This is a genomic window from Flavobacterium sp. ASV13, from assembly GCF_000745775.1.
Lineage (GTDB): Bacteria > Bacteroidota > Bacteroidia > Flavobacteriales > Flavobacteriaceae > Flavobacterium.
In genome coordinates this window covers 115,343-169,728 of sequence record NZ_KN050752.1, presented here as the reverse complement: position 1 = coordinate 169,728, position 54,386 = coordinate 115,343, and the positions used below count along the sequence as shown (strand labels likewise).

Genomic DNA, 54,386 nt, shown 5'->3' with positions numbered 1-54,386 from the left:
GTACCTGCGCAAACTGTCGCTGCGGATGCTCCTGAACTCTTCGCAATTGCTGGACCTACCGGAACTGCAACAACTGTCCAGCTTAATGTATTTCCTGATGCTGTTGTACAGCCGGCTCCTGTTGAGGTTCTTCTTGATTCTATGGTATTGGTTCCAACAACTGCTGTAAAACTTGGAACCGTTGTACTCCAAGAACCAAAACCTGAACCAGTATCATAACGATACTCATCCTGTGATGTTCCAGTACCTCCTGTTCCTGCTGTAGTTACAGTCATTGTTAATGTCGTACCTGCACACACTGTCGCTGCGGATGCTCCTGAACTCTTCGCAATTACTGGACCTACCGGAACTGCTACAACTGTCCAGCTTAATGTATTTCCAGATGCTGTTGTACAGCCTGTTCCTGTTGAGGTTCTTCTTGATTCTATGGTATTGGTTCCGACTACTGCTGTAAAACTTGGAACTGTTGTACTCCATGCTGTAAGGCCGGATCCGTCGTTATAACGATATTCATCCTGTGAAGTGCCCGTACCTCCAGTTCCTGCTGTAGTGGTAGTCATAGTAAGTGTTGTACCAGCGCATACTGTTACTGTTGCACCTGGACTCTTGGCAATTACCGGACCTACCGGAATGGCTACAACTGTCCAGCTTAATGTATTTCCTGATGCTGTTGTACAGCCTGTTCCTGTCGATGTTCTTCTTGATTCTATGGTATTGGTTCCAACAACTGCTGTGAAACTTGGAACCGTTGTGCTCCAAGAACCAAAACCTGAACCGGTATCATAACGGTACTCATCCTGTGAAGTTCCTGTTCCTCCAGTTCCTGCAGTAGTAACTGTCATTGTTAATGTTGCACCTGCACAAACTGTTGCTGCAGATGCACCTGAGCTCTTGGCAATTACTGGACCTACTGGAGCAGTAACAACTGTCCAGCTTAAAGTATTTCCTGATGCTGTCGTACACCCTGTTCCTGTTGATGTTCTTCTTGATTCTATGGTATTGGTTCCAACAACTGCTGTGAAACTTGGAACTGTGGTGCTCCATGCTGTAAACCCTGAACCGGTATCATAACGATACTGATCCTGTGATGTTCCCGTACCTCCTGTTCCTGCTGTTGTAACTGTCATACTAAGGGTTGTACCAGCACATACTGTTGCTGCTGTCGCACCTGAACTCTTGGCAATTACCGGACCTACTGGAACAGCAACAACAGTAACTCCGTAATTCGTAGAAACTGGCCCATTACCACATCCACTTGTACCTTGAACAGTAATATTTCCAGAAGAAGCTGATGCAGAAAAATCAACAGTAATATTATTTGTATTTGCTCCAGAGACAATAGTTGCGCCCGATGGCAAAGTCCAATTATATCCTGTGGCATTAGCAATTGTGGGAACTGAATAAGAAACTCCAGAAGCGCCTTGACAAACAGCAGAAGTTCCTGTAATTGTTCCTGTAGCCGTTACTGCTCCGACAGTTACCGTAATGTTTAAAATAGTTGATGTACTTCCACAAGAATTTGTAGCTGTAATCGTATAGTTTGCAGCAGGTGTAGCAACACTAGGTGTACCTGTTATATTACCCGTTGTAGGATTTAATGCTAATCCTGTAGGCAATGCTGGAGAAACACCAAATGTAGGAGCCGGTGAACCTACAGTTCCAAATGAAGGTGTATTTGCTGTAATCACCGCATTTCTGCAATAACTTGCTGTTGAAGTCGTGTAACTTAAACTGGCTGGAGCACGATTTACTACAAAATTACTTCCACTAGTTGCTGTCCCTCCAGCTGTTGTTACAGTAATTGTTCCCGTGGTTGCAGTAGCTGGCAATACCGCGGTAATTTGCGTGTTACTGTTTACTGTAAAAGAAGTCGCTGCAAGACCATTAAAATTTACGGCTGTTGCGCCAATGAAGTTCGTTCCTGTAATTACTACTGAAGGAGTTGCTCCACTACAAACTGGAGAACCAGTAAAGCTAGTAATTGTTGGTGGCAAGATTGTAACTGTAACTGGAGTTCCACTTGTACTACATCCGGTAGTAGTATTAGTTGCTGTTACCGTATAATTTGTTGTTTGAGTTGGATTTACAGTTATACTATTATTTGTTGAAAGAGCTGTTCCTGCATTTGCCGGTAAGCCTGCTGTAGCTGCCGGAGATGCTAACCAACTGTAATTACCAGAAATAGCTTTATTACCAGAAACTGTAACATTATCAATAGCCCAAAACCAGTCAAACTTAGCCACATATCTAAATCTTATATAAAGTGTTGGCTGGTTAATATAACTATTCAAAGAAACGGTAGTTACCGCAAAGGCACTTTGTCCACCTTGAGTTGAGGTATTACTTAATACCTGTGTCCAACTTGTTCCATTGGTAGAAACCTCAACATAACTATTATCCGTACCATCCGTAAACTTCAAGAAAAATTGATAAAATTCTAAAGAAAGTGAAGTATATCCTGTAGTATTCATTGCAGGTGACTGCAAATAGGTAAGCGTATTCCCCGAACTTCCTTGGATAGCACTATTAGTTAAATAAAATTGGCTGTTATCATTAGATTTGAATTGGTATCCAGGATAACCAGCTCCATAGTAGTAGTAATATCCTGCTGGTTGTAACATCCAAGCAGCATTTGCATTCTCGGTCGTACTTCCTCCAGTTGAACTATTTAAGGGGTTCCAACTATTAGTTGGTCCATTAAACCCTTCTTGAAGCAGTATAGTTTTTTCGGTTATACTTGCCGTCAATGTTGAAGCGCCTCCACTAATTACTGAAGTGGGCGAAGCAGATGCTGTAATTGTAGGAAGCGGATTTACAACAAATGCATTTGAACTAGCTGCAGTACCTCCTGGCGTTGTCACAGTAATATATCCAGTTGATGCACTTGCTGGTAGTGTCGCTGTTATTTGAGTACTGCTATTTACTGTAAAAGATGTAGCAGGGGTACCATTAAAATTAACTGCCGTCGCTCCTGTTAAATTTGTACCGGTTATTACTACTGTAGGAGTAGCCCCGCTACAAACTGGTGAGCCCGTAAAACTAGTTATAGTTGGTATTGCATAACTTGTTAAAGTTACGTTATCAATTAAAAATGTTCTTGTACTACCTCCACTCGCTTCAGATTTATATATATCAATATAAAGCGTTGTTTTGTTGTTTGCAAATGCAGGAAAAATACTTGTTGTCTGTGTTAAATTGCCGGTCACTGCATCAAAATCATCAACAACTGTCCAATTAGTACCATCAGTACTAACCCTAACATGAAATTCTCCAATACCTCCGGTATTACTCCTACTACAAAAAGTAAGTTTCAAATTAGAATAAGTTGTTGTGTTAACAGTAAATCTATAATAATCCCCCGTATCCCAACCTGCTCCAGTATACATATATGAACCTCCACAAGGAGTTGTTGTGCTAAACCCTAAACTTGCAGCGGTCAAACCATTTGAACTAAAAGTAGGGGTACCCAACGTATTATTAATGTTTGGAGCAGTTGTATTCTCAAAATTAAATTGAAATAAATCTACAGTCTGTGCTTCAGCAAAATTCACAAATAAAAATGTAAAAAAAGCTGCGTAAAGAACCCTAACAGTTTTCACTTTAAAAGAAAAATCTTTCTTAGTATAAACTGCATTGTAGCTTTTTTCATCAGAACAAAATAAAGAACGAACGAATAAAAGTAGTTTTCGAAGCATAGGCGTGGTATTATATTTGTTTTTGGCGTTAAAAGAAAACTAAATGGTATAGCATTTTTTGGGGCAATACTTTAATTTTGGCTTTTAAACTTTGATTTTTTATGTTAAAACACTGTTTTTCAAACGGCTTTAAACTTGCGATATTATCGTACAAAAATATTATAATTCCGCACACACACAACATTTTAGGTAATTTCTTTTTTAGAAATAATGTAAAAATCGGTTAAAATTTAACATCAAAATAACTATTTTTAGCAATTATAGTTAAAAAGCAAGAAAAAACTCATGAATCCAAGTTACACTCCAAAAGAAGCTTTACAGAAATTAGAACACTTTTGCGCCTATCAGGAGCGTTGCCATGATGAGGTAATTGCGAAATTGCAAAGTTTAAAAATGACTTCTGAAGAAATTGATTTTATAGTAGTAAAATTAATCGAAGATAACTTTCTCAATGAAACACGTTTTGCCTGTAGTTTTGCCCGAGGAAAACACAGAATTAAACATTGGGGAAAAATCAGAATTACAAACGAGCTAAAAGCAAGGCATATTTCTTCGACAAATATCACATTGGCACTTAAAGAAATTTCTGCCGAGGAATACGAAAATACTTTTAATGATCTTGCTGAAAGATGTTGGAATGGTATTCATGAAAATAATATTTTAAAGAAAAGAAAAAAGTTCTGCGACTATCTTCTTCGTCGTGGATATGAAAGCAATTTTGTTTATGAAAAAGTAAAAGTGATGGAGCTAGAATAAGCTCCGTTTTTTTTGAGAACTATAGACCTAAATCATCCTCAAACACCTCTAAAACATCAGAAAATACTTTCCTATACAAATGTCATTTTCTTGCGAATATATAGGCATAACTCGCGTTTTTACATCAAAAATTTTAAATAATTGTAAAATAGACATTGTATTTTGCGATTTTTCTTATATTTAAAAATCTGTATTTATAAGAATTTCCATAAAAACACGATTTTCTTCATGCATTTCAACGAGTAATTTTCACACTTCATCGATTATTCGGCCATTCTAAAACCATCCTTTTTCCTAACTCGTATATGTCTATATCTTTGTCGGGTTAAATCCTATGCCAGCATAACATCCTGATTGAAACCACTTAACATGACTACTTGGCTTCTTTTTGATGTTGATTTTTTAAGTTGTTGATGGCATTCGAACGTTAAACAAAACAAAATAAAAAAAACAGTTTTTAAAAATTAAATGCCACGATTTAATTATGATTAGAAAATTACTTTTAAGTTTTTTATTTTTCCTATTGTCACTTTTTACTTTTGGAAAAAATACATCAACACTCAACATCAATACAATTAGAGCCAATTACTTTTCGGATAAAATTTCCATTATTGCAAGTACTATAACTTCTACGAGTACTGGCGGAAATTGGAGTGATGCTAGTTCATGGGTTGGTGGCGTAGTTCCCACAGCAACAGATGATGTTGTAATAGCTAGTGCCGCGACAATAACCAGTGCCGGAACCATTAACGCTAAGACACTGACAATCAACGGGAATCTTATAGTATCTAACACTGTGACGCTTAACTCAGTAACTCAAGTAACAATTAACGGTTTACTTAGTTTTGCAGACAACAATAGTAATATACACCTGCCATCTGGCACGGCCGTAAAAATTAATTCTCCAGGAAAAGTTGATAAAAGTAAATGTTCAAACAATGTCGCCATTTATATCGGAAGTACCAAAATTGCAGCTTGTACAGGAAATGGTGGCGGTACAGTGTATGATTTTGATGCTTTTAATAGTGGTGGTGGAACAATGAATGCAATTGCAAATTCAAATTCTCCAGTTTGTCAAAATGGTACGATTAATCTAATCGGTTCTTACTCAGGCTCAGCAGGAACGAAAACTTCAGGAGGTTCAGCAGGCGTAAACTACTCTTGGAGCATGAAAGCACCTGATGGAACTACAACTACAAGTAATGCACAAAATTATAATTTGACTGCAAGTCAGACAGGTAATTATACGGCAATCTTAACTTGTACAACATACTATGGAGGCGATTTATATACGAGTACAAGCACAATTACTGTGGCAGTAAATCAAGCTTTTAGCCTTACTTCAGTAACTGCTGTAAAATGTACTTCTTCAACGACTCCCGTTGTTACCTTAAATTCAACCGCATCTGGTTTACCGATTGGAACCTATACTGTAACCTATAACACAACTAATCCATCCTCAACAGCCAAAACAGCAACAATGACTGTTAATACAGCTGGAAGTGGAGCTTTTACAACTACAGATTTAACCACAGTTAACTCTAGCACAATAACAATTACAAATCTAGCAAGTGGCTCAAGTGGTAACTCATGTAGCAATACAATTTCAGGTGGCAATACAGCAACTTTACAAACACCTCCTTCACCACAATCTGGATATTTAGCTTATGTTGCCCCAGCTTGCTTTAATTCTCCAATTACAATCAACTTAACAGGAACTATTGTAGGAGCAGTTGTTAGATGGGAAAAAAGATTAAGTCCATCCACTACATGGACAACTATTGCTAACACAACTAATTCATACACAGAAACGCCTGCAACTGCAGGAACTTGGGAATATAGAGTAATGGTTGGAGATGTTAACTGTGGGACAGTTTATACAGGTGTTCTACAAGTCGAAATACGACCAGAATTAACTGTAACACTTAATTCGACCAACTCTCCAGTTTGTAAAGATGGTGTAAGTAGTACTTTAACTTATAGTGCCACAACCGGATCTCCAAATGGATATGCATTAGTTTTTGACAGTGCCGCTAAGTCGGCTGGCTTTGGAGATCAGGGTGGTTCCTTTACCGCTGGTGCAGGCACAATTACCATAAATGTGCCTTATGGCGTCGCTGTTGGCACCTATAATGCAACTGTTAGAGTATTTATTTATTCCACATCTTGTACGAGCGTAACCTATCCTGTAACTGTCACTGTATCTGCTCAAATATCATCTGTATCAATAGCCCCAACAACAACTCAAAATTTTTGTACAACAGGTAATCTTTTAACTGTTACTGAATCAGGAGGCACTATAACTTCGAGACAATGGGGAAAAAGATCGGTTTCAGGAGGAACAATAACTTCGATTTCCGGAGCAACTTCTACAACATACACCCCAACAACAGCTTCACTAGGAGTCGGGACATGGTATGTAGTCTGCACATCAACAAATGGTGGCTGTACTGTAACTTCTAATGAAGTAATCGTCAATGCTGGTAACATCGTTAGCGCCGCTTCTTCAACGCCAACAACATGTATTGGAGTTAATATGACATCTATTACTCACACAACAATAAATGCGAGCGGTATAAATAGCAGCAGTATTACTGGCTTACCTGCCGGAGTTACTGCAAGTTGGAATAATAATACCATAACAATTAGTGGAACACCTACTGCAACTGGAACTTTCACATATAGCATTCCATTAACTGGCTGTTCAAATGCAGTAAATGCAACAGGAACAATCACTGTAAATTCTGCACCAGCAATTACTACTCAACCTGTAGCTCCAGCAGCAGTTTGTTCCGGCAATGGCACCAGAACCCTGACTGTTACTGCTACAGGAACAAACCTAACTTATGTTTGGAAAAAAGACGGTACAGCAGTTACAAACGGAGGCGTTATAAGCGGAGCAACAACAGCATCTCTTACTTTAACTAATCCTACGACAGCAAACCAAGGAAATTATACTGTAGACATCAGTGGTTCTTGTACACCAACTGTAACTTCAACTGCAGTAACGGTTGCAGTAAACACGGCACCATCAATAACAACACAACCAACAGCTCCGGCTGCGACTTGCTCAGGAACTGGAACGCGAACAATTACTGTTGTAGCTTCTGGAACTAATTTGGCTTATGTATGGAAAAAAGATGGAACTGCACTTACAAACGGAGGTGTTATAAGCGGGGCAACATCTGCCACGCTTACTCTAACTAATCCTACGACAGCAAACCAAGGAAGTTATACTGTAGATATCAGTGGTACTTGTACACCAGCTGTAACTTCAAATCCAGTAGCAGTAACGATAAACACAGCCCCATCAATAACAACTCAGCCAACAGCTCCTGCAGCAACTTGTGCAGGAAGCGGCACACAAACAATTACTGTTGTAGCCTCTGGAACTAATTTGGCATATGTATGGAAAAAAGACGGAACTGCACTTACAAACGGAGGTGTTATAAGCGGGGCAACATCAGCAAGCCTTACTTTAACTAATCCTACGACAGCAAATCAAGGAAATTATACTGTAGATATCAGTGGCACTTGCACACCAGCTGTAACTTCAACCCCAGTAGCAGTAACGATAAACACAGCACCATCAATAACAACACATCCAGCAACTCCTGCAGCAACTTGTTCAGGAAGTGGCACGCAGTCAATGACTGTTGTAGCTACAGGAACAGGATTAACTTATCAATGGAGAAAAGACTTAACTCCAATTACAAACGGAGGTACTATAAGCGGGGCAACATCTGCCACGCTTACTCTAACTAATCCGACAACTTCTGACGCAGGAAGCTATGACGTAGTTGTAACTGGAACTTGTGCCTCAGCAGTAACATCAACTGCCAGAACAGTAACCGTATATACTCCCACAATTACTAATGCAGCACAAGCCAAAACCTGTGCAAACAGACATGTGACATATTCTACTCAAGGAGGAAAATCGAATTACATTTGGTCTGTTTCAGGTGTGCTTAATACTGATTATAAAATTATTGACAGAGGTACCGCTACTGACAATTATATTGTGATTGAATGGTTAACTATAGGATCAAAAACAGTAAGTGTTAATTATACTAATCCTTCTGGCTGCAGCACTTCTGCTCCAGGTACATACACAACAGAAATTGTAATTTTAGACAAAGGTCAAGTTAATGGAGGAAAACATATTTGTCCTGGTGATACAATGCCAACATTAACATTTAATACTTATGCTAATTCTAGTATTCGCTATCCAGACACATCCGTAATTGTAAAATGGCAATATAGTGATGGAAACAACACTAACTATCAAGACATCCCAGGTACTGCCGGATTAACTTCTTATACGCCATCAGCAATTTCAGGTACAACCAGACAATACCGAGTTATGGTTGATAATGGAACATGCACCGACACATCTATATACAGTGCAATAGATATCGACGTAACAACTGCAATTACAGGTCAGTCAACAGCTGGTCAGTCAGTATGTAGCGGGACAGCATTTACTCCAATATCTGTTACTGCAGTAGGAACTCCAAGAGGAGGACAGTCTTCTGTTGAATATCAATGGTATATAAACACAACAAATAGTACTACAGGTGGAACATCGCTAGTCGCGGCAAACGGTGCACGAACAAATACTTATACTCCACAAGCCGGAACTGCCGGAATATCCTATTACTACTACTGTATTGTTACAGGAAATTGTAGTACTGCAACAAGCGCTATCTCAGGAGCTTTTATTACAAATGCAAATCCGACAGCCCCAACTGCAAGCGTGACTACGCAACCAACTTGCTCTGGAGTGAAAGGTACTATTACAATCACTGGAGTAAGCGGATTGACTTACAGCATTAACGGAACAGACTATTACAATCAGACTGTATTTGGATCTCTTGATCCTGGAACTTATATTGTAACTGCTAAAAACGCTTCAGGCTGTATTTCACAACCGGGCACTTCTTTGCAAGTCAACATACCTGTATTTAAAACATGGACAGGAGCCACAAGTACTGTATGGAATTTAGCAGGCAACTGGAGTCCTTCGGGAATTCCAACTGCAACTGACTGTGTTATCATACCAACAGGCGTAGCAAATAGCCCAGTTATTTCAGATGTAAACCTACCATCATATGCTTATACACTTACTGTAAATGACAAAGCCTCTTTAACTGTTGAATCTGCAACTACTCTAAGAGTTTACGGTGCTGTGAAAGTTCTTTCATCTGCTACGACATCAGGAACACTTTTATTTAAAAACAGTTCAAGTTTAATTCAAACTGATACCGATCCAAATATTAATAGTGGAAATATCACATATCTAAGAACAACCCTTCCTATTCGTCAAGCCGATTATGTATATTGGTCGACACCAGTAAAAGGCCAAACTCTTGGTGGCATTTCACCAGCGACTTATATTGATAAATATTTAACATACAACAGTTCACAATGGGTAGCTGTGCCAAGAGCAACTGTAATGACCGTTGGTAAAGGTTATATTATTCGCGGTCCTGAATACTTCTCTAATACAGCTAGACAAGCTTACCCTGCAACATTTATTGGAACACCTAATAACGGAACACTATCTGGCGAAACAGTAGCAGCTAGTAAGTATTATTTAGTTGGAAATCCATATCCATCAGCTTTAGATGCTAATAAATTTATACTTGATGTTAACAATAAAGATATATTAAAAGGAACCTTATATTTTTGGACGCATAACACTCCAGTAGTTTTAGGTGGTGCATATCAATATAATACAGATGATTATGCCAGCTACAATGTTAGTGGAGGTGTAAGAACGGCGGCACTAAGCGGAAATGCTTCAAATAACAATGAAAAACCTAGCGGTCAAATTGCAGCAGGTCAATCGTTTTTTGTTGGCACAAAAGCTGCAGGTACTATTACTTTCAACAATACAATGCGATCAGGAGCAGACAACAACGGTCAATTTTTCAAACCTGGAAAAACTTCTAAATCAGAGAGTTTTGAAAGACATCGCGTATGGCTGAATATGACTAATGCTGGTGGAGCCTTCAAGCAATTATTAGTTGGATACATCGACGGTGCAACTAACGATGTAGAACCTGGTTTTGATGGCGCAACTTTTGACGGAAATAAATATTTGGACTTTTACAGTATTAGTCAAAGTAGTAAACTAGTAATTCAAGGAAGAGCTTTACCTTTTTCAGACACAGATACAGTTCCTTTAGGATATAAAACAACAATTGCAGGAGATTTCACGATTGCTATTGATGAGGCCGATGGAGAATTAGCTACTCAGAAAATCTATTTGGAAGACAAAACAACAAATACAATTCATGACTTAACGCAGAGTAATTATACTTTTACAACAGCTATAGGAACTTTTACAGATCGTTTCGTTCTGCGCTACACTAATAAATCATTAGGAACTGGTGATTTTGAAAACATCGAAAACGGCGTTTTAATTTCTGTAAAAGATAAAACTGTAAAAGTGCTATCATCTAAAGAAAACTTAAAAGAAATTTCAATTTATGACATTTCAGGCAGAATACTTTACAACAAAACAAAAGTAAATTCTACCGATTTACAAATTTCAAACCTACAGTCAAGTAATCAGGTTTTAATTGTAAAAGTAACTTTAGATAATGATTTCACTATTTCTAAAAAGGTTATTTTTCAATAGATAAATAATACGTTTCAAAAAAAAATCCAGTCTGTTTTAGACTGGATTTTTTTTTGAAGTATATTTTAATTATCGTTTTTCAATCAAAACACTAACAGCATTTCCGCCAAAACCTACAGCGTTGATTAAAACCTTTTTTATTGGTTTGTTTTGTTTTTGTTTTTCTCCAAACGGAACTCCAATAAAAGTATCATGTTGCATCATCAACAGCGCCAATTCTAAGCTCAAAATCCCTGAAGCTCCAAACGTATGTCCGATTTTCCACTTATTTGTTGTTAGTAATGGTAAATTGGTTCCAAAAACTTTTTCGATAGCACGCAACTCTGTCAAATCTCCTTTTATCGTTCCTGGTGCATGCATTACGATTGCGTCAACACTTTCTAAATTTTCATTTTCTAAAGCCATTTTCATCGATTTTTGAAAACAGGTTGCTTCTGCAGAAATCGAAATGTTATGTTCCAAAACTTCCGTCGCATAACCAACACCTGTTACAAATGCAATTGCATTATCTTTTTCGCCAGCTTCTAAACAGCAAACTGCCGCACCTTCTCCCAAAATCATTGTATTTTGCGTTTTTTCAAAATCAAAAGCCAGATTTGGCCAGGCTTCCTGCTCCTGATCAACACGCGAATAGATTTTCAAAGCTCTCATTTGAGCAATGGTAAAATCTGTTAAAGGCGCTTCACTTCCACCCACTAAAAATTTATCTGACATTCCAGATTTTAACCACGCAACTCCATTTAACAAAGCATGAAGTGCCGTCGAACAAGTTATAGAATGTGAAATCTCGGGACCAGAACTTTGCAAATCATGAGCAATCCAAGAAGAGATATTACCTAAAGTTGTGGTTGGAGATGCTAAAGTCTGTGCTCTTCCTGTGTCGATATATTCCTTATAATGTTTTTCGAATAAATCAGTTGCTCCTCTCGAAGAACCAATATTAATTCCGAAAACATCTTCTGAACTCCAATTTGCTTGTTTCACAGCTTGTCGAGAAGCCGCTAAAGCGAATAAAACAGAGTCATCCAAAAAATTATATTTAGGATCTGATTCCCTGATTTCAGAAATAATTTGTTTTGATTTCGCACTAAGTGCTGCCGTTGAAGTTTCTTGCTGATCCAAAAATTGTTTTGAAAAGCAATGATTTTCGTTCAGATAATTTGCCCAAACTTCTTCAGCATTATTTCCTAATGGCGAAATAGATGAAAAAGCGGTTATGGAGATTTTCTTTGTATTCAAAATATTGATTTTATGCCTATTGCATTTTCTAACCACAAAGGTCGCAAAAGAATTATAAAAAATGGCACACAGATAACGCGGATTAAACGGATTTAAAAAGATTAATCAGTGAAAATCCGTTTAATCTGTATTAATCTGTGGGCAAAATTAAACCATTTCAATTGCTTCTTCGATTGTTTTATAAACTTTTTGAAGTTGTTCGTCTGTCATTATATAAGGCGGTAAAATGTAAACAATATTTCCAACCGGCCTTAAAACAACACCATTTTCAATAAAGAAATTATACAATTTAGTACGCATCGAACCATAATAACTTTCCTCAGAATCTGATTTTATCTCGACCGCAAAAATAACTCCGAGTGTTCTCGCAGTAATTACTTTTGGATGATTTTCAATTTTCTTTTGAAATGCCAAATGGCTTTTATTTATTCGGATGATATTATCCTGCATTTCTTGCGTCTGCAACAAATCAATACTTGCTAAAGCCGCCGCACAACCTGTTGGATTTGCAGTGAAAGTATGTCCGTGAAATAAAGCTTTATTAATATCGTCATCATAAAAAGCGTCAAAAACTTCCTGAGTAAAAGTGGTAATCGCCATTGGAATTGTTCCTCCCGTCAATGCTTTCGACAAACAAATCATATCAGGATCAGCATTTACATAATCCATTGCAAAGGTTTTTCCTGTTTTACCAAAGCCTGTCATTACTTCATCTGCAATTGTTAGCACATTATTTTCTTTACAAATTTCAATTAGTTTTTCCAATGCTTCTGGTTCGTACATAACCATTCCGGCTGCGCCTTGTACCAAAGGTTCAAAAATAAATCCGGCGCAATTGTGTTTCTGAATTACCTCTTTTAAAGCATCAAAACTTATCTCTTCCTGTCCTTTTATCGGAACCGGAATTCGGACAACATCAATAAACATTCCCTGAAAAGCTTGTGTATAAAATGAAATTCCGCTTGCCGCCATTGCCGCAAAAGTATCTCCGTGAAAAGCATTTTCAAAAGCAATTATTGTAGTACGCTTTTCATTTTTATTAAAAAAATACTGCAACGCAACTTTAATTGCTACTTCAACTGCAGTTGAACCATTATCTGAAAAAAAGATTTTCTGCTGGTTTTTTGGCAAAATTTCCATCAGTTTTTCAGCCACTTTTATTGCAGGTTCGTGAGTGAAACCTCCAAATAAAACGTGTTCCAATGTCGTCAGTTGTTTGTAAATCGCATCAGCAATAAATTTATTGCTGTGCCCAAACGGATTTACCCACCAAGATGCAATCGCATCTATATATTCTTTATTGTTTTCGTCCCAAAGCAACGCGCCTTCGCCTCTTGAAATTGCGATTGGCGTTTGTGAAGTTTTGTGCTGTGTATAAGGATGCCAAAGGTATTGGCTGTCTTTTTCTTGTAAAGTCATTTTTTAAGAAGATAGAAAATAGAGTATAGAAAAAAGACTAAACTCTATAGTTTTTACAAAGATAAGAAAGTCTATTTTCTTAATTCTATATTCTTTACTCTATAAATTCAATAGATTTTGGCGAAACAAATCAGCGTATTCCTTAATTACATTCTGATCAAAATAAGGTTCTTCGTCAATTCTTCCAATGGATTTAATTCCGGTTTTATTCAAAATCAAACTTTCGGTCGATTTGTTTTCGCTTCCGCTGAATATAATTCCGTCAACTTTAAAACCTCGATTCTGAAGTGCTTCAATAGTTAACAAAGTATGATTGATGCTTCCGAGATAATGTCGTGAAACTATAATTATTTTATAATCTTTCTGAATCAAATCGGCAATTGTATCTTTTTCGTTTAACGGAACAAAAATCCCTCCTGCTCCTTCAATTACCAAATGATTTTCAGTTTTTGGTTCCTGAATATTCTTCAGGTCAATTGAAATTCCATCAATTTCAGCAGCAAAATGCGGACTTGCTGGTGTATTTAATTTATAACTGTTTTCGAAGATTTTTGTTTTTGAATTAGAAATTCGGGTCTTTATCTTATGACTATCTGAATTATCTAAATCCCCAGCCTGAATTGGTTTCCAATAATCTGCTTCCAGCGCTTCAACCACTATTGCAGAAGTTATTGTTTTTCCAACATCGGTTGAAATTCCGGTTATAAATATTTTCATGGTACTGTTTTATTATACAGCAAAAATACCAATAAAAACAACAAACCCATCAATTACGATGGGTTCTGTTTTATTCTTCTTTTAATTGATCAATTACATTTTTAATTTCTTTAGCATGTTTTCCGTAAAATTTATGAACCCACCATTCTAGCGAAATCCCCATAAATAAAATACAGAATACAACGACAGAAAAAACACTTATCAATTGTGTGTTAGTAAAATTAGTCAGCTCGAAACCTGGTTTTTTTGAAAATTCGTGGTATAAAAACCCAACTAAAAACAATACCATAAACGGCGTTAAAGCAAATCCGAAGGTTTTATATAATTCCATATTAAGCCTTACGTCAAAATAAGTTTCATAAAGGCTGTCTTTTGTTTTTAAAGTAATCTTATTTAATCTTTTATAAAAAATGTAAAGCTTAACCAAGTAATACACACACACCGCAAGGAATATGCTGAACAACAAGAAAAATGGCACTATCCACTTTGCTGGAAAAGCAAATAAATAAGGCGTAAGACCAATTAACACAACACTCACCGACTGCATAATAAGTTCATTTTTCAGATTTTTTCTGATAATGTCCAAAGGTGTATTTGCCGAATTTATCTTTTCTAAATTATCTGGAACAACAACATTCTCTGTCTTTTCGTTGTTCCATGCGTTTTGTATATCGTTAAAATCCATATCCTTGATTTTTAATTATTTCTTTTAATTTTTCTTTTGCCCTGTTTAATTTCACTCTGGCATTTCCTTCAGAAATCCCGAGATTTTCACCAATTTCTTTATGAGAAAAACCCTCAAGTTGATAGAAAATAATGGCTTTGTCAATTTTTTCGAGTTTTTGAACCGCTTTATAAAAATGATCTAGCTGACTTTCTTTTATATGCGAATCGCCTTCGTCATCTTTAATATTTTCCGATGCAATTTCATATTTGTCAACTTTTCTCTTTTCTTTCCTAAGGAAAACAATTGCTGTATTAACTGCCACCCGATACATCCAGGTTGAAAATTGGCTTTCATTCCGAAACGTATCATACGATTTCCAAAGTTGGCAGACAATTTCCTGAAATAAATCCTGCTGATCGTCGTAATTGTCCATGTACATTTTCGAGACTTTGTACAGAATTCCTTTGTGACTTTCTATCCGATTTAAAAACTCTTGTTCTTTCTCTTTCAAAATAGTTTTAATTCATTACTGGTTTTACAATATATCCTGCTTTTCTTAATAAATTAATCACTCCAAATTCACCTCCCAAATGTGCCGAACCAAATGCAAAGAATACACTTTCCTTTTTCATCATTTGTGGCATTTCTTTTACCCAATTCAAATTTCTTTGATCCAGAATTATTCCTCTTGTTTTCTCGCTTGTAATTTTCTTGTCAGTTACGATATCAAACAAATTTTCAACATTTTCACTTTTATATGCAGCTACTAATTTAGCAGTTTCTTCCTGATTTGTCTCTCCTAACATATCAATCATTTCATCATTTGAATATGCATTTTCAAACATTTCAAATTGAGATTTTACCGTTTCCAAACCGCCAACCTGAATATTTCTTTTTTTAGCCATCTCTATAAATTCCATTTCATAAAGCTTGATATCTGTACAGCCGAAACTTTTCATCGAAATCAAACTCATTACCGTCATCAAACTAAAATTATCTACTTGCAAGGTTGTTATTCCAGCTGTCTTTTTTAAGATTTCATTTAATTTTGATAATTGCTCCGGACTTAAAAGTTTACTCAAAGGTTCTTTTCCCATTGCCATTTTTTGCATCGCCGTCATTTCGGCCGAATCTGCAAAATTGATTTCTAAAACTAATTTATTGGCGGTCGTAAATGCTTTCTTTGTTTTTTCAGAAAGGAAATAATCTGGCGTACAAATCATATGAACTGTTCCATATAAATAAGAAGGCTTTTCTAATCCATTTCCTGAAACTTCCCATAAAAGAGAGTTTTCTAGTTTTGGTAATTTTGTTTGTGCTTGCGCAAATGAACTAAAAATAAGAACAATTACTATTACGACAGATTTGATTAAATTTTTCATGATTTTGATTGATTAAAGTTGATAATTGATTGATGATGATTTGATTGATTGATTGATTGATGATTGAAACCCAACTATTATTTGCTGTATTTTTTTCTTTGCCAAGAAGCTACTGAAGCCAGAAACAAAAATCCTGAAACAAGCAATAATTTAGTATTCGGGTGATGTAATAAAAAATGATTTGTTAAAGCATATCCAAATGCTCCTGAAGTTAAAAAGATGAAAATAAAGTTGAAGATATTTTCTTTTGATAAAGCTGTTTTCGTTTTCATAATTATTTTGGTTTATTTGATTACGGCTCGTAAGTAATCGAATAATCAAAACGTTACAAAAAAAATTAAACTTTTTTAAAAAAGTGTGGAAATATAATACTTTAGAGAAGAAAAAAAGCCCACGGATCGAACTGATCTAACAGATTATCGCAGATTATTTATATTTTGTTTTCTATTATTTGTATAGATAATGCGCTTAAATTCTGGGGTTTCTCCAAAATTCAACAACAAGCCAACTTGAATTTGAGTTGATTTTAAATAATTCATTAATTGAGCAATATGCGAACTTGACAAACATTCACAGGCTTTAAGTTCAAGAATAATAGAATCTTCAACTAATAAGTCAGCGTAAAATTCGCCTACTAATTGATTTTTAAAATAGACTTTGATTTGCTTTTGAGCTTCAACTTTATATCCTTGTGATTTCAGTTCAAAATACATTGCATTTTGATAAACCTTTTCCAGAAATCCATAACCCAATTGGTTATAAACATCATAAAATATCTTTAATATTGGTTTAGTTATTTCTTTATGCAATAAATCGTTCATAAACATCCGTGCAAACCCGCTAAATCCGTTTCATCGGTGGACTAAAACACGAAATTTCCTAATAATTCTAAAATACAACTAATTTCTTCTTGGGAATTATAACTGTGAATACAAAAACGGAGACGTTCCTGACCTTCAGGAACAGTTGGAGATAAAATAGCTTTTACATCAAAACCTTTGTCCTGCAATTGTTGGGCAATACGTTTAACATTTTCATTACCCGGAATAATTGCCGATTGAATTGCCGATTTGCTTCTGACAAACATTGGCTTTAAACCCAATAAATTTTTCTGTTGATTAAAGAAAACTATATTTTGGCGAAGTTCATTAATTGTTTCTTTTTCAATTTCCAAATGTTGATAAGCAACCAAAATTGTAGCCACCGAATGCGGAGATAATCCTGTTGTATAAATAAAACTTCGGGCAAAGTTTACTAAATATTCGTTTAATTCGGGACTTCCCAAAACAACAGCTCCATGACAGCCGAGACCTTTTCCAAAAGTCATAATTCGGGCGAAAATTCGATTATGCAGTTGAAGATCCTGTATCAGTCCTTCACCTTTTTCTCCAAAAACACCTAAAGTATGCGCTTCATCAACAACTAAATAACAATTGTATTTTTCCGACAACTTTACTAATTCTTCCAAATTGGGGCTATCGCCATCCATTGAAAAAACAGTTTCAGTTACTATGTAAATATTGGTATCAGGAAACTTTAAAATTAAGCGCTCTAAGTCCTCAAAATCATTATGATTAAATTTATAAGATTTCGCATTCGACATTACAATTCCATCACGAATTGATGCATGACTTAACTCATCATACAAAATAACATCATTTCGTTGCGGTACAGCACTAAAAAAGCCCGCATTGGCATCATAACCCGAATTAAAAATTAAAGCCGATTCAGCCTCATGAAATTCCGTTATAAAAGCTTCTGCAATTTGATACAAAGAATGATTACCTGAAATCAATCGTGAACCAGTTGCACCATTTTGAATAAACTCGTTTTCGATTAAATAATGATGAGCCTGTTTAAAAATAGATTCCGATTTTGAAAATCCAATATAATCGTTTGAAGAAAAATCGACAAGATTATTAAAACTTGGCAATTTTCTCAACGAATTATTTTGCTTCCTATTTTCAAGCTTTTGAATAAGATTTTCAGGTAATTTCATGAAAGCAAAGTTATGAAATTGAAATTTGATATAAACAAACAGCAGGATTTGATGTTCCCGCTGTTTCCTACTTTACTCTAAATTTTGCTTATAAAAGGCGACTTGCAGCTATAATTTGATTCGGTCATTTCTTTAACCATAAATTGAGCAATATCAAATGCACTGATTTTATCTCCCAGACAATCTTCAAGATCTACTACAACCTCAGAACTATTATCAGTAAATTCAATAAACGGAACACGAACTTGCGTCCAATTAACATCACTTTGAACTAAAAGATCATAAGCCTTTTGACGATCTTCCTGAATTATTGGAAAATTAGTTTTCATCCAGTCAGTTGCCATAATCGTTTTTGGGCTTTTTTTATCAGATGGAACATCGATATTAAGACCCGCAAGAAGAACATAACGATCGATTCCATGTTCTTTCATGGCCTTCAAGACATGTTTTGTAACCGTACTTGCAACAATAGGCTCGTCTTTTCTTTGACCAATTGTACTTACAACAGCCTGACAGTCTTTGAGCAATAATTGTATGGATTCAAAATCGAGCGCATCGCCCTGAATGACTTCAATTTTAGAATTTTGAATTTCGAAATTTTGAGGATTTCTTAGTAAAAGCTTTAAACTAAATCCTTCATTTAATAACTGGTTTACAAGAAACTTTCCAGTTCTTCCGCCACCGCCAAGAACGGCAACTTTTGATATATTTTTCATCTCTGTTATTTATAAAATTTGACATAAATATTTACGTCTTATCTAGTCGATAAAACGAAACTGCAAAAGCTTACTGAGCTTTTACATCATAATCAATATTTTATAAAGAGATTTTAATACTTCAAAAGTAAAAAATATTTTTCAAAAAGCTTTAAAATAAAAAAAGCCACTCACTATGTGAATGGCTTTTAAACTTATCTTGAAATTGTTATTAGTCAACTAAAACAATTACTTTATTATCTTTCATTTCGATTGTACCTGACGTAATCTCTAATGTATAGGTTTGGTCATTAACTCTCACAAATTTACTTGCTACCTCTTTAGAAAAATTAAAGCTTGATGCTGCAATTTTTATAGTTCCTTTCTCAAGAATAGAAACAATAGGAGCGTGATTATTTAAAATCTGAAAGCTTCCATCAACTCCAGGAACCGTAACTGAAGTTACTTCTCCCGAAAATAATTTTGCCTCTGGTGATACTATATCTAAAATCATCTTTTTTTAGTTGAGATATAAGTTATGAGTTATAAGTGAGATGATACTCATAATTTATAACTCATAATTCATAATTAATATTAAGCTTCAGCTAACATTTTTTCTCCAGCTTCGATTGCATCTTGAATAGAACCTTTCAAGTTGAAAGCAGCTTCTGGAAGGTGATCTAACTCACCATCAATAATCATGTTGAAACCTTTGATAGTATCTTTAATATCAACTAATACACCTGGAATACCTGTAAATTGCTCCGCTACGTGGAATGGCTGAGACAAGAAACGTTGTACACGACGTGCTCTTGATACAGAAAGTTTATCTTCTTCAGATAACTCTTCCATACCTAAGATCGCGATGATATCTTGTAATTGTTTGTATTTTTGAAGAATCTCTTTTACTCTTTGTGCACAATCGTAGTGCTCATTTCCTAAGATTTGAGGAGTTAAAATTCTTGAAGTAGAATCTAACGGGTCAACCGCTGGATAAATACCTAACTCAGCAATTTTACGAGACAATACAGTTGTAGCATCTAAGTGCGCGAAAGTTGTAGCCGGCGCCGGGTCAGTTAAGTCATCCGCAGGAACGTAAACCGCCTGTACAGATGTAATAGATCCTTTGTTTGTAGATGTAATACGCTCTTGCATAGCACCCATCTCTGTTGCCAAAGTTGGTTGGTAACCTACTGCAGAAGGCATACGTCCTAAAAGTGCCGATACCTCAGAACCTGCTTGTGTAAAACGGAAGATATTATCAACGAAGAATAATACATCTTTACCTTGGTCAGATCCAGCTCCATCACGGAAATACTCAGCGATAGATAATCCTGAAAGTGCCACACGTGCACGAGCTCCAGGTGGCTCATTCATTTGTCCGAAAACGAAAGTAGCTTTAGACTCTCTCATTCCTGGCATATCTACTTTAGATAAATCCCATCCTCCATTTTCCATAGAGTGCATGAAATCATCACCATATTTAATAATTCCTGACTCTAACATCTCACGAAGTAAGTCATTTCCTTCACGTGTTCTTTCACCTACTCCAGCGAATACTGAAAGTCCACCGTGACCTTTTGCGATATTGTTGATCAACTCCTGAATCAATACTGTTTTACCAACACCAGCACCACCAAACAATCCAATTTTACCTCCTTTTGCATAAGGCTCGATCAAATCGATTACTTTAATACCTGTAAATAAAACTTCAGATGAAGTTGATAAATCTTCGAATTTAGGAGCTTGTCTGTGAATTGGCAAACCATTTTCTCCAGTTTTTGGCAATTCACCTAAACCATCAATTGCATCTCCAACAACATTAAATAAACGTCCATATACATCTGGACCGATTGGCATTTGGATTGGATTCCCAGTTCCAACTACCTCATATCCTCTTGACAAACCGTCTGTAGAGTCCATAGAGATTGTACGAACAGTGTTTTCTCCAATGTGAGATTGTACTTCAAGAACTAATAATGTTCCATCTTTTTTTGTGATTTCTAATGAATCATAAATTTTTGGAAGTTCAACATCTTTACCGTTGAAAACTACGTCAACTACTGGTCCAATGATTTGAGCAACTTTTCCTATTACTTTTGACATTACTTATGTATTTATTAAATAGCTATTTAGGTTTATCGAAAATACCTCTTTTTTCAGAGCGCAAAGATAATTTTTTAAAATATAAAATCAATTTTTTTTTCATAAAAAATACCATGATTTTGTTTGATTCCTAAAACTAAGGCCTCAAATAACTAAAATTGTATTTTTTAGCGAAATAAAAAAAGCCACTGCATTTTAAAAATGAGTGGCTTTTTACTAAAAAAAATTGGCATTATTGTATTACTTGCGGATATTGAATTGGATATGTAGCCAAATCAACATGACGCAATGTAGAACCATATTTTGCATTGATTGCATCGACGAAAATATTAGCAATCAAAGCATAACCTCTTGCACTTGGATGAACTCCATCTAAAGAGAAAGCTCCGCCTGTAGCAAAAGAAGAAGACATAACGAAATTTCCAAATCGAATACCTCCGCTTGACAATTGTGTCAACGTTGCTTTTGTATCAACGAAAGCAAGATCTTTTGCTTTAGCAACTGACTCAATAGTTACATTATAAGCATCAGTAGCTTTTTTAACCTCCGCTATTTCTGTTGGAACCAACACATGTTTATCCTGCAATGGATATGTTATTCCAAATTTATCCAAAGGTGCCGGCGGTGCAATTCCTAAACCAGAATTCGCAGCAGTTGGAGCAGTACCAATATCAGCTCTTGTTGTTAAAACTACCAAATCAGTAGCTTTAGCTTGTCTTGCCTGCCCAAATACAGTACCATAAAAAGCAGCTGTTTGCGCTCCCAATGTTGGAGTAAATGCCGCAGTTAACTGCGCTGATAAGTTAGTCAAACTTTCATCTTTTATTAAAAGCGGAAGATTTGCAGCTGTTTCAGACAACAAATTAATTCTGTCTCCTGCACCAAAAGCAGTCAATGCTTGTTTTAACGGACCATATAATTGAGCGTTCAATGCTTGTATCGTTGCTTTACCTACTGTCTCGTTGCCGCTTCCAAGAATTTTCGCCGTAAGCGGATTGTAAGGAACTGTTGTAAAATAAGGCAGAGCCGTAATGTATGGCAAATTTGCTACCACTCCTTTTGCCCCTTTAGCTGTTAAACTTGTAGCTAAAGCATTATATGCATTCGCAAACACAGTTGGATCTGTAATATCATTTCCTCCATATGTTGCTGGATTTGTATTTCCTGTTTGATCTTTTCCTACTCCTCCCGAAGTTGCATAGGCTAGAACATCATTTCCACCAATAAACAAAGAGAAAAAAGTTGGATTTTGCGCAACAGCATCAGCCAAAACCGATGTTGTAGCCGAACTAGCAAATCTAGCAAAATAAGGATTTGCAGCACCAGTAGCAACTCCGGCAACATTTCCGTAACCAGCAGCTAATAAGTGAAAACTTTTTGCTCCCGGAACACCTAAGTTACCAAATGTACCTGTAAGATGCGTAGTAACTTCTGTTGTTGGTTTTCCAGGTACGTTTGTCGGAGTTTGAGTTTGTCCAACAAAATACAAACGTGTTCCTGCAATTACATTCCCACCTAACAACAATCCTCCTATATTATCATTTGCTAAAGGGCTTTTAAATTCCCCTCCTCCCGCAGCAACAAATTGTTGTGCTAAAATATTAGGATACGCATTACTCTGTCCTTTTATAAACAAAGCATTATCACTATATCCTGCAGCAAAAGAATCACCCAGCGCTACGTATTTAGTTAAAACTGCCGACCCAGGAACAACCGGCACTTCAGCTGGCGCATCACTTTCGTCATTATTACATGCTGCCATAAAGGTTAAAGAAACCAATAAAAGCATTTTTATATTTTTTTTCATGTCATTTAAAATTTAAAAAATTAATACTTCTCTCTACTTCATTTTCAATCGAAAGGATAGAAAGAAAACCTACTTCATCAAATTAACTTCTTTTAATTATGGATTAATTGTCCAAGAAGCAAACCACATCTGACCAATTGCTCCGGCACCAATTACCTGAAGATAATCTTTTCCGAAAAGGTTAGTTGCTCCCACTTTAATAACTGATTTCAGTTTTGGAAGACCGTAATTAACCTGCGCATCAAGAACTGTATTTTTTGGAATCATTCCATCTCCGAAAGAAGATTGCCATAAATATTCTGTGTTCCATCTCACATTTACATTAAATCCTAAATTTTTAGCCACTTTTGCATTTCCTAAAGAAGCTTTGATCCTATGTTTTGGTGTATTAAATCCAGCCACAAAACTAGGATCTTGAGATTGATCAAAATCAAATTGTGCATAGTTATAATTAACACCCAATTCAAAATCTTTATATACTTTTTTAGACAAACCAACTCCAAAACCAAATGATGTAATCTGTGCAGTTGTATTTGTATAAACCTGATAAACTCTTCTGTCACCAAAAGCAAGTGCAGCATAAGTCATTTGTACATTTGGATCAGCAGGATTTGTTCCTACAGTTCCATAATAAGGAGAAATTACTCTCGCAGTATTCATGAAATCATTATAAATATTGTAATAAGCATTCAAATCGATTGACAAATCATTTTGAACAACAGAACGATATCCTGCCTCAAAAGCCTGAACTTGTTCTGGCTTTACTAAACCAACATTTGCAACTACAAGATCCGCTGGATTAGCAGACGCAGCAAATGCCTGAACAGAAGCCACAGTATAAGCATTATGATAAGCATTTTGACCAGACAAATTCACTGTAGCAGGAGCTCCAGCAGCCTGACCCGCTAAACTAACTGGCATAGTCTCTTGAAATCTATCTAAGTTTTCAGGTGCCGAACCAATTAAAGCAAATGGCCCTAAATCTAAACCAATATATTGATCCTGCGTTGTTGGGTTACGGAAACCTGTTTGATAAGACACTCTGAAGTTATGTCTTTTTGATTCACCAGCTGCATATGTAAATGAAACTCTTGGAGAAATCTTTCCATCAAAATTCTGGCTTTTGTCATAACGCAAAGATCCTGTAAATTTCAATCTGTCTTCTAACCATTTTTTCTGCAATTGTGCATATGCTCCATATTCTTTATACTCAATTGGCCCATCATAATCTGTAAAGATTGTTCCTTCTGAGTCCATAATATATTTTCTCCAAGAACCTCCTACTTGAATTTCTGCCCATTTAACCATGTCTCTAAAATTATAATTCACATCTGAATGGTATAATTTTGAGTGATCGATAAATTTTGCTCCCTGAGTCAAATCAGGATTAGCGATAACTTTTGCAAGTGCATTATTGAACTGCGCTGAACCTGGCTCAAATCTAGCAGAACCTGTTGGTTTTGGAAGAAAAGAAAGTGCAGGAGGAAGAATATTGTAATCAGCAAAATTTCTTGCAATTGCAGCAGATTCATTTGCATTTGTTCCCATCACAGCTCCAGAATACTGATAAGCAGTCGCATAATTAGTAAACCATTCTGTATCTGATTTTGCCGCTCTGTTTACGTTCCATGCCGCAAATCTCATATCATAAGAATCCCCGGCATCTTCACTAGTAAAATAAACTCTACCAAAGAAGTTTTTACCTTTTACCTCAAATTTACCTTGTTGCATTAAGAAATCTTTCAAAGCATATCTGTTTGCTCCTTGGTAAATTGTACTTCCTGTACCAATTTTATATTGAACAATAAATTCAGTATCATCTTTCCAAGGTTTGAAGTGCGCACTGAAATCGGCTTTCATACTTTTAACTTTATTATCAGTTAAATCTTGTTCGCGATATCCAGTTCTACTTACTTGCCCAACATTTGGAATAAAAGTAGTAACCTCGTCACCATAGATATTTAATCCATCATAATTCTGATTTACTGCATGACTATCACCTCCACTTGTCATACTTCTTTTGTCAGCAGCAATCCACTCTGTAGCTTCCATATAAGTGAAATTAGCTTTTAAAGCAAAAGTCTCCGTGAAAGCTTTTGCAGCTCTAATTCCAAAATCATTGTAATCATTAGTTCCGGCTGCATCCTGAGATGTTTGACCGTATTTATAGTAAACGCTAATTCCTTCATTAGTAAAAGGACTTTTACTATTCATAAACATAATACCGTTAAAAGCATTTGCACCATAAAGAGCTGAAGAAGCTCCAGGCAAAAGCTCAACACTAGCCACATCAATATCCGAAACACCAATTAAGTTACCCAAAACAAAATTTAGTGCTGGTGATGAATTATCCATTCCATCAACCAATTGCATAAAACGGGTATTTGCGACAGTTGCAAAACCACGCGTATTTATTGATTTGAACGAAATACTACTGGTATTAAAATGCACCTCTTTCAAATTCTCTAAACCATCATAAAATGTAGGTGCTGTAGTGTTTTTAATTTCCTGAATTCCCATTCTTTCAACAGTTACAGGAGATTCGATGATTCTTTCAGGAGTTCTTGAAGCAGAAACCACAATTTCATCCAATTTAGTTTCTTCATCTTTCAGCACTACATCAATTTTTTGACTTAAAGATGTAACACTAATTGTTTTAGTTTCAAAACCAACTGCTGACACCTTAAGAGTAAAAGGTGGTTTAGAAGCAGTATTCAATTTAAAAGTACCGTCAAAATCAGTTGAAGTTCCACCTGAACTTCCTACTATGTTGACATTGGCACCAGGGATAGATTGTTTGTTACTATCGGTAACAGAACCAGTAATTGAATTCTGCGCAAAGGAAACGCCGCAGAAAAACAACATAATCAGCAAATACACTCTCATTTGGGTTAGGTTTTTGGTTAGTTTATCTAGCCAAAATACAAATATTTTTGATATTAATAAAAAAACGTTAAAAAAAATTAATATTACGCATTAAAATTGTTAGTATTTTAACTTTTTCACATTGTGTTTTATTCAATTAACAGCAACAACGAGGCTTTTCAAATCTTAAATAGTATGCATACATATAAAATTTAATTAAAAAATTGAGGATTTAATAAAAATAACGGGGTCAGAAAAAAAATTCGACAATAAAAAAAAGCGAGACCTAAATCTCGCTTTTTTAACATTTATATATTTTAAATAATTACTCTACAGTAACTGATTTTGCCAAATTTCTAGGCTGATCTACGTTACAACCTCTCATAACTGCAATATAGTATGAAAGTAGTTGCAACGGAATTGTAGTAATAAGTGGTGATAATGCATCTGAAGTCTCAGGAATTTCGATTACATAATCTGCCAATTCACGAACCTGTGTATCACCTTTAGTAACAACAGCAATAATTTTACCACTTCTAGATTTAATCTCCTGAATGTTACTTACAATTTTATCATAATGACCTTGTTTAGGCGCAATTACAATAACTGGCATGTGCTCATCAATTAAAGCAATTGGTCCGTGTTTCATTTCAGCAGCAGGATATCCTTCAGCGTGAATATATGAAATCTCTTTAAGTTTTAAAGCACCTTCTAGAGCAACCGGGAAGTTATATCCACGACCTAAGTAAAGACAGTTTGGTGCATCTTTGAAAGCTGCAGCAATTTCTTTTGCTCTATCATTTGTTTCCAATGCTTCAGCAACTTTTTCAGGAATTATTTCTAATTCTTGTAAATAAGTATGGAAATCAGTATTTGACAAAGTTCCTTTCGCTTTTCCTAGTCTTAAAGCAATCATAGTTAAAACTGTGATCTGTGTAGTAAATGCTTTAGTAGAAGCTACTCCAATTTCTGGCCCGGCATGTGTGTAAGCACCTGCATGACTTTCTCTTGAAATAGATGAACCCACAACATTACAAACTCCAAAAACAAAAGCACCATTCTCTTTTGCCAATTTAATAGCCGCCATCGTATCAGCCGTTTCTCCCGATTGAGAAATTGCAATTACAACATCATCTTTGTTTATAATTGGGTTTCTGTATCTAAATTCAGAAGCATATTCAACTTCAACTGGAATACGTGTAAACTCTTCAAAAATATATTCTGCTACCAAACCTGCGTGCCAAGAAGTACCGCAAGCTACAATAAGAATACGTTTTGCATTTAAGAATTTTTCAAGATTATCTTCAACACCAGCCATTTGAACAATTCCTTCATTTGCATGAAGTCTTCCTCTGTAAGTATCTTTAATTACACTTGGCTGTTCGTAGATTTCTTTTAACATGAAATGGTCGTAACCTCCTTTTTCAATCTGCTCCAAATTCATTTGAAGTTCTTGAATATAAGGATCTACTAACGAGTCATCTTTAATTTTTCTAACTTTAAGAGGCTTGTGCAATCTGATGTTTGCCATTTCACCATCTTCAAGATAAATTGCATTAGAGGTATATTCAATAAAAGGAGAAGCATCTGAAGCAACAAAATATTCACCGTCGCCCACACCAATTGCCAAAGGGCTACCTAGTCTTGCAGCAACAATTTCATCAGGATTTTTTTTATCAAAAACTGCAATTGCATAAGCTCCTACAACTTGATTTAAAGCAATCTGAACTGCTTTCCCTAACTTAATATTTTCATTTTTCTGAACCTCTTCAATCAAGTTTACTAAAACTTCTGTATCTGTATCCGATTTAAAAGTATAACCTCTCTTGATTAATTCTTCTTTAAGCGGTGCATAGTTCTCAATAATTCCGTTGTGAATAATTACCAATTCACCAGAATTAGAAAGATGCGGATGCGAATTCACATCATTTGGCACTCCGTGTGTTGCCCAGCGCGTATGCCCTATACCAATCGTTCCGTTTGTTGCTAAGTTATCTTTCGCTTTAGCTTCAAGATCCGAAACCTTACCTTTTGTTTTACAAAGTTTTACTCCGGTTTCGTTGTCAAACAACATTACACCGGCACTATCGTAACCTCTGTATTCGAGTCGTTTTAATCCTTTGATAACAATAGGATACGCCTCTCTATGGCCAATATATCCAACAATTCCACACATATATATTTATTAATTTGGTTTCGTGTAGTAAATTTCAAGTTTCAGTCTTTTATCATCTGCAACAGAAGATTTTCCTCCGTACAGAACAGTTCCTAATGGCCCCATAACTGATCCTCTCGGCGCTGCTGAAATAACGCTGTTTTTTAATTTTAATCTATTAGAAGCAATCACGCCTATATCTTCTGTAACAACTAAACCTAATTTTACATTTACGGCTGTTGCATCTTTTATAAGATTTCGGATATGATTTGTAATTCTAACTTTATAATATGTACCTCGCTTAGTAGTTCCATCAACATTAATAATACCGCCAAACACATATTTTGTAGCCTTAGGATCACCTGTAAGTGCACCAGAAGTACCATCAGAATAATCAATCAAAGGTATATTATTAGTCAAATCATACAAATAAACTCTTTTAGGTTCATCTGCCTGAAAAGAGCCTGAGCCTTTAGATGACATTTGATCTGTATCAATATAAAAAACCAGATTCGCTTCATTTACAAGCCAGTTTTTAGTTCTAATTTCAGCCAGCTTAGATGCAAAACCATTTAGTTCAATAACAGCGACAGATCCCTGCCCTCCTTTAATATAAAGGCGATCATCACCTTCTGTTCTGTTTATATTTGCATCTGATATTGCACTTGTATAGCTAGCACTTTTCGCATCTTGCTGAAGACTAGCTGTAGCACCAGTCAAGTTAATCGTGATACTCTTATCCTCCATTGTCGTGTCAGGATCTGTAGTAATTGCCGTTTTTGCCTTATATTTAATGACAATTTTACCTGCTGTTGCAAAATTAATCAAAGCTAAGTTTGCTGGATTTGCTCCCGATCTTGCTACTTTGAAATATAATCCTCTAAAATAATCCTGGAATATGTTTGCTGATGATAATTTTTCTGCAGGAGCATTTAAAATTTTATCCATGAAGAAGCTTTTATCTAACATCAAACGCATTTCCGGCGCTACTTTAGTCAAAACTACTTTACCATTAGCATCAATCGTCTTGTCTGTTATTTCAGCTTTGTTAAAAAAGAATTCTGTATTTTGACTTTTACTACTTGAGTTATTAAGCTTTGCACCAATATTTCCGTCAAAATCAGCATTATCATTAGCGCTTGTATAATACAATTGAGGCAATTGAGTACCGTTATCAAAAAAACTGCTACGCATTACAACTTTAGACTCATAAATACTTAAATCGATTTTTCCGTCAGCAGGCCCAAAAACAGAATCTAATTCAAAAGTACGCTTACCATCAGCATCAGTAGATACTACATGGCTAAAATAAGGAACACTCAAATATACACTATCAATAACAGCACCTTCACCAATTGTTGGCGCATATTCTGACAAAGCAACCTGAGTAACATAACTTCCTGTTGTTGTACCTAAAACCGGATTATCATAAATACCCAAAGCATTAATCGCCAATCCATTTGACTCAATAGGCGTTACCTCTTGATTATAGGCTAAAACATCATATTTTTCAGGTGTCAAATCAAAATGATTGTCTCCAATTAAATCATCACCAATTGCATTAAAATCTCTATCGCATGAATATAAAAAAACTACCGTTGCAGCTACTAGAATTTTCTTAATAAAAGAAGTATTGTACATTTTTAAAATTAAAGTTAATTAAAGACCCATTTTTCTATAGAAATTTGTATACGCTTCAGCGAATGCATCTTTCGGGGTGAAAGGTAAAAAAGGTTTTCCTGAAGATTCTATAAATTTTGTTAAACTTGGGGAAACATTTTCAGAGGCAATGATTACTGCATCTGAGTGTAATATACTTGCTTTTAAAACATTCTCATAATTTGGAACTTCCAAGTCAGAAACAGATTCATGCGGCACGCCATCAAATTTAACTTTGTTAATCATCTCCATATCTAAATTCTCATCAAAAGATTGTCCGTAGACTGATGTAACAATTTTAGTCTCTGAAAACAAAGCTTCATTTTTATAATAATGCTTCATATAAATAGGAAGCATTGCTGCCAACCATCCGTGAACATGAATAATATCTGGAACCCAGTTCAATTTTTTAACGGTTTCAACAACTCCTTTAGCAAAAAAGATCGCACGTTCATCATTGTCAGGATACAACGCACCTTCTTCGTCAGCAAAAGTTGCCTTACGCTTAAAATACTCATCATTATCAATAAAATAAACCTGAATTCTTTCTTTTGGAATTGAAGCAACTTTAATAATCAATGGCATATCTAAGTCATTCACTACCAAATTCATTCCAGAAAGCCTGATCACTTCGTGTAATTGATGTCTTCTCTCGTTGATATTTCCATATCTTGGCATGAAAATTCTTATCTGACCTCCTTGATCGTTAATCATTTTAGGAACGTCATAAGACATTAAAGAAACCTCATTTTCAGCCAAATAAGGCACGACTTCAGATGATACATATAATATCCTCTTATCTTTCATAATAGTATTTTACTTAATTTTTGGTAATAAAAACGTCGCAAAATTACAAAATTTTATGCAGTTTATAACTAATATATTATGTTTGCACTAAATTTTAATAATACTGCCATGCATATTTTTTACGGTAAAGTAGCTTTGATAGCTTATTTAAAAACTATCAAAACCGCAAATTCAACTATAGGATTTGTACCAACCATGGGAGCTTTACACCAAGGGCATCTGGCTTTAATGCAACGATCACTTAAAGAAAACGACGATACCGTTGTAAGTATTTTCGTAAACCCTACTCAGTTTAATAATCCTGAAGATTTAGAAAAATATCCTCGAACTCTTGAAGAAGATGTAAAAAAAATGAGAGGATTAAGTGACAAAATAATTTTATACGCTCCTTCAGTCGAAGATATTTATGAAGGAAATACAATTTCGCAATCCTTTGACTATGATGGTTTAGAAAATCAGATGGAAGGAAAATTCAGACCTGGGCATTTTAATGGAGTCGGAACAATTGTAAAACGTCTTTTTGAAATCGTAACACCTACAAATGCTTATTTTGGAGAAAAGGATTTTCAGCAACTACAAATTGTTAAAAAACTAGTCGAAAAAAATAATTTACCTGTAAATATTGTGGGCTGCCCAATTTTCAGAGAAGATAATCTTTTAGCGATGAGCTCTCGAAATGAGCGTTTAACAGCCGAAGAAAGAAAAGAAGCTGCCATAATTTATAAAACCTTAACAGAAGCAAAAGAAATATTTCAAACTAAATCACCTCAGGAAACCATTCAATTTGTTGAAGACGCTTTCAAAAACAATGAAAGATTTGAATTGGAATATTTTGTCATTGCTGACGAATCAACATTATTATCTATTGATCATAAAATTAATGACAAAAAATACCGTGCGTTTATAGCGGTATTTGTTAATTCTATAAGGTTAATTGACACCATTTCATTAAATTAAATTACCTTTGCAGCATGCAAATTCAAGTTATAAAATCAAAAATTCATCGAGTAAAAGTTACTGGTGCCGATTTAAATTATATTGGCAGTATTACTATTGATGAAACTCTACTAGAAGCTTCAAATATTATTGAAGGCGAAAAAGTATCTATTGTTAACATTAATAATGGTGAGCGTTTTGAAACTTACGCTATAAAAGGCATAAAAAATTCAGGCGAAATCACACTTAATGGCCCTGCCGCAAGAAAGGTTCAAAAAGACGATATTATTATCATCATTTCATATGCGACCCTGGAATTTGAAGAAGCCAAAACCTTCAAACCATGGATCATTTTCCCAAATGAAAACGATAATTCGTTAACATAAAACATAATTTCATCCTTATTTTTATTCACAATTTGTTCAAAATATTTTGTCCAAACAGATTTTCTATTGCCTCAAATTAAAAAAATAAGCGTAGGAAATCATTGCTTTTTTTTAAGTCCCAAAATACCAAAAAGCAAATAAAGTATTATATTGCCATACAATTTCCAATACTTTTTAATTCACTGAAATGCTACAAATCATGAAAAAAGTCTACCTACTGCTTGCATTCATATCTGTTTCTGTTTTTTCTCAGAAAAAATTCGATAATATAAAATCTGAAAAACTGGGAGAAGAGCGACGAATAACAATTGGGCTTCCGCCATCTTATGATGAGAAATCGGATAGAAAATACCCAGTTTTATATCTTTTCGACGGAGATTATTTATTTGACCCATTTTCTGGAGCAGTAAGTTATGGTGCATATTGGGACGATATTCCGGAAATGATTATCATCGGGATTCATCAAAATAAAAATGATGAGCGTGAAGACGATTCAACAATCGATCAAAATGAAGGTTTGCCTTTTGAAAAAGGAGCAAAATTCTTTGAATTTGTAGGTGCCGAATTAATTCCGTACATCGAAAAAAAATACCATACTGCGCCTTTCAGAATTATTGCAGGTCATGACATAACAGCAAGTTTTGCTAATTTTTATTTATACAAAGAAGAACCAATTTTTAATGCATATATCTGTTTAAGTCCAGAACTTGCACCAAAAATGGAAGTTAGAATAGCTGAGAAATTTGCAAAAATCCAAAAACCAATATTCTATTATCTTTCTGCAGGAGAAGGTGATAATAAAAAAATTAAAGAACCTATTGAAAAACTGAACAGCAATATTAAGGTTGCAAATAATCCGTTAGTGAATTTTAAATATGATGTATTTAAAGGTGCAACGCATTATACTGAGGTTTTACATTCAATTCCGAATGCGTTATATCAAATTTTTGAATCGTACAGACCAATTAATTCTGCTGAATACAATGAAAAAATTGCAGTTCTAGAATCTGGCTATTCCGATTATTTAGAAAAAAAATACGCTACAATGTCTGAAATTTTAGGATTTCAGGTTCCAGTAAGAATGAGCGACTTCAAAGTAATCGAAAATATTATTTTGAAAAAAAATGCTTATGATGAATTAGGAAAAATGGCCGAAATTGGAAATGTAAATTATCCAAAAGCCATGTTAGGAGAATATGAATTGGGCTTGATGTATGAAAAAATGGGCGACCCAAAACATGCTTCAAAAAAATACCAAAATGCTTCTCAAATGGAGCCAATCGGAGATTTGAACAAGGATTTGATGTATGAGAAAATCGACGAAATGAATACGCTTGCTAAAAAAACTAAATAATGTCAAAAGTTAAAACTTCCTTTTTTTGCCAAAATTGCGGCACCCAATATTCTAAATGGCAGGGTCAATGCAACGCGTGCAAAGAATGGAATACAATTGCTGAAGAAATTATTCAGAAACAAGAAAAAGTGGCTTGGAAAAGCGAACCAACTTCAACAAACAAAGCACCAAGACCTTTAAAAATTGACGAAATTGATTCGGCTCAGGAAATCCGAATGGATACAACTGACGGCGAATTGAATCGTGTTTTAGGAGGCGGAATTGTTCCGGGATCTTTAACGCTTTTAGGCGGAGAACCTGGAATTGGAAAAAGTACACTTTTACTTCAAATCTCATTAAAATTACCTTATAAAACTTTATATGTTTCTGGTGAAGAAAGTCAGAAGCAGATAAAAATGCGCGCCGAAAGAATTACACCAAACAGCGATAATTGCTACATTCTAACGGAAACTAAAACGCAGAATATCTTCAAACAAATTGAAGCAATTCAGCCGGAAATTGTAATCATCGATTCGATTCAGACTTTACACACTGATTATATTGAATCAACTGCCGGAAGTATTTCTCAAATTAGAGAAACCACGGCCGAACTGATCAAATTTGCTAAAGAAACCAATATTCCGGTTATTTTAATTGGACATATTACTAAAGACGGAAACATTGCCGGACCAAAAATTTTGGAACATATGGTCGACACCGTTCTTCAGTTTGAAGGCGACAGAAATCACATTTACCGAATTTTACGTTCGTTAAAAAACCGTTTCGGCTCAACTTCTGAACTTGGAATTTATGAAATGCTCGGAAGCGGTTTGCGCGAAGTAAGCAATCCGTCTGAAATATTGATTTCTCATAAAGACGAAGAATTATCTGGAACTGCAATTGCTACAACACTTGAAGGCATGCGCCCACTGATGATCGAAATTCAATCTTTAGTAAGCACCGCAGTTTACGGAACTCCGCAAAGAAGCACAACGGGTTATAACGCCAAAAGATTAAATATGATTTTGGCCGTTTTGGAAAAAAGAGCCGGCTTCCGACTTGGAGCTAAAGACGTTTTCTTAAACGTAACAGGCGGAATTTCTGTTGATGATCCAGCAATTGATTTGGCCGTTGTAGCTGCGATTTTATCTTCAAATGAAGATATTCCTGTTGGGAAAGGTTTTTGCTTTGCTGGCGAGGTTGGACTTTCAGGCGAAATTCGCCCTGTAAATCGTGTTGACCAACGCATTCAAGAAGCTGAGAAACTAGGCTTTGACACCATTTTTGTTTCTAAATACAATAAAATAGCTTTAAAAAATACCGGAATCAAAATTGAACTTGTAGCAAAAATTGAAGATGTTGCGAGTATTCTTTTTGGATAAATTCAAAAATATATTAATGACAATAAAAAAATCCTACTCCAACGATTCATCATTGATAAGTAGGATTTTTTTATTAAATAGAGCTACTTAAAGCCTTGGAACTCTAAAACTTCCTTCTGTAACAGTAAAAGTTTTTCCACTTTTTGTTCCAGAAAAATTAAAGGTTCCTTCGATTTTTTTATCATTTATCAAAGTAATGTTAATGTTTCCAGAAGTAGCATCAACATTATTAAATTCGGGCATAAAACTAAAAGTAACCTGATAAGTAGATGTTAGCTGTGACAAATCATAAACTACTGTGTGATTTCCTACACTAAGATTCAAAGGCATCCACAATGAAACTCTTTTATAAGTATCATCAATCCCTGAACTTCCGGCAACAAGCAAATTCAGCGAAGTTGAAACACTTGGGTCAAAATTATAAACAGTTCCGTTGTACTTAAATTTAATAAACTCTTCCTGACTTGTCTGATCTGAATCATCATCAGAAGAATTATCACTACTGCAAGATGACATAACTAATGCTAAGACCGCAAAAGACAAAAACATTACTTTCTTAAAAATTTTCATTGATTATAATTTAATATTGTTAACACGATAAATGTATGCGCTAAAAATTTTAAATCATTACGGTTTATCTCATTTACAAAACAAAGAATGCATTAACAGAAACTCAATCCTGAATTTTTTCCATAAAAAAAGAAAATAACAAAAGATAACACTAGTTAAATCAAGTTCTTACCAAATCATCAAAAAATTAAAAGAAAAATTTTACAAGCTGATAATTTTAAATTTAAATTTACGCTAGATTTGAAAACTGAATAATGTCGAAGCAAATTGCGTTTATGAAAATACCAAAACAAAAAATATACAAAATCCTAAAAATACTTGCCGTACTACTTGTTTTACTTTGCATCGGACTGTATTTTTTTCGTGATTCGCTTTTAAAACAAGCCATTGCAAAAGTAAAGCACAAAATGGCAGTGAGTTACAACAGTGATTTTTCTGTAAAAGAAGCTTCTTTTGACGGCTTATCAAGCATTAAATTAACCGACGTTATTTTAGTTCCAAAAGGTGCCGACACACTTCTTAAAATTGAAAAAATCGAAACCAGTGTCAGTTTAAGCAACTTATTGATTGGTGATGTTCAGGTTGGAACTCTAAAAATCAATAATGGTTATATTCAATTGGTAAAAAAAGGAAAAATCAGAAATTTTGATGCTTTCTTAAAAAGAAACAGTGATGATTCTGAAAAAAGTGAAAAACGCAAATACGGCGCTTTTGCTTACCGAATTATTTCAAAATTGCTGAATTTGGTTCCGACCGACATGCATTTGGAGAAATTTCAATTCAAAATTGATGACAATGGAAAAACAGCATCAATAGCAATTGATAAATTGGTTTTAAATGATAAACAACTCGAAACCAATCTTCATGTTCAAAGCAAAAATTTCGATCAGCGTTGGAACATAAAAGGTTTTGCCGATCCAAGAAATGAAAAAGCCGATATTCGATTCTTCAATTTAGATACAGGAGCTATTCGCGTTCCCTATTTGGACGAACGTTATAACTTAAAAGCCAGTTTTGATTCCATTAGACTAAACGTCGAAAAAATTGACAAAAGCGGCAGTGAACTTCACATTGACGGCTTTACTTCTATCACCAATTTAAAAATCAATCATCCAAAAATCGCCAGCAAAGATGTTGTAATCAAAAATGCCCGTTTTGATTACCGATTTTTATTAGGCGATAATTTCATTTCGATAGACAGCACCTCAACAATGCAGTTGAACAAAATCAAAGTAAAACCTTATATTTCATATGATACGGAAGAAGATACTGTTTATACTTTGAAAGTAAATATTCCAAAGATGAAAGCGCAGGATTTTATCGTTTCGCTTCCTGACGGATTATTTACACATTTTCAAGGAATGCAGGCGACTGGAAATTTTGATTATAAACTCGATTTCAAATTCAACCAAAACAAGCCAAACACACTTGTTTTTGACAGTAAACTCAACAAAGAAGATTTACGAATTACAAAATACGGTGAAGCCGATTTAAATAAACTAAATGGTGAATTTGTTTACCGCGCCATAATTCAAAATGTATTGCAACGCCCAATTTTGGTTGGAAATGCAAATCCGAATTATACGCCTTTAGACCAAATTTCACCTTATTTGAGAAAATGTGTTTTGACGACCGAAGATCCGTCGTTCTTCTCACATCGTGGTTTCATCAATGAAGCTTTCAAGCAATCAATTCTTAAAAACATCAGAACCAAAAAATTCTCTCGAGGCGCCAGCACGATTAGTATGCAGTTGATCAAAAATGTTTTCCTGACACGTGAAAAAACGCTTTCGCGAAAGCTCGAAGAAATCTTGTTAGTTTACATTTTAGAAAACAACCGAATTGTGAGCAAAGAAAGAATGCTGGAGGTTTATTTCAACATTATCGAATGGGGTCCAAATGTTTATGGAATTGGCGAAGCGAGTCATTTTTATTTCCAAAAAAGCCCTTCTGACCTAAATGTAGATGAATGTTTATACTTGGCGACCATTATTCCGAAACCGAGAAAATTCATGTATCAGTTTAATGATCAAGGCAATTTGAAAGATTATGCAATTAAAAATCAGAAGTTTTTAAAGAATTTAATGTTCCGCCGAGGCTTGTTAGTTCCTGAAGATACGCTTGGTCAATTGCCGGTTTATATTTCAGGAAGTGCGCGTTCGCTGATAAAAATTAAGGCTCCGGATTCAACTGCAGTTAAAAATGATTCATTGGCTGTTGATGATGAGTTTGATTTATAGAAATAAAAAAATCCCGATAAAGTATATTATCGGGATTTTTTTATTTTATCTTTTAAAATTAAGGCGCCGGATCAGGAATAATGGCCTGAACAGCATCAATCTCAGCAAGGATTTCTTTTGAAAGCACTACATCAATTGTATCAATATTTTCTTTTAATTGTTCCAATGTTGTTGCGCCAATAATTGCACTTGTCAAAAAAGGCTGTTGCAATACAAATCCCATCGCTAATTGCGTTAACGTTAAACCATGTTTTTTAGCGATTTCCTGATACAATTTAGTCGCTTGAGTACATTGATCACTATTGTAACGTTTGTATTGCGGAAAAAGATTAATTCTCGCTTTCGGATGACTTTCTCCAGTTAAGAATTTCCCTGTCAAAACTCCAAATGCCAAAGGCGAATATCCTAATAAACCAACATTTTCATATTTTGAAACTTCGGCAGAATTCACTTCAAACAAACGATTCAATAAAGAATACGGATTTTGAACGGTTTTTATTCTCGGCAGATTATTGTATTTGCTTTCTTCCAAAAGACGCATCATTCCCCATGAATTCTCGTTTGAAACTCCAATATGTTTAATTTTACCTTCTTTGATTAATCCGTCAAAAGTTTCAAGGATTTCTCTAAAATTGTCTTCCCAAACATCATTATGTCCATGAAAAGCACGTTGTCCGAAATTATTGGTTTTTCTTTCCGGCCAATGCATTTGGTACAAATCTATATAATCTGTCTGAAGTCTTTTTAAACTGTTTTCAACCGCAAACTTTATACTTTCCGGCGAAAAATCCAGTTTCTCACGCATGTACCCAAAACTCGGATTTGGACCTGCAATTTTAGAAGCTAAAACAATTTTATCACGATTTCCCGATTTCTTAAACCAGGTTCCAATTATTTTTTCTGTACTTCCGTAAGTCGCTTCACTTGCTGGAACCGAATACATTTCGGCTGTATCGAAGAAATTCACTCCTCTTTCAAGAGCGTAATCCATTTGAGCATGTCCTTCAGCTTCGGTATTTTGCTGCCCAAAAGTCATTGTTCCGAGATTGATTTTACTAACTTTTATATCGGTGTTTGGTAATGTAGTGTATATCATATTTTTTAAAAAGGTTCAAAGTTGCAAAGAGACAAAGGTACAAAGTGATTTTTCAAATCTAAATTTGACAAAGGTTAAAATAATGATAAGATAAAATTTTTAAAATAAAAAAAGCTCAAAAGTAAAAACCTTTGAGCCTTTGTATCTTAGAAGCTTTGTCCCTTAGTTTATTTTAAACTTTTTAGTGGATTTTGAAATGTATTGAAAATCCTAACAATGAAAATAGAATTTTCTTTGATTTGATATAAAATTTTAAAATTTCTAACTATAATCCGATGGCAATCTATTCTATATTCATCGAGCTGAAATTGTTCAGCAAAAACGATATTATTAGCGCTATTAAATAGTTCTTGTCTAATTTTTAATGCTGTTTCTTTTGAATATTTATTTTTAAACTCAAAATAAATTTCCTTCAAGTCGAGTTTTGAATTTTCTGACTAAAAAACTAATGGTTTATTCATTATCCCAATCTTTCATTTCTTTAGACAGATCATCGCTTGAAACAATTCGATTGTACTTAATATCCTCTAAACCTTCTTCTACTCTATTATGATATTCAGTTAATGTTATAGGATTTCCTTTTGCATCATAAGAAACTACCTCATTCAAATAATTATCAAATACTGAAGAAACAATTCTCAATACTCTTTCATCAGCCAAATCTAACTGGCTTCTTATTTTATCTTTTAACTCTGGAAGTCCCATGATTATAATTTTAGATCATTCAAAGTTACAAATAATTCAATTCTTAAAATAAAAAAGGCTCAAAAGTAAAAACCTTTGAGCCTTTGTATCTTTAGCAACTTTAAACCTTAATTTATGCTATTCAACATCTCCGCAATCTCATCTAATCTTGGTGTTAAGATGATTTCGATTCTGCGGTTTTTAGCTTTTCCTTCCGGTGTAGCATTGCTTGCCAAAGGAGAAAATTCGCTTCGTCCTGCTGCTGTTAGTTTTTGTTTGTTGATTTTAGTATTTTCACTCAAAATAGCCACAATTGCAGTTGCTCTTTTTGTAGATAAATCCCAGTTGTTTGCAATTGGTCCAGAACCAGCATACGGATCATCATCTGTATGACCTTCGATAAGAACAGAAAGATCAGGATTATCGCCTAAAACTTTCCCAAGTTCTACAACTGCTTTTCTTCCTTCAGTTCCAACGGCCCAGCTTCCTGAATTGAAAAGCAATTTGTTTTCCATAGAAACATACACTTTTCCGTTTTTCTGTTCAACTGTCAAACCTTTTCCTTCAAAACCGTTTAAGGCTTTAGATAAAGTCTCTTTTAGTTTACGCATTGATTCTTCCTTAGCAGCAATCATATCTTCAAGCTCTTTCAATCGACTTGCTGTTTTGTCTAAACGCGCTTGTTCATCTGCCAGCTTTTTAGATTTTGCTTCTAATTGTGCTAATAACTCGCGGTTTTTAGCCATATTGCTTTCTAATGCATCGTTGCTGTTTTTTTCCAATGCATTATACGAATCCTGCAATACTTTATATTTTTTTTGCTCCGCTGCAAGATCAGCTTTTTGTTTTGCCAGATCATCTTTTGTACTTGCCAAATCTTTAGTCAGTTTGTCTTTGTCTAATTCTAACTGATTTTTTGCAGTTTTTAAATTCGCATTTTCATCTGCAATTGATCGACTTTCCTTTTTTAAATCTGAATATTTTGTTTCAAGATCATTGTAAATCTTTTTGGATACACAAGAAGTTGCAGACAAAGCTAAAACTACTAATCCAATAGAGGCTTTTTTAATCATTTTACTTTTGGTTTTTATTTGGGGCTTTATTAATAATTCAAAAAATCTTGTTTAAAGAATAAATTTTAAAACTTGTTTTCTTTAAACCGATACATTCTCAACAAGAACAATACCAAACTTTAGTCGATTTCGACTAAAACCGGGCAATGATCAGAGTGAACAGCATCTGGAAGAATAACGGCACGTTTTAAGCGGTGTCCCATCGCATCGCTTACTAAATTGTAGTCAATACGCCAGCCTTTATTATTTCCTCTCGCTCCTGCACGATAACTCCACCACGAATAATGATGCGGATCTTTATTGAAATGACGGAAACTGTCAATAAAACCTGATTTCATAAAAGCATCAAGCCAGGCACGCTCTGCAGGCAAGAACCCAGAAACTGTTTTGTTTCGAACAGGATCATGAATATCAATTGCTTCGTGGCAAATATTATAATCGCCACAAATAATCAAATTCGGAATCGTCAATTTCAGTTCGTTGATATACGTCTGAAAATCGTCCATAAACATAAATTTATGATCCAATCTTTCAATATTTGTTCCTGACGGAAGATACAAACTCATCACCGAAACATCTTCAAAATCAGCACGAAGATTACGTCCTTCAAAATCCATGTGATGAATTCCTGTTCCATAAACAACCGCTTTCGGCTCTATTTTAGATAAGATTGCAACACCGCTGTACCCCTTTTTGGTTGCCGGATAATAATATTGATACGGATAGCCAGCGGCCGTTATAGCTTCGACCGGAATTTGATCCTGTGTTGCCTTAATTTCCTGAAGGCAGATAACATCAGGGTTTGCAGCTTCAAGCCATTCGATAAATCCTTTTGTTATTGCAGCACGAATTCCGTTTACATTATAAGAAATAATTTTCATCTTGGTAATTTTTTTAGGATTCCAAATGTAATAAAAAAGTGGAAAGTTTATGATTGAATAAAGGAAAAGTAGAGTTTTTTGTTATCTTTGTTCGCTACTCTAATAATTTAAAAATAGTACATGGGTTTAGTTACCGCGAAAGAAGTTGCAAAGGCAATAAATGTTGATAAGTACGGAGTATTCGGTACTTTTTCAGGCTGGATTCTTATGAAGGTTCTTAAGATCTCGACCCTTAATAAAATTTATGATCATAATAAACATTTAGAGGATGTTGCGTTTCTAAACGGAATTTTGGATGAGATGGAAATCAAATTTGAAATCCCGGAAGAAGATTTAAAACGTTTGCCAAAAGATGGCGCTTATATTACCATTTCTAATCATCCGCTTGGAGGAATTGACGGTATTTTGCTTTTGAAATTAATGCTTGAAAGAGAGCCTAATTTCAAGATTATTGCAAATTTCTTATTACACAGAATTGTTCCGCTTAAAAAATACATCATGCCGGTTAATCCTTTTGAAAATCATAAGGATGCAAAATCAAGCGTGGTTGGAATCAAAGAAACTTTGCGTCATTTAAGTGATGGAAAACCGTTGGGAATATTCCCTGCCGGAGAAGTTTCAACTTACAAAGATGGAAAATTAATGGTTGACAAACCTTGGGAAGAAGGCGCTCTGAAATTAATCAGAAAAGCTAAAGTTCCTGTTGTACCCATTTATTTTCATGCTAAAAACAGTAAATTATTCTATTGGCTTTCAAAAATAGACGACACTTTGCGTACTGCAAAACTTCCGTCTGAATTGCTTACGCAAAAAGACCGTGTTATTAAAGTTCGTATTGGAAAACCAATTTCTGTAAGTGAACAAAACGAAATCGAATCGTTTGAAGAATACTCAGAATTTTTAAGAAAGAAAACCTACATGCTGGCGAATCCTTTTGAAAAGGATACCAAACTTATCGATACAGCTAGCTTGAAAATTCCGAAAGCACCTAAAAAAATTGTTACTCCGGTGAACGAATCAAAATTGATTGCCGAAGTTCAAGCTTTAAGAGATAATGATTCCCGATTTTTACAAAGTAAAAATTATGAAGTGTTTTTTGCAAAAGCAAAATCAATTCCGAATATCTTGCATGAAATTGGGCGTCTTCGCGAAATAACTTTCCGTGAGGTTGGAGAAGGAACAAATGAATCTATCGACCTTGACGAGTACGATCAGTACTACCACCATATGTTTTTGTGGGACGACGAAACCAAAAAAATTGCCGGAGCGTATCGAATGGGATTAGGTTCTGAAATTTACCGCAAATACGGAATTGAAGGTTTTTATCTTACTGATCTTTTCAGATTTGAACCTGAACTTCATGATATGATGAGTAAATCTATCGAGATGGGTCGTGCCTTTATCACTCGTGAATATCAGCAAAAACCAATGCCTTTATTTTTATTATGGAAAGGTATTATCCATACAACTCTTCGTCATCCTGAACACAAATATTTAGTTGGTGGCGTAAGTATCAGTAATCAATTTTCTGATTTCTCTAAATCATTGATGATTGAGTTCATGAAATCAAACTATTACGATCCGTATATTGCACAATATATTCATCCGAAAAAAGCATATAAGGTTAAATTGAAAGACGCGGACAAGGACTTTATCTTCGACGAAGCCGAATCTGATTTGAACAAATTTGACAAAATCATTGATGAATTAGAACCAGGAAACTTGCGTCTGCCAGTTTTAATTAAGAAATATATCAAGCAAAATGCACGAGTTGTCGCATTCAACGTAGATCCTTTATTTAACAATGCAATTGACGGCTTAATGTATATCAGAATTGCTGATATTCCGGAAAGCACTATGAAACCTGTTATTGAAGAATTTCAGCTTGAGCTAGAAAGAAAACTATCTGAAAAAGAAGATTAATCAGAATCTATTAAATATAAAAAAATCCCATTCCAGAAAGAGTGGGATTTTTTTATATTTAAAACCAGCCTTTATAGCCAACTTGGTATGTCTGATAAAATTCTTCGTCAGTTTTTGTCAAGTACAAAATTCCTTCAATAATTCCGATTACACCTCCAATACCGCACATTAGTCCCAAAAGCAATTGAATAATACCTTCTTTTGTATAACCAAGGTAAAATTTGTGAATCCCTAGCGCTCCTATTAAAATTGCCAATATTCCTGCAACAACTTTTTTGTTTTCTTGCTGGTATTGTGGCGGATTATTCCAATGTTCTGTTTTTGTATTTTCCATTTTGTAATTTTTAAATTTCTAATATAACGAACAAAAAAAATCCCATTCAATAATGAATGGGATTTAAATATATAATTTAGAACCAGCCTTTTTTGCCTACCTGGTAAGTTTGATAGAACTCTTCATCTGATTTTGTCAAGTAAATGATTCCTTCAATAAATCCGATTATTCCACCTAATCCACAAGTAACAATACTAATTACCACTTGAATGATTCCTTCTTGAGTGTATCCTAATATAAATTTATGAATTCCTAGATACCCAAAAATTATTCCCATAATTCCGGCTAGAACTTTTTTATTCTCTTGTCTTGGCTGTGATGGGGTATTCCACGCCTCTTGTTTGCTTGTTTCCATTTTTATTAATTATTGCAATTCAACATTTCCAATTTCGCTAATCTCGTCATTTTCATTTTTTGGATCAGCTCCATAATAATTTTCACCTCGATCGCCTTCAGTAACCAGTAAAACTAATAACCAAATACTTCCAACAAGCGGAATTAAAGCAATAAAATAAAACCATCCACTTTTTCCAACATCATGTAGTCTTCTTACAACAACAGCCAAAGTTGGCAAAACAGTAGCTAATGAATACGCAACAAAAGCAAAATAACCTATAAGTAAACCTCCTGTAGCATCAGAAAGAAATGAACCTACAATTGCACCAACAATAATAAAAGCTATAAAAATCACACACTGCATTAGTGTGAATAACCAATATTCGCTTCTTCTTGCGCGTCCAGTAAAATTCGCATAGTTTTGAAAAACCACCTTTTTGTACCATTCAATCATATTTAATAAAATTAGTTAGTTAATGCCTACTCTTTATAGGATTTTCGGTTGCTCCTTATTAAAATTTTGTTAAAAAAATGAGGAACAATATTAAACAAAAATAATTTCAAAAACTAATTCTCATGATTACTTTTACAGAAAAAGCTTGTTATAAAGGTTAAAATAATTCAAACGAAAATTACAATCAACTAATAATCAACGCTACTTCACTTTCCGGCATAAACTGCTTTGATTTTATCTACAATTACCTGAGCCAATCGTTCGTGACTTTCAAATGTCCATCCCGCAATGTGTGGTGTAAGTAAAACATTTTTGGCTTCTAATAAATATTGAAAGGCTTCAGGCGTATTTTTATCCTGAAAAAGTGTTTCAAAAGATAATTTCTCATATTCCAAAACATCTAAACCTGCTCCTAGAACCTTTTTTGACTTCATAGCTTCAACCAAATCTGCTGTGACGATATTTTTACCACGAGATGTATTTATAATCCAAAATGGCTTCGAAAATGCGTTTATGAAATTTCCATCAACCATTTTGTCTGTTTCTGGTGTCCAAGGCAAATGAAGACTTAAAACATCAGCTTTATTTTGCAATTCGGCTAAAGAAACTTGTTTGGCATTTTCATCTCCAATATTTTCTAAAATATCATAAAACAAAACTTCAGTATCAAAACCACGAAGTTTTTTAGCAAAAGCTTTTCCCATATTTCCATAACCGATAATTCCAACCGTTTTTCCATCAAGTTCATGACCGCGATTACTTTCTCGGTTCCAATGTCCTGCACGTACTTCAGCATCGGCCTGATTTAAATTATTGAAAAGTGATAATATTACACCCAGCGAATGTTCGGCAACTGCATTTCTATTTCCTTCTGGCGCTGCAATTAAGTGAATTCCTTTTGCTGAAGCATATTCACAATCAATACTTTCAAGGCCTGCGCCCACTCTGGCGATAAATTGCAAGTTAGTTGCATTATCTAAAAAAGTCTTGTCAATCTTGAAACGGCTGCGAATTACAATTCCGTTATAATCCTGAATTTTAGCTTCGATTTCTTCTTTAGAAGATTTAAAGTCGGCGTGATTTTCGAAACCAGCTTCTTCCAATTGATTCCAAAGAATTGGATTATTGCTGTCGATATGAAGAATTTTTATGCTCATTTTTATTGTATTTTATTGAAAACAAAAATACGGTAATTCTATAGAATTTGCTTTCAATATCAATCCATAAAAAAACCCAAAACCATAATTCGTTTTATTTTTTTTAACTTTGAAAATAGAAGATTGAAAAAATCAACTCTTTCACCTCTCTGGAAAATCCACCAAAATGAAACTGACCAAGACTTTTAATTCTTTTTTTAATAACGAAAAATCTGGAGGACTTCTCTTATTATTTGTTACGATTATCTCATTATATCTTGCAAATTCATCTTATTCAGCAGAATATGTTGCTTTTTGGGAAAAAGATCTGGGCGGGCATTCTATTACGCATTGGATCAATGATGGATTAATGACTATTTTCTTTTTATTGATTGGTTTAGAATTGGAACGCGAAATTTATCATGGCGAATTATCCAACATAAAAAATGCTTCTTTACCAATAATGGCGGCACTTGGCGGTATGTTAGTTCCAGCTGCGATTTTTCTGGCTTTAAATTTTGGAACAGCAACACAAAACGGAGCAGGGATTCCTATGGCAACCGACATTGCTTTTGCTATTGGAATTTTATCGCTTTTAGGCAAAAAAGTTTCACCTTCTTTAAAAGTATTTCTAACTGCACTTGCCGTTATTGATGATTTGGGCGCCATAATTGTTATCGCTATTTTTTACACTACATCAATTGCTTTTGTAAATCTTGCAATTGCTTTAGGAATTTGGGGTTTTCTCTTTATTTTAAACCGAATGAAAATCAACAACATAATTCCATATTTAATTGGCGGAATCGTGATGTGGTATTTTATGCTGAATTCTGGTGTGCATGCAACTATTACTGGCGTAATATTAGCATTCGTAATTCCGTTTGGAGACGGTGGCGAAAATTCGTCTTCTTATAAATTGCAGCACTTTTTACATAAACCTGTCGCTTTCCTAATTTTGCCTTTGTTTGCGATTGCAAATACCTGCATTGCAATAACTCAAGATTGGCACGAAGGTTTAAATCATACAAATACTTACGGAATTATTCTTGGTTTAGTAATTGGAAAACCTTTAGGAATCGTATTGTTTTCTTCCATTGGTGTAACAGCAGGTTTGTGTGTTCTTCCTAAAAACTTAAAATGGGCGCATATTTTGGGCGCGGGAATGTTGGGCGGAATTGGTTTTACGATGTCAATCTTTATTACCATTTTGGCTTTTAAAGATCCTGAAACAATTGTTTTTTCGAAAATTGCAATTCTTATTGCTTCAATGCTATCAGGATTTTTTGGATTTATATATTTAAAATACACTTTGAATAAACCAAAAGTCTGAAATTATGATCGCAAGAATCTGGCACGGAAAAACAAAAATTGAAGATTATGAGGCTTACACCGAATTTATAATCAAAACGGCTATTCCAGATTATGAGAAAACAGTTGGATTTATAAAACTTTCTTTTTTACGGAATATCAAAAACAACGAAGGCCATTTTACGCTTATAACGTATTGGGAAAATTGGGAAGTAATTAAAAATTTTGCCGGGGAAAATATCGAAAAAGCGAAATATTATCCTGAAGATGAACAGTTTCTTTTAGAATTCGAAGAGAATGTAGAACATTTCGAAGTTTTTGCTTAATCAGAAATTTGAAATATATATGAAAAGAATCAGAATCATACTTTTTTCTTTAACTGCTCTAATAGTATTGTCAGTCGGAATAATTATGTATCTGAAAATCTTCAAAAAACATGAAACTCCAGGCTGTGGAACGCGCGATTTGCCTTCTTGCGGAAATATCGATTTAAAGGAAAATCAAAAAAAAGGAAAAAAAGTATTTAATTCTAATTGTGCTGCTTGTCATAAATTGAACTCAAAAATAACTGGCCCAGCGCTTCATGAAGTTGATTCTATTGTTTTTGTAAATTGGCTTACTAATGAAAAACACAAAATCGACAGTTCTAAAGTAGAAATATTAGCAATTGATTATCATAAAACGGTATTTTCAAAAACTTTATCTAAAGAAGATGTCGCGAATCTAATTGAATATTGTCATTCGAAATAAATTCCAAAAAAAAAAATTCCAAACTCCACTTTTAAATCTGGAATTTGGAATTTTATATTTTAAAAATTGAAACTCTTATTTCAACAATCCTTTGATTTGCTTCAAAGAAGTTTTGATTCCTTTAATTAATGATGAACTGAATCCATTGTGTTCCATTTCATTCAAACCGACAATTGTACAACCTTGTGGCGTCGTTACACGGTCGATTAATTGTTCTGGGTGTACTTTTTCTTCTAAAAGCATTTTTGCAGCTCCTTTTGCCGTTTGAGCAGCAATTGCTAAAGCTGTACTAGAATCAAATCCAATTTCGATTCCAGCTTGCATTGAAGCACGAATATATCGCAATGCATAAGCTGTTCCGCAAGCGCCTAAAACAGTTGCGGCATCCATTAATTTTTCATCAATAACTGGAGCTGTTCCCAAATCCTGAAATAAATCTACAATTGGCATCGCTTCTTCGCGATCTGTTTCAGGGAAAGAAATACAAGTTGCCGATTCTCCAAACTGTGCCGCAATATTTGGCATAATACGTACAACCGGATATTCATTTTTTGTTTTTTCCTGAAGCATATCCAAAGACAATCCGCTTACTGCTGAAGCGATCGTTTTATTTTGAATCACAGGTAAAATTTCAGCCAAAACCGTATCAACCTGATAAGGTTTTATGGTTAAAATCACTACATCAGCTTCCTGAATATTGTGTTTATTATCATTAGACACTGTAATTCCATATTCAGATAAATATTGAATACTAGCGATGTTTCTTCTTGTAACAGTAACTTGGTTGTTTTTCGAAAATTTAGCAATTCCCAAGGCAATAGAAACCCCAAGGTTTCCTCCTCCAATAATGTGTACTTTCATGTTGCTGGGTTTTAATTTATTTCAGGCATATGAAGGCCTTTTATTCCGTTTGCAAATTACACAGAATTTAAAGATCTTAAATCACTGCATCTTATTAATTTGTGCCAAAAATCTAAAATCCAAGAATCATTTTGGCTACACCGAAATAAAGCATAATTCCAAAAACATCATTTGTTGTAGTAATAAACGGCCCCGTCGCAATTGCAGGATCGATTTTATTTTTATGAAGAAAAAGAGGCACAAGTGTCCCTAAAGTTGCAGCAAACAAAATCACAACAATCATTGAAATAGAAATGGCCAATCCAACAGAATATTGTTGATACATAAGTGAATGATAACCCAAAAGAAGCAAAGAAATAATACTTCCCGAAATCATTGAAACGGTAAGCTCCTTGCTGAAATATCCGCGACTAAATTCTTTCAAAGTACCGTTAGCCAAACCCTGCACCACAATTGCCGATGCCTGAACACCAATATTTCCAGCAGTTGCAGAAAGCAAAGGCACAAAAATAATTAATGTTGAATATTTCTGAAAAGCAGCTTCATTATCTTTTAATACAAAAGAAGCCACAATTTCAATCACCATCCCGATTAATAACCAAGGTAAACGCGCTTTTGTAAGCTCTAGAACACTGTCATTACTTTCAATGTCTTGCGTAATACCCGCCGCTAATTGGTAATCTTTATCAGCTTCTTCCTTGATTACATCCAGGATATCGTCGATTGTAATTCTTCCAACCAAACGTCCCAATTCATCGACAACCGGAATTGCTTCCAAATCATATTTCTGCATGATACGCGCGACTTCAACATCTTCAGTATCAACATTTACAAAATTTAATTTTCGGATATAAACGTCTCCAATTTGAGTTTTGGTTGAAGAAGTCAATAAGTCTTTAAGTGATAATCTTCCTTTTAATCGGTTTTCGTCGTCAACAACATAGATTGAATGTACTCTCGAAACATTTTCTGCCTGAATACGCATTTCTTTTACACACGTAAGAACATTCCAGTTTTCATTCACTTTTACAAGCTCTTTTCCCATCAAACCACCGGCCGTATTTTCGTCGTAACGCAATAATTCGACAATGTCTTTTGCGTGTTCAACATCGACAAGTTCTGAAATTACCTCTGCTTTGATTTCATGCGAAAGTTCGGCGATAATATCGGCAGCATCATTAGTCTCAAGTTCATCGAGCTCTTCGGCAATCTCTTTAGGTGATAATCGGCTTAAGATGTTTTCACGAAGATCATCTTCTAATTCAAGAAGAATTTCAGCTGTTTTATCACTATCTAAAACTTTGAAAATATAGGTTGCTTCGTCAAAATCTAATTCCTCAAGAATTTCTGCGATATCAGCATGGTGAAGGTCATTAAGTAAAACTTCAAGTTCTTTGTCGTTTTTCTTAACAATATGTTCTTCTAGTTGGTGGATTAATTCTTTGCTAACTTTGAACTCCATCGGCTTCTATTTTTTGAGTCAAAACAATAAATTCTTCAACGCTAAGTTGCTCGGGACGTTTATCAAAGATAGTGTCTTCTCGCAAATTATCTGATAAATTTAATGTTTTCAAACTGTTACGTAATGTTTTTCGTCTTTGTTGAAAAGCCGTTTTTACAACAGTAAAAAACAACTTTTCACCACACGGAAGACTATAATCTTCCTTTCGGGTCATTTTCATCACACCCGACTTGACCTTGGGCGGAGGAATAAAAACATTTTCGTTTACAGTAAACAAATACTCAGTATCATAGAAAGCCTGTGCAAGTACAGACAGGATTCCGTAGGTTTTTGATCCTTTTTTCTCGCAGATTCGCTCTGCAACTTCCTTTTGAAACATTCCAGAAAATTCCGGAATCTGATCTCTAAACTCTAATGTTCTAAAAACAATCTGAGAAGAGATGTTATATGGGAAATTACCAATAATGGCGAATTGTTTGTTCTCGTAAACCTGGTTTATATTATATTTCAGAAAGTCTTCTGAAATGATATTGTCTTTTAATTTTGGATAATTCGCATCCAGATACGCAACAGATTCCGTATCAATTTCGATTACTCGCGTATGGATTGGCTTGTCAAGTAAATATTTAGTAAGCACACCCATCCCCGGTCCTATTTCTAAAACCTCATCGTACCCCTTTAAACTCAAAGTATCAGCAATTGCTTTTGCGATACTTTCGTCTTTAAGGAAGTGCTGTCCTAAATGTTTTTTGGCTTTTACTTTTTCCATTTTCTTTTCTTGTTTTGCCGCGAGGGCGCAAAAGTATTCTTTTTGCTTCGAAGGCTAAAGCTTATTTCATGTTTTTTTGCCATGAAAGCACAAATACACAAAGCCTATTCTTCTTTAATGTTCTGAAATAACCTCCAATTCTGTTCTAAAAGAAAGCATTTTGTCCGCAAATAACTCCAAAGCTTCTCTGTCAAATTTTGGTTGATCTTCCAAATAATATTTCTCAAGAGTATCTTTACTGTCTGTTGTATATTGAACCGAATATGTGATTCCGCCCATTTCTTCTTCAACTAAAACTTTTACAATTCTTGCTGATGAAAACTTTTCAGTAGCCAGAATTTCCGGAATATGTTTTTCCTGCATCCATTTCAACCATTGGTCGTGAACGCTTTCGTGTATATTTGTGGTGATGTTGTAAATAATCATTTCTTCTAAAGGTTCTGAGATGCTAAGGTTCTAAGGGACTAAGTCTTTTACTTTTTTGATTCTTAAAATCTTATGCAAATCATTATATTATTAATTCTTTTTGTTTACTTGTAAAATCGGTTAAACCAAACTACAAATTCTTATCTCCTCTCAATTCTCTGTATTTTTTTCTGGCATCAACAAAGTAAATACTGTCCTGATGATTGAAGATTACCTTTTCATATAAAGGCTTTGCTTTTTCTATATCTTTCAATTCGTCGTTGTAAATTTCTGCTGAAAAAAATAGTGCTTCATCAACATAAATTCCGTCGCCATGATGATCGATTATTTGCTGGTACTGGCTTAAAGCCGAATTGTAATCTTTTAGACTTTCGTAAATTTTACCTAAACGCAACATTGTTACAGCTTCGATTTCCTGACCTTTATAGGTTTTCAGAATGTTCTGAAACTGTGCAATTGCTTCCTGTTTTTTATTTTGATAAATTAAAAAATCACCTTTTGCAAACTCCTTTAATGCCGTTTGTGTCGAATCAGCAGCGGTGTTATCATTTATCAATAAGAAATATTCCAGAGCGTCATTGGCAATCAATTGTGTATTTGCCGATTTTAATTCTTTAAATTGTTTCAAAGCCCATTCAAAATCAGTTTTATAATAACTTGTTTTTGCCGCTTTCAAACTTGCTTCATGCGCCATAACATCATTCTTCAAATCCAATTGAATCTGCGAATAATAAATAAGCGCCTGATTGAATTTTTCCTGCAAAAGCAAAATATCTCCCAATTCCATTTTGGCATCTGCTTCCTGATAATCATTTAAATTGAGTTCTAAAGCACGTTTTACAATCGCAATACCTTCTTCTGGCTTTTTCAGATTAAAAGCAGTAAAATGCGCTTTAATCAATTGCAAAGATAAAGTAAAAGGCGTTATATCGTACGTCGTGAGCAATTGCTGCAGTTCGGCATCAATTGCCGGATAATCTTTTTCCTGTGCTTTATCTATTTTAATTTCCATCAAATAGTAATTGGACTGCACTAACAAATCTAAATCTTTGGTATTTAAAAGAATAAAATTCAGGATTTCAGCTGCAGTTTCAGTATCGTCTTCATTCAGTGCAAACTGACTCAAATTGACGATGCTTGAAAGCGATTCAGGTTCGCGTTTGTAAATCGCTTTTTCCTGAATAAAGGCTTTTCCAAATTCTTTTTGCTGCACATAAAACCAGCTTAAATAGTGATTCCAGAAAACATCCTGATCTTTCTGTGTTTTTAAAATCAGGGCTTTTCGCATAGCATCTTTAAAGGCAGTATTATCCGTTTCGCCATTCATGAAACGTGATAATTGGGTCTGAATCAAATTAGCATTTTGCGGATTTTTATACGATTCTGTCAACAGAAGATCAATCATTTCGTCTGTCTTTCCTAATTGACCATACAACATTCCGATCTGGAAATTGAAATTGTAGTTCGGCTGAATTTGCATTGCAGTCTGATAGGCTTTTAAAGCATATTCGATCAATACTTTTTTCTCGAAGGAATTTCCAATTCCATAAACATCATTCGGATTCGCTTTTATTTTTTCAATTGCCTGATCGTAATAACTTCTTGCTTTAGATTCGTTTTTTTGCAATTGGAAATTATAGCCCAATTCAACTAAAAAGACACCTTGTTTGTATTTGCTATAACGATCCTGAATTGCCTTTTCTGCCACAGCATATTGCTGTAATTGCTGATAGCAGTCGACGACTCTTAAAAAATATTGGGTATTTGATGGCACACTGGCTAAAAGCTCTTCATAACTGACTTTTGCTTTTTCGAAATCGCCTTTATCGTAGTAATATTGAGCCAATTGCTCATTTTGAGAAAATGTAAGGCTTGACCACAACAAAAGGATATAGATAAAAATGTTTTTCATATTTCTATTTTTTAATGTGGCATTTTAAATAATTCAGAAACCTGATTGGTTTTTAAAATTCCTTATTAATTTCAAGTTTTGATTTCCAAACAATCAAAGTTAATCCAATTAAAATAAAGGGAATACTTAAAATTTGTCCCATATTTATAATCATATTATTTTCAAAAGTTTCCTGATTTTCCTTGAAAAATTCAATTATAAATCTAGCCAAAAACAATAATGTTAGAAAACATCCAAATAGTAATCCGCTAGTTTGTCTTATTTTATCTGATTTATACATCCAAAATAAAATTCCAAAAATCAACAGATACGAAAATGCTTCGTACAATTGCGTTGGATGCCTCGGAATTAAATCATCTCTTTGAAAAACAACACCCCAACTTCCATTAGTAGGTTTTCCGTAAATCTCCGAATTCATAAAATTCCCGAATCTAATAAAAGCGCCTGTAACAGGAACACCAATTGCCATTCGATCCAATAGCCATAAAAACTTTACTTTATATTTTCTACAATATAAAATCATCGCAATTAAAACACCTATCGTTCCGCCATGACTTGCTAATCCCTGAAAACCAACAAACTTGTAAATTCCACCAACTTTCTGAATTGGCAAAAGTATTTCTATTGGATGCTTAAGAAAATATTCAGGCTCATAGAAAAAACAATGTCCTAATCTTGCTCCTAAAATGGTTCCTACAATTACATAAACCAATAAACTATCCAGATTTTCTATGGAAATATTTTCTTTTTTATAAATATTTCTAACAATATAATATCCAAGTAAGAGTCCTGCAGCAAAAAGAGCTCCATAATATTTCAAAGGGAAACTGTCTGTAATCATTACTATTACAGGATCTAGGTTCCAATTTAAAACTCCACTCATATTAATTTATTTTAATTATGTTCTTTCTAAAAACTAAGAAACCTAACAGATTTTGAAAACCTGTTAGGTTTAATTCCCTAAATTACTAAAAATTTAGTTTATAATATCAAATCCGCAGTACGGACGTAAAACTTCTGGAATTACAATTCCTTCCGGCGTTTGGTAATTTTCTAAAATTCCGGCCAAAACTCTCGGCAAAGCCAATGAACTTCCATTCAAAGTATGAGCCAATTGGTTTTTTCCATCTTTATCTTTGAAACGTAATTTCAGACGATTTGCCTGGAAAGTTTCGAAGTTAGAAACAGAACTGATCTCTAACCAACGATCCTGCGCCGTAGAAAACACTTCAAAATCATAAGTCAAAGCCGATGTGAATCCCATATCACCTCCGCAAAGACGTAAAATTCTGTATGGCAATTTTAATTCCTGAAGAATATTTTTTACATGTTCAACCATTCCGTCAAGTGCTTCATACGACTTTTCAGGATGTTCGATACGCACAATTTCAACTTTGTCAAATTGGTGCAAACGGTTTAATCCACGAACGTGCGCTCCATATGAACCAGCCTCACGACGGAAACATGGCGTATAAGCAGTGTGTAAAACTGGTAATTCGCTTTCGTTTAAAATAACATCA

The 54,386-nt window shown here is 34.7% G+C and carries 45 protein-coding genes (1 of these 45 cut by a window edge); 11 read left to right on the top strand and 34 right to left on the bottom strand.

Translation table 11 applies throughout. The features are described 5' to 3' along the window. A partial coding sequence (locus GQ47_RS23670; protein WP_035652909.1) for a hypothetical protein occupies nt 1–3,695 on the bottom strand: 3,695 nt, incomplete at its 3' end. Nucleotides 3,696–3,980: 285 nt separating this feature from the next. Here GQ47_RS23670 and GQ47_RS21355 point away from each other — a divergent pair. Both GQ47_RS21355 and GQ47_RS23015 read left to right on the top strand, forming a co-directional pair. After that, nucleotides 3,981–4,451 carry a regulatory protein RecX gene (locus GQ47_RS21355; protein ID WP_035652906.1) on the top strand — a complete coding sequence of 157 codons (471 nt, stop codon included), beginning with the start codon at nt 3,981–3,983 and terminating at the stop codon, nt 4,449–4,451. Between the two features lie 484 nt (nt 4,452–4,935). Further along, on the top strand, nt 4,936–11,097 hold the full coding sequence (locus tag GQ47_RS23015; RefSeq protein WP_051951706.1) for a T9SS sorting signal type C domain-containing protein: 6,162 nt from the start codon (nt 4,936–4,938) through the stop codon (nt 11,095–11,097). A 69-nt stretch (nt 11,098–11,166) separates the two neighbouring features. Here the strand turns inward: GQ47_RS23015 and GQ47_RS21340 are convergent, their stop codons facing one another. The 17 genes from GQ47_RS21340 to GQ47_RS21260 all read right to left on the bottom strand — a co-directional run bounded on the left by GQ47_RS21340 (nt 11,167) and on the right by GQ47_RS21260 (nt 30,614). Further along, a complete protein-coding gene (locus GQ47_RS21340; RefSeq protein ID WP_035652904.1) occupies nt 11,167–12,336 on the bottom strand; it encodes a beta-ketoacyl synthase N-terminal-like domain-containing protein in 1,170 nt (389 codons plus the stop codon). Nucleotides 12,337–12,483: 147 nt separating this feature from the next. Next, nucleotides 12,484–13,755, bottom strand: coding sequence for an adenosylmethionine--8-amino-7-oxononanoate transaminase (gene bioA, locus GQ47_RS21335; protein WP_035652901.1), 1,272 nt, complete (start codon nt 13,753–13,755; stop codon nt 12,484–12,486). Between the two features lie 99 nt (nt 13,756–13,854). Continuing rightward, nucleotides 13,855–14,472, bottom strand: a complete 618-nt coding sequence (bioD, locus tag GQ47_RS21330) for a dethiobiotin synthase (protein ID WP_035652899.1) — start codon at nt 14,470–14,472, stop codon at nt 13,855–13,857. Between the two features lie 70 nt (nt 14,473–14,542). After that, a complete protein-coding gene (locus GQ47_RS21325; RefSeq protein WP_035652896.1) occupies nt 14,543–15,157 on the bottom strand; it encodes a hypothetical protein in 615 nt (204 codons plus the stop codon). Further along, a complete protein-coding gene (locus tag GQ47_RS21320; RefSeq protein WP_035652894.1) occupies nt 15,147–15,650 on the bottom strand; it encodes an RNA polymerase sigma factor in 504 nt (167 codons plus the stop codon). The genes GQ47_RS21325 and GQ47_RS21320 overlap by 11 nt, the downstream gene beginning before the upstream one ends. Before the next feature lie 7 nt (nt 15,651–15,657). After that, nucleotides 15,658–16,521, bottom strand: coding sequence for a TraB/GumN family protein (locus GQ47_RS21315; RefSeq protein ID WP_035652891.1), 864 nt, complete (start codon nt 16,519–16,521; stop codon nt 15,658–15,660). 77 nt (nt 16,522–16,598) lie between these two features. Beyond that, on the bottom strand, nt 16,599–16,793 hold the full coding sequence (locus GQ47_RS21310) for a hypothetical protein (RefSeq protein ID WP_035652889.1): 195 nt from the start codon (nt 16,791–16,793) through the stop codon (nt 16,599–16,601). A 144-nt stretch (nt 16,794–16,937) separates the two neighbouring features. Then, nucleotides 16,938–17,342, bottom strand: a complete 405-nt coding sequence (locus GQ47_RS21305) for a GxxExxY protein (protein ID WP_035652887.1) — start codon at nt 17,340–17,342, stop codon at nt 16,938–16,940. Nucleotides 17,343–17,383: 41 nt separating this feature from the next. Beyond that, the gene (locus tag GQ47_RS21300; protein ID WP_035652886.1) at nt 17,384–18,520 is read right to left on the bottom strand and encodes an aminotransferase class I/II-fold pyridoxal phosphate-dependent enzyme; all 1,137 of its coding nucleotides are present in this window, start codon (nt 18,518–18,520) and stop codon (nt 17,384–17,386) included. A gap of 77 nt (nt 18,521–18,597) precedes the next feature. After that, nucleotides 18,598–19,236 (bottom strand): NAD(P)-dependent oxidoreductase, encoded by a 639-nt coding sequence (locus tag GQ47_RS21295; protein ID WP_035652884.1) that lies wholly within the window; start codon nt 19,234–19,236, stop codon nt 18,598–18,600. A gap of 211 nt (nt 19,237–19,447) precedes the next feature. Further along, nucleotides 19,448–19,729, bottom strand: a complete 282-nt coding sequence (locus tag GQ47_RS21290) for a F0F1 ATP synthase subunit delta/epsilon (RefSeq protein ID WP_035652883.1) — start codon at nt 19,727–19,729, stop codon at nt 19,448–19,450. An 80-nt stretch (nt 19,730–19,809) separates the two neighbouring features. Next, a complete protein-coding gene (gene atpD, locus GQ47_RS21285) occupies nt 19,810–21,321 on the bottom strand; it encodes a F0F1 ATP synthase subunit beta (RefSeq protein ID WP_035652881.1) in 1,512 nt (503 codons plus the stop codon). A 232-nt stretch (nt 21,322–21,553) separates the two neighbouring features. Continuing rightward, nucleotides 21,554–23,128 (bottom strand): SGNH/GDSL hydrolase family protein, encoded by a 1,575-nt coding sequence (locus tag GQ47_RS21280; RefSeq protein ID WP_035652879.1) that lies wholly within the window; start codon nt 23,126–23,128, stop codon nt 21,554–21,556. Between the two features lie 96 nt (nt 23,129–23,224). Next, nucleotides 23,225–26,014: a TonB-dependent receptor gene (locus GQ47_RS21275; protein ID WP_035652877.1), complete on the bottom strand. Its 2,790-nt coding sequence runs from the start codon at nt 26,012–26,014 to the stop codon at nt 23,225–23,227. A 304-nt stretch (nt 26,015–26,318) separates the two neighbouring features. After that, a complete protein-coding gene (gene glmS / locus GQ47_RS21270; protein WP_035652875.1) occupies nt 26,319–28,169 on the bottom strand; it encodes a glutamine--fructose-6-phosphate transaminase (isomerizing) in 1,851 nt (616 codons plus the stop codon). A 9-nt stretch (nt 28,170–28,178) separates the two neighbouring features. Then, nucleotides 28,179–29,789, bottom strand: a complete 1,611-nt coding sequence (locus GQ47_RS21265) for a DUF4270 domain-containing protein (RefSeq protein WP_035652873.1) — start codon at nt 29,787–29,789, stop codon at nt 28,179–28,181. A gap of 18 nt (nt 29,790–29,807) precedes the next feature. Beyond that, the gene (locus GQ47_RS21260) at nt 29,808–30,614 is read right to left on the bottom strand and encodes a glycogen/starch synthase (protein WP_035652871.1); all 807 of its coding nucleotides are present in this window, start codon (nt 30,612–30,614) and stop codon (nt 29,808–29,810) included. A 78-nt stretch (nt 30,615–30,692) separates the two neighbouring features. On the opposite strand from GQ47_RS21260, the gene panC reads away from it, so the two are divergent. The 4 genes from panC (at nt 30,693) to radA (ending at nt 34,651) form a co-directional block, all read left to right on the top strand. Further along, the gene (panC, locus tag GQ47_RS21255) at nt 30,693–31,571 is read left to right on the top strand and encodes a pantoate--beta-alanine ligase (protein ID WP_035652868.1); all 879 of its coding nucleotides are present in this window, start codon (nt 30,693–30,695) and stop codon (nt 31,569–31,571) included. Between the two features lie 14 nt (nt 31,572–31,585). Beyond that, a complete protein-coding gene (panD, locus tag GQ47_RS21250; protein WP_035652866.1) occupies nt 31,586–31,936 on the top strand; it encodes an aspartate 1-decarboxylase in 351 nt (116 codons plus the stop codon). Between the two features lie 199 nt (nt 31,937–32,135). Beyond that, nucleotides 32,136–33,290: an alpha/beta hydrolase gene (locus tag GQ47_RS21245; protein WP_035652864.1), complete on the top strand. Its 1,155-nt coding sequence runs from the start codon at nt 32,136–32,138 to the stop codon at nt 33,288–33,290. Continuing rightward, a complete protein-coding gene (radA, locus tag GQ47_RS21240) occupies nt 33,290–34,651 on the top strand; it encodes a DNA repair protein RadA (protein WP_035652862.1) in 1,362 nt (453 codons plus the stop codon). The genes GQ47_RS21245 and radA overlap by 1 nt, the downstream gene beginning before the upstream one ends. Nucleotides 34,652–34,738: 87 nt before the next feature. Here the strand turns inward: radA and GQ47_RS21235 are convergent, their stop codons facing one another. Beyond that, the gene (locus GQ47_RS21235; protein ID WP_152561071.1) at nt 34,739–35,221 is read right to left on the bottom strand and encodes a DUF6252 family protein; all 483 of its coding nucleotides are present in this window, start codon (nt 35,219–35,221) and stop codon (nt 34,739–34,741) included. Nucleotides 35,222–35,496: 275 nt separating this feature from the next. On the opposite strand from GQ47_RS21235, the gene GQ47_RS21230 reads away from it, so the two are divergent. Next, nucleotides 35,497–37,461: a transglycosylase domain-containing protein gene (locus GQ47_RS21230; protein ID WP_035652858.1), complete on the top strand. Its 1,965-nt coding sequence runs from the start codon at nt 35,497–35,499 to the stop codon at nt 37,459–37,461. A gap of 58 nt (nt 37,462–37,519) precedes the next feature. On the opposite strand, the gene GQ47_RS21225 is transcribed toward GQ47_RS21230, so the two are convergent. From GQ47_RS21225 to GQ47_RS21205, 4 genes are all read right to left on the bottom strand, one after another. Further along, nucleotides 37,520–38,557 (bottom strand): aldo/keto reductase, encoded by a 1,038-nt coding sequence (locus tag GQ47_RS21225; RefSeq protein WP_035652856.1) that lies wholly within the window; start codon nt 38,555–38,557, stop codon nt 37,520–37,522. A 453-nt stretch (nt 38,558–39,010) separates the two neighbouring features. After that, nucleotides 39,011–39,262 (bottom strand): hypothetical protein, encoded by a 252-nt coding sequence (locus GQ47_RS21215; protein WP_035652851.1) that lies wholly within the window; start codon nt 39,260–39,262, stop codon nt 39,011–39,013. 107 nt (nt 39,263–39,369) lie between these two features. Beyond that, nucleotides 39,370–40,314 (bottom strand): OmpA family protein, encoded by a 945-nt coding sequence (locus GQ47_RS21210; protein WP_035652848.1) that lies wholly within the window; start codon nt 40,312–40,314, stop codon nt 39,370–39,372. Between the two features lie 119 nt (nt 40,315–40,433). Continuing rightward, nucleotides 40,434–41,195 carry an exodeoxyribonuclease III gene (locus GQ47_RS21205; protein WP_035652845.1) on the bottom strand — a complete coding sequence of 254 codons (762 nt, stop codon included), beginning with the start codon at nt 41,193–41,195 and terminating at the stop codon, nt 40,434–40,436. Nucleotides 41,196–41,315: 120 nt separating this feature from the next. Between GQ47_RS21205 and GQ47_RS21200 the strand changes: the two genes are divergently transcribed. After that, the gene (locus tag GQ47_RS21200) at nt 41,316–43,118 is read left to right on the top strand and encodes a GNAT family N-acyltransferase (RefSeq protein ID WP_035652842.1); all 1,803 of its coding nucleotides are present in this window, start codon (nt 41,316–41,318) and stop codon (nt 43,116–43,118) included. Nucleotides 43,119–43,176: 58 nt separating this feature from the next. On the opposite strand, the gene GQ47_RS21195 is transcribed toward GQ47_RS21200, so the two are convergent. The 4 genes from GQ47_RS21195 to GQ47_RS21180 all read right to left on the bottom strand — a co-directional run bounded on the left by GQ47_RS21195 (nt 43,177) and on the right by GQ47_RS21180 (nt 45,399). Next, a complete protein-coding gene (locus tag GQ47_RS21195; protein WP_035652839.1) occupies nt 43,177–43,452 on the bottom strand; it encodes a TM2 domain-containing protein in 276 nt (91 codons plus the stop codon). Nucleotides 43,453–43,528: 76 nt separating this feature from the next. After that, a complete protein-coding gene (locus tag GQ47_RS21190; protein ID WP_035652835.1) occupies nt 43,529–43,807 on the bottom strand; it encodes a TM2 domain-containing protein in 279 nt (92 codons plus the stop codon). 9 nt (nt 43,808–43,816) lie between these two features. Then, nucleotides 43,817–44,242 carry a DUF805 domain-containing protein gene (locus GQ47_RS21185; protein ID WP_035652832.1) on the bottom strand — a complete coding sequence of 142 codons (426 nt, stop codon included), beginning with the start codon at nt 44,240–44,242 and terminating at the stop codon, nt 43,817–43,819. 206 nt (nt 44,243–44,448) lie between these two features. Continuing rightward, nucleotides 44,449–45,399, bottom strand: a complete 951-nt coding sequence (locus tag GQ47_RS21180) for a 2-hydroxyacid dehydrogenase (RefSeq protein WP_035652829.1) — start codon at nt 45,397–45,399, stop codon at nt 44,449–44,451. 166 nt (nt 45,400–45,565) lie between these two features. Here GQ47_RS21180 and nhaA point away from each other — a divergent pair, with 166 nt between their 5' ends. From nhaA to GQ47_RS21165, 3 genes are read left to right on the top strand one after another with little or no spacing between them, the layout of a single operon-like run. Further along, nucleotides 45,566–46,708, top strand: coding sequence for a Na+/H+ antiporter NhaA (gene nhaA / locus GQ47_RS21175; RefSeq protein ID WP_035652826.1), 1,143 nt, complete (start codon nt 45,566–45,568; stop codon nt 46,706–46,708). A 4-nt stretch (nt 46,709–46,712) separates the two neighbouring features. After that, nucleotides 46,713–47,012: a hypothetical protein gene (locus GQ47_RS21170; protein ID WP_035652824.1), complete on the top strand. Its 300-nt coding sequence runs from the start codon at nt 46,713–46,715 to the stop codon at nt 47,010–47,012. Nucleotides 47,013–47,031: 19 nt separating this feature from the next. After that, a complete protein-coding gene (locus tag GQ47_RS21165) occupies nt 47,032–47,436 on the top strand; it encodes a cytochrome c (RefSeq protein ID WP_035652821.1) in 405 nt (134 codons plus the stop codon). Nucleotides 47,437–47,511: 75 nt separating this feature from the next. Here GQ47_RS21165 and proC read toward each other — a convergent pair whose 3' ends face one another. The 7 genes from proC to serS form a co-directional block, all read right to left on the bottom strand. Beyond that, complete coding sequence (gene proC, locus GQ47_RS21160) at nt 47,512–48,297, bottom strand: pyrroline-5-carboxylate reductase (RefSeq protein WP_035652818.1); 786 nt, start codon at nt 48,295–48,297, stop codon at nt 47,512–47,514. Between the two features lie 112 nt (nt 48,298–48,409). Next, a complete protein-coding gene (gene mgtE / locus GQ47_RS21155; protein WP_035652815.1) occupies nt 48,410–49,759 on the bottom strand; it encodes a magnesium transporter in 1,350 nt (449 codons plus the stop codon). After that, on the bottom strand, nt 49,743–50,528 hold the full coding sequence (gene rsmA / locus GQ47_RS21150) for a 16S rRNA (adenine(1518)-N(6)/adenine(1519)-N(6))-dimethyltransferase RsmA (protein ID WP_035652810.1): 786 nt from the start codon (nt 50,526–50,528) through the stop codon (nt 49,743–49,745). Before rsmA ends, mgtE begins: the two co-directional genes overlap by 17 nt. Before the next feature lie 114 nt (nt 50,529–50,642). Then, a complete protein-coding gene (locus GQ47_RS21145) occupies nt 50,643–50,954 on the bottom strand; it encodes a DUF4286 family protein (RefSeq protein ID WP_035652807.1) in 312 nt (103 codons plus the stop codon). Between the two features lie 130 nt (nt 50,955–51,084). Then, on the bottom strand, nt 51,085–52,866 hold the full coding sequence (locus GQ47_RS21140) for a tetratricopeptide repeat protein (RefSeq protein ID WP_035652804.1): 1,782 nt from the start codon (nt 52,864–52,866) through the stop codon (nt 51,085–51,087). A gap of 52 nt (nt 52,867–52,918) precedes the next feature. Continuing rightward, the gene (gene lgt, locus GQ47_RS21135; protein ID WP_035652803.1) at nt 52,919–53,749 is read right to left on the bottom strand and encodes a prolipoprotein diacylglyceryl transferase; all 831 of its coding nucleotides are present in this window, start codon (nt 53,747–53,749) and stop codon (nt 52,919–52,921) included. A 93-nt stretch (nt 53,750–53,842) separates the two neighbouring features. Continuing rightward, nucleotides 53,843–54,386, bottom strand: partial view of a serine--tRNA ligase gene (serS, locus tag GQ47_RS21130; protein ID WP_035652801.1) — the 3' end only. It continues 728 nt past the right edge of the window; the window shows 544 of its 1,272 coding nt (coding positions 729–1,272); its start codon lies beyond the right edge, outside the window; its stop codon occupies nt 53,843–53,845.

Excerpts from the sequence above, each read along its gene's own strand:
- GQ47_RS21355 (WP_035652906.1), top strand. The coding sequence starts at position 3,981 with ATGAATCCAAGTTACACTCCAAAAGAAGCTTTACAGAAATTAGAACAC.
- GQ47_RS23015 (WP_051951706.1), top strand. The coding sequence starts at position 4,936 with ATGATTAGAAAATTACTTTTAAGTTTTTTATTTTTCCTATTGTCACTT.
- bioA (WP_035652901.1), bottom strand. The coding sequence starts at position 13,755 with ATGACTTTACAAGAAAAAGACAGCCAATACCTTTGGCATCCTTATACA.
- bioD (WP_035652899.1), bottom strand. The coding sequence starts at position 14,472 with ATGAAAATATTTATAACCGGAATTTCAACCGATGTTGGAAAAACAATA.
- GQ47_RS21325 (WP_035652896.1), bottom strand. The coding sequence starts at position 15,157 with ATGGATTTTAACGATATACAAAACGCATGGAACAACGAAAAGACAGAG.
- GQ47_RS21315 (WP_035652891.1), bottom strand. The coding sequence starts at position 16,521 with ATGAAAAATTTAATCAAATCTGTCGTAATAGTAATTGTTCTTATTTTT.
- GQ47_RS21310 (WP_035652889.1), bottom strand. The coding sequence starts at position 16,793 with ATGAAAACGAAAACAGCTTTATCAAAAGAAAATATCTTCAACTTTATT.
- GQ47_RS21305 (WP_035652887.1), bottom strand. The coding sequence starts at position 17,342 with ATGAACGATTTATTGCATAAAGAAATAACTAAACCAATATTAAAGATA.
- GQ47_RS21300 (WP_035652886.1), bottom strand. The coding sequence starts at position 18,520 with ATGAAATTACCTGAAAATCTTATTCAAAAGCTTGAAAATAGGAAGCAA.
- GQ47_RS21295 (WP_035652884.1), bottom strand. The coding sequence starts at position 19,236 with ATGAAAAATATATCAAAAGTTGCCGTTCTTGGCGGTGGCGGAAGAACT.
- GQ47_RS21290 (WP_035652883.1), bottom strand. The coding sequence starts at position 19,729 with ATGATTTTAGATATAGTATCACCAGAGGCAAAATTATTTTCGGGAGAA.
- atpD (WP_035652881.1), bottom strand. The coding sequence starts at position 21,321 with ATGTCAAAAGTAATAGGAAAAGTTGCTCAAATCATTGGACCAGTAGTT.
- GQ47_RS21280 (WP_035652879.1), bottom strand. The coding sequence starts at position 23,128 with ATGAAAAAAAATATAAAAATGCTTTTATTGGTTTCTTTAACCTTTATG.
- GQ47_RS21275 (WP_035652877.1), bottom strand. The coding sequence starts at position 26,014 with ATGAGAGTGTATTTGCTGATTATGTTGTTTTTCTGCGGCGTTTCCTTT.
- glmS (WP_035652875.1), bottom strand. The coding sequence starts at position 28,169 with ATGTGTGGAATTGTTGGATATATTGGCCATAGAGAGGCGTATCCTATT.
- GQ47_RS21265 (WP_035652873.1), bottom strand. The coding sequence starts at position 29,789 with ATGTACAATACTTCTTTTATTAAGAAAATTCTAGTAGCTGCAACGGTA.
- GQ47_RS21260 (WP_035652871.1), bottom strand. The coding sequence starts at position 30,614 with ATGAAAGATAAGAGGATATTATATGTATCATCTGAAGTCGTGCCTTAT.
- panC (WP_035652868.1), top strand. The coding sequence starts at position 30,693 with ATGTTTGCACTAAATTTTAATAATACTGCCATGCATATTTTTTACGGT.
- panD (WP_035652866.1), top strand. The coding sequence starts at position 31,586 with ATGCAAATTCAAGTTATAAAATCAAAAATTCATCGAGTAAAAGTTACT.
- GQ47_RS21245 (WP_035652864.1), top strand. The coding sequence starts at position 32,136 with ATGAAAAAAGTCTACCTACTGCTTGCATTCATATCTGTTTCTGTTTTT.
- radA (WP_035652862.1), top strand. The coding sequence starts at position 33,290 with ATGTCAAAAGTTAAAACTTCCTTTTTTTGCCAAAATTGCGGCACCCAA.
- GQ47_RS21235 (WP_152561071.1), bottom strand. The coding sequence starts at position 35,221 with ATGAAAATTTTTAAGAAAGTAATGTTTTTGTCTTTTGCGGTCTTAGCA.
- GQ47_RS21230 (WP_035652858.1), top strand. The coding sequence starts at position 35,497 with ATGAAAATACCAAAACAAAAAATATACAAAATCCTAAAAATACTTGCC.
- GQ47_RS21225 (WP_035652856.1), bottom strand. The coding sequence starts at position 38,557 with ATGATATACACTACATTACCAAACACCGATATAAAAGTTAGTAAAATC.
- GQ47_RS21215 (WP_035652851.1), bottom strand. The coding sequence starts at position 39,262 with ATGGGACTTCCAGAGTTAAAAGATAAAATAAGAAGCCAGTTAGATTTG.
- GQ47_RS21210 (WP_035652848.1), bottom strand. The coding sequence starts at position 40,314 with ATGATTAAAAAAGCCTCTATTGGATTAGTAGTTTTAGCTTTGTCTGCA.
- GQ47_RS21205 (WP_035652845.1), bottom strand. The coding sequence starts at position 41,195 with ATGAAAATTATTTCTTATAATGTAAACGGAATTCGTGCTGCAATAACA.
- GQ47_RS21200 (WP_035652842.1), top strand. The coding sequence starts at position 41,316 with ATGGGTTTAGTTACCGCGAAAGAAGTTGCAAAGGCAATAAATGTTGAT.
- GQ47_RS21195 (WP_035652839.1), bottom strand. The coding sequence starts at position 43,452 with ATGGAAAATACAAAAACAGAACATTGGAATAATCCGCCACAATACCAG.
- GQ47_RS21190 (WP_035652835.1), bottom strand. The coding sequence starts at position 43,807 with ATGGAAACAAGCAAACAAGAGGCGTGGAATACCCCATCACAGCCAAGA.
- GQ47_RS21185 (WP_035652832.1), bottom strand. The coding sequence starts at position 44,242 with ATGATTGAATGGTACAAAAAGGTGGTTTTTCAAAACTATGCGAATTTT.
- GQ47_RS21180 (WP_035652829.1), bottom strand. The coding sequence starts at position 45,399 with ATGAGCATAAAAATTCTTCATATCGACAGCAATAATCCAATTCTTTGG.
- nhaA (WP_035652826.1), top strand. The coding sequence starts at position 45,566 with ATGAAACTGACCAAGACTTTTAATTCTTTTTTTAATAACGAAAAATCT.
- GQ47_RS21170 (WP_035652824.1), top strand. The coding sequence starts at position 46,713 with ATGATCGCAAGAATCTGGCACGGAAAAACAAAAATTGAAGATTATGAG.
- GQ47_RS21165 (WP_035652821.1), top strand. The coding sequence starts at position 47,032 with ATGAAAAGAATCAGAATCATACTTTTTTCTTTAACTGCTCTAATAGTA.
- proC (WP_035652818.1), bottom strand. The coding sequence starts at position 48,297 with ATGAAAGTACACATTATTGGAGGAGGAAACCTTGGGGTTTCTATTGCC.
- mgtE (WP_035652815.1), bottom strand. The coding sequence starts at position 49,759 with ATGGAGTTCAAAGTTAGCAAAGAATTAATCCACCAACTAGAAGAACAT.
- rsmA (WP_035652810.1), bottom strand. The coding sequence starts at position 50,528 with ATGGAAAAAGTAAAAGCCAAAAAACATTTAGGACAGCACTTCCTTAAA.
- GQ47_RS21145 (WP_035652807.1), bottom strand. The coding sequence starts at position 50,954 with ATGATTATTTACAACATCACCACAAATATACACGAAAGCGTTCACGAC.
- GQ47_RS21140 (WP_035652804.1), bottom strand. The coding sequence starts at position 52,866 with ATGAAAAACATTTTTATCTATATCCTTTTGTTGTGGTCAAGCCTTACA.
- lgt (WP_035652803.1), bottom strand. The coding sequence starts at position 53,749 with ATGAGTGGAGTTTTAAATTGGAACCTAGATCCTGTAATAGTAATGATT.